General features: G+C 71.7%; 53 protein-coding genes (2 of these 53 cut by a window edge). 23 read left to right on the forward strand and 30 right to left on the reverse strand.

What is annotated here, in order from left to right; all coding sequences use genetic code 11:
* The 4 genes from cydD to hisC form a co-directional block, all read right to left on the reverse strand.
* A protein-coding gene (gene cydD, locus MMF93_RS16345; RefSeq protein ID WP_242752218.1) for a thiol reductant ABC exporter subunit CydD crosses the window boundary here: on the reverse strand, positions 1 to 147 show its beginning. It extends 3,459 nt beyond the left edge of the window; only the first 147 of its 3,606 coding nucleotides appear in the window; it begins with the start codon at positions 145 to 147; the stop codon falls past the left edge of the window.
* 18 nt (positions 148 to 165) lie between these two features.
* Entirely contained in the window at positions 166 to 1,173 is a 1,008-nt protein-coding gene (gene cydB / locus MMF93_RS16350; protein WP_242752221.1) for a cytochrome d ubiquinol oxidase subunit II, read from the reverse strand.
* A gap of 60 nt (positions 1,174 to 1,233) precedes the next feature.
* On the reverse strand, positions 1,234 to 2,769 hold the full coding sequence (locus MMF93_RS16355; RefSeq protein WP_242752224.1) for a cytochrome ubiquinol oxidase subunit I: 1,536 nt from the start codon (positions 2,767 to 2,769) through the stop codon (positions 1,234 to 1,236).
* A gap of 257 nt (positions 2,770 to 3,026) precedes the next feature.
* Positions 3,027 to 4,109, reverse strand: a complete 1,083-nt coding sequence (gene hisC / locus MMF93_RS16360; protein ID WP_242757604.1) for a histidinol-phosphate transaminase — start codon at positions 4,107 to 4,109, stop codon at positions 3,027 to 3,029.
* Positions 4,110 to 4,689: 580 nt separating this feature from the next.
* On the opposite strand from hisC, the gene MMF93_RS16365 reads away from it, so the two are divergent.
* From MMF93_RS16365 to MMF93_RS16375, 3 genes are all read left to right on the forward strand, one after another.
* The gene (locus tag MMF93_RS16365; protein WP_242752226.1) at positions 4,690 to 5,901 is read left to right on the forward strand and encodes a LacI family DNA-binding transcriptional regulator; all 1,212 of its coding nucleotides are present in this window, start codon (positions 4,690 to 4,692) and stop codon (positions 5,899 to 5,901) included.
* Between the two features lie 291 nt (positions 5,902 to 6,192).
* Positions 6,193 to 7,587: a metallophosphoesterase family protein gene (locus tag MMF93_RS16370; RefSeq protein ID WP_242757605.1), complete on the forward strand. Its 1,395-nt coding sequence runs from the start codon at positions 6,193 to 6,195 to the stop codon at positions 7,585 to 7,587.
* A 354-nt stretch (positions 7,588 to 7,941) separates the two neighbouring features.
* Positions 7,942 to 8,928: a hypothetical protein gene (locus MMF93_RS16375; RefSeq protein WP_242752228.1), complete on the forward strand. Its 987-nt coding sequence runs from the start codon at positions 7,942 to 7,944 to the stop codon at positions 8,926 to 8,928.
* Between the two features lie 3 nt (positions 8,929 to 8,931).
* On the opposite strand, the gene MMF93_RS16380 is transcribed toward MMF93_RS16375, so the two are convergent.
* From MMF93_RS16380 to MMF93_RS16395, 4 genes are all read right to left on the reverse strand, one after another.
* Positions 8,932 to 10,164, reverse strand: a complete 1,233-nt coding sequence (locus MMF93_RS16380; RefSeq protein ID WP_242752235.1) for a cystathionine gamma-lyase — start codon at positions 10,162 to 10,164, stop codon at positions 8,932 to 8,934.
* Between the two features lie 69 nt (positions 10,165 to 10,233).
* Positions 10,234 to 11,232: a fructosamine kinase family protein gene (locus MMF93_RS16385; RefSeq protein WP_242752238.1), complete on the reverse strand. Its 999-nt coding sequence runs from the start codon at positions 11,230 to 11,232 to the stop codon at positions 10,234 to 10,236.
* Positions 11,232 to 11,726, reverse strand: a complete 495-nt coding sequence (locus tag MMF93_RS16390; protein ID WP_242752241.1) for a low molecular weight protein-tyrosine-phosphatase — start codon at positions 11,724 to 11,726, stop codon at positions 11,232 to 11,234. The genes MMF93_RS16385 and MMF93_RS16390 overlap by 1 nt, the downstream gene beginning before the upstream one ends.
* Positions 11,727 to 11,731: 5 nt before the next feature.
* Positions 11,732 to 12,103 carry a phage holin family protein gene (locus tag MMF93_RS16395; protein WP_242752244.1) on the reverse strand — a complete coding sequence of 124 codons (372 nt, stop codon included), beginning with the start codon at positions 12,101 to 12,103 and terminating at the stop codon, positions 11,732 to 11,734.
* 95 nt (positions 12,104 to 12,198) lie between these two features.
* On the opposite strand from MMF93_RS16395, the gene MMF93_RS16400 reads away from it, so the two are divergent.
* Together MMF93_RS16400 and MMF93_RS16405 are read left to right on the forward strand one after the other, a co-directional pair.
* Entirely contained in the window at positions 12,199 to 12,516 is a 318-nt protein-coding gene (locus MMF93_RS16400) for a cupin domain-containing protein (protein WP_242752246.1), read from the forward strand.
* A gap of 178 nt (positions 12,517 to 12,694) precedes the next feature.
* Positions 12,695 to 12,916 (forward strand): DUF5326 family protein, encoded by a 222-nt coding sequence (locus tag MMF93_RS16405; RefSeq protein ID WP_242752249.1) that lies wholly within the window; start codon positions 12,695 to 12,697, stop codon positions 12,914 to 12,916.
* A gap of 54 nt (positions 12,917 to 12,970) precedes the next feature.
* On the opposite strand, the gene MMF93_RS16410 is transcribed toward MMF93_RS16405, so the two are convergent.
* Positions 12,971 to 14,506 carry a YibE/F family protein gene (locus MMF93_RS16410; protein WP_423835612.1) on the reverse strand — a complete coding sequence of 512 codons (1,536 nt, stop codon included), beginning with the start codon at positions 14,504 to 14,506 and terminating at the stop codon, positions 12,971 to 12,973.
* A 319-nt stretch (positions 14,507 to 14,825) separates the two neighbouring features.
* Here MMF93_RS16410 and thiC point away from each other — a divergent pair, with 319 nt between their 5' ends.
* Complete coding sequence (thiC, locus tag MMF93_RS16415; RefSeq protein WP_242752255.1) at positions 14,826 to 16,634, forward strand: phosphomethylpyrimidine synthase ThiC; 1,809 nt, start codon at positions 14,826 to 14,828, stop codon at positions 16,632 to 16,634.
* Between the two features lie 204 nt (positions 16,635 to 16,838).
* Here the strand turns inward: thiC and MMF93_RS16420 are convergent, their stop codons facing one another.
* Positions 16,839 to 17,798 (reverse strand): BRO-N domain-containing protein, encoded by a 960-nt coding sequence (locus MMF93_RS16420; RefSeq protein ID WP_242752258.1) that lies wholly within the window; start codon positions 17,796 to 17,798, stop codon positions 16,839 to 16,841.
* A gap of 299 nt (positions 17,799 to 18,097) precedes the next feature.
* On the opposite strand from MMF93_RS16420, the gene MMF93_RS16425 reads away from it, so the two are divergent.
* Complete coding sequence (locus MMF93_RS16425) at positions 18,098 to 18,598, forward strand: NUDIX domain-containing protein (RefSeq protein ID WP_242757606.1); 501 nt, start codon at positions 18,098 to 18,100, stop codon at positions 18,596 to 18,598.
* 43 nt (positions 18,599 to 18,641) lie between these two features.
* Here MMF93_RS16425 and MMF93_RS33510 read toward each other — a convergent pair whose 3' ends face one another.
* From MMF93_RS33510 to MMF93_RS16440, 3 genes are all read right to left on the reverse strand, one after another.
* Entirely contained in the window at positions 18,642 to 20,651 is a 2,010-nt protein-coding gene (locus MMF93_RS33510; protein WP_341483276.1) for a pyridoxamine 5'-phosphate oxidase family protein, read from the reverse strand.
* A gap of 80 nt (positions 20,652 to 20,731) precedes the next feature.
* Entirely contained in the window at positions 20,732 to 22,318 is a 1,587-nt protein-coding gene (locus MMF93_RS16435) for a globin domain-containing protein (RefSeq protein WP_242752261.1), read from the reverse strand.
* Between the two features lie 211 nt (positions 22,319 to 22,529).
* Positions 22,530 to 23,240 carry an HAD family hydrolase gene (locus MMF93_RS16440; protein ID WP_242752264.1) on the reverse strand — a complete coding sequence of 237 codons (711 nt, stop codon included), beginning with the start codon at positions 23,238 to 23,240 and terminating at the stop codon, positions 22,530 to 22,532.
* Positions 23,241 to 23,372: 132 nt separating this feature from the next.
* On the opposite strand from MMF93_RS16440, the gene MMF93_RS16445 reads away from it, so the two are divergent.
* Positions 23,373 to 23,933 carry a DUF2269 domain-containing protein gene (locus MMF93_RS16445; protein ID WP_242752267.1) on the forward strand — a complete coding sequence of 187 codons (561 nt, stop codon included), beginning with the start codon at positions 23,373 to 23,375 and terminating at the stop codon, positions 23,931 to 23,933.
* A 295-nt stretch (positions 23,934 to 24,228) separates the two neighbouring features.
* Positions 24,229 to 24,627, forward strand: a complete 399-nt coding sequence (locus MMF93_RS16450; RefSeq protein ID WP_423835613.1) for a GNAT family N-acetyltransferase — start codon at positions 24,229 to 24,231, stop codon at positions 24,625 to 24,627.
* Positions 24,628 to 24,866: 239 nt separating this feature from the next.
* Here MMF93_RS16450 and MMF93_RS16455 read toward each other — a convergent pair whose 3' ends face one another.
* Together MMF93_RS16455 and MMF93_RS16460 are read right to left on the reverse strand one after the other, a co-directional pair.
* On the reverse strand, positions 24,867 to 25,316 hold the full coding sequence (locus tag MMF93_RS16455; protein WP_242752269.1) for a YunG family protein: 450 nt from the start codon (positions 25,314 to 25,316) through the stop codon (positions 24,867 to 24,869).
* 124 nt (positions 25,317 to 25,440) lie between these two features.
* Entirely contained in the window at positions 25,441 to 26,109 is a 669-nt protein-coding gene (locus MMF93_RS16460) for a winged helix-turn-helix domain-containing protein (RefSeq protein WP_242752282.1), read from the reverse strand.
* A gap of 166 nt (positions 26,110 to 26,275) precedes the next feature.
* On the opposite strand from MMF93_RS16460, the gene def reads away from it, so the two are divergent.
* A complete protein-coding gene (def, locus tag MMF93_RS16465; RefSeq protein WP_242752285.1) occupies positions 26,276 to 26,941 on the forward strand; it encodes a peptide deformylase in 666 nt (221 codons plus the stop codon).
* A gap of 80 nt (positions 26,942 to 27,021) precedes the next feature.
* Here def and MMF93_RS33515 read toward each other — a convergent pair whose 3' ends face one another.
* Positions 27,022 to 27,588, reverse strand: coding sequence for a VOC family protein (locus MMF93_RS33515; protein ID WP_341483277.1), 567 nt, complete (start codon positions 27,586 to 27,588; stop codon positions 27,022 to 27,024).
* Between MMF93_RS33515 and MMF93_RS16475 the strand changes: the two genes are divergently transcribed.
* Positions 27,526 to 28,260 carry a dienelactone hydrolase family protein gene (locus MMF93_RS16475; protein WP_242752288.1) on the forward strand — a complete coding sequence of 245 codons (735 nt, stop codon included), beginning with the start codon at positions 27,526 to 27,528 and terminating at the stop codon, positions 28,258 to 28,260. The two genes, MMF93_RS33515 and MMF93_RS16475, sit on opposite strands and share 63 nt — an antisense overlap.
* A gap of 68 nt (positions 28,261 to 28,328) precedes the next feature.
* Here the strand turns inward: MMF93_RS16475 and MMF93_RS16480 are convergent, their stop codons facing one another.
* Positions 28,329 to 28,934, reverse strand: a complete 606-nt coding sequence (locus tag MMF93_RS16480) for a TetR/AcrR family transcriptional regulator (protein ID WP_242752290.1) — start codon at positions 28,932 to 28,934, stop codon at positions 28,329 to 28,331.
* 190 nt (positions 28,935 to 29,124) lie between these two features.
* Between MMF93_RS16480 and MMF93_RS16485 the strand changes: the two genes are divergently transcribed.
* The 3 genes from MMF93_RS16485 (at position 29,125) to MMF93_RS16495 (ending at position 33,067) form a co-directional block, all read left to right on the forward strand.
* A complete protein-coding gene (locus MMF93_RS16485; RefSeq protein ID WP_242752292.1) occupies positions 29,125 to 30,285 on the forward strand; it encodes an FAD-dependent monooxygenase in 1,161 nt (386 codons plus the stop codon).
* Between the two features lie 83 nt (positions 30,286 to 30,368).
* Positions 30,369 to 31,901 (forward strand): MFS transporter, encoded by a 1,533-nt coding sequence (locus MMF93_RS16490; protein ID WP_242752303.1) that lies wholly within the window; start codon positions 30,369 to 30,371, stop codon positions 31,899 to 31,901.
* Positions 31,902 to 32,053: 152 nt separating this feature from the next.
* Positions 32,054 to 33,067, forward strand: coding sequence for an NADPH:quinone reductase (locus tag MMF93_RS16495; protein WP_242752306.1), 1,014 nt, complete (start codon positions 32,054 to 32,056; stop codon positions 33,065 to 33,067).
* Positions 33,068 to 33,186: 119 nt separating this feature from the next.
* Here the strand turns inward: MMF93_RS16495 and MMF93_RS16500 are convergent, their stop codons facing one another.
* A complete protein-coding gene (locus MMF93_RS16500; protein WP_242752308.1) occupies positions 33,187 to 33,879 on the reverse strand; it encodes a type 1 glutamine amidotransferase domain-containing protein in 693 nt (230 codons plus the stop codon).
* Between the two features lie 217 nt (positions 33,880 to 34,096).
* On the opposite strand from MMF93_RS16500, the gene MMF93_RS16505 reads away from it, so the two are divergent.
* Positions 34,097 to 34,963 (forward strand): helix-turn-helix transcriptional regulator, encoded by an 867-nt coding sequence (locus MMF93_RS16505; RefSeq protein ID WP_242752310.1) that lies wholly within the window; start codon positions 34,097 to 34,099, stop codon positions 34,961 to 34,963.
* A gap of 111 nt (positions 34,964 to 35,074) precedes the next feature.
* Here MMF93_RS16505 and MMF93_RS16510 read toward each other — a convergent pair whose 3' ends face one another.
* Positions 35,075 to 35,884 carry a PIG-L family deacetylase gene (locus MMF93_RS16510; protein ID WP_242757608.1) on the reverse strand — a complete coding sequence of 270 codons (810 nt, stop codon included), beginning with the start codon at positions 35,882 to 35,884 and terminating at the stop codon, positions 35,075 to 35,077.
* 620 nt (positions 35,885 to 36,504) lie between these two features.
* Here MMF93_RS16510 and MMF93_RS16515 point away from each other — a divergent pair.
* Positions 36,505 to 37,614 carry an SMI1/KNR4 family protein gene (locus MMF93_RS16515; RefSeq protein ID WP_242752312.1) on the forward strand — a complete coding sequence of 370 codons (1,110 nt, stop codon included), beginning with the start codon at positions 36,505 to 36,507 and terminating at the stop codon, positions 37,612 to 37,614.
* Between the two features lie 82 nt (positions 37,615 to 37,696).
* Here the strand turns inward: MMF93_RS16515 and MMF93_RS16520 are convergent, their stop codons facing one another.
* Positions 37,697 to 38,623 carry an NmrA family NAD(P)-binding protein gene (locus MMF93_RS16520; RefSeq protein ID WP_242752314.1) on the reverse strand — a complete coding sequence of 309 codons (927 nt, stop codon included), beginning with the start codon at positions 38,621 to 38,623 and terminating at the stop codon, positions 37,697 to 37,699.
* 45 nt (positions 38,624 to 38,668) lie between these two features.
* Positions 38,669 to 39,109 carry a hypothetical protein gene (locus tag MMF93_RS16525; protein WP_242752315.1) on the reverse strand — a complete coding sequence of 147 codons (441 nt, stop codon included), beginning with the start codon at positions 39,107 to 39,109 and terminating at the stop codon, positions 38,669 to 38,671.
* Between the two features lie 88 nt (positions 39,110 to 39,197).
* On the opposite strand from MMF93_RS16525, the gene MMF93_RS16530 reads away from it, so the two are divergent.
* Positions 39,198 to 39,548, forward strand: a complete 351-nt coding sequence (locus MMF93_RS16530) for a winged helix-turn-helix transcriptional regulator (protein ID WP_242752317.1) — start codon at positions 39,198 to 39,200, stop codon at positions 39,546 to 39,548.
* 223 nt (positions 39,549 to 39,771) lie between these two features.
* Here the strand turns inward: MMF93_RS16530 and MMF93_RS16535 are convergent, their stop codons facing one another.
* The 3 genes from MMF93_RS16535 to dnaB form a co-directional block, all read right to left on the reverse strand.
* Positions 39,772 to 40,341, reverse strand: coding sequence for a TetR family transcriptional regulator (locus tag MMF93_RS16535; RefSeq protein WP_242752320.1), 570 nt, complete (start codon positions 40,339 to 40,341; stop codon positions 39,772 to 39,774).
* A 102-nt stretch (positions 40,342 to 40,443) separates the two neighbouring features.
* Positions 40,444 to 40,836, reverse strand: coding sequence for a hypothetical protein (locus MMF93_RS16540; RefSeq protein WP_242752323.1), 393 nt, complete (start codon positions 40,834 to 40,836; stop codon positions 40,444 to 40,446).
* A gap of 452 nt (positions 40,837 to 41,288) precedes the next feature.
* Positions 41,289 to 42,824: a replicative DNA helicase gene (gene dnaB, locus MMF93_RS16545; RefSeq protein WP_242752326.1), complete on the reverse strand. Its 1,536-nt coding sequence runs from the start codon at positions 42,822 to 42,824 to the stop codon at positions 41,289 to 41,291.
* A 459-nt stretch (positions 42,825 to 43,283) separates the two neighbouring features.
* Here dnaB and MMF93_RS16550 point away from each other — a divergent pair, with 459 nt between their 5' ends.
* Positions 43,284 to 44,630: an MATE family efflux transporter gene (locus MMF93_RS16550; RefSeq protein ID WP_242752329.1), complete on the forward strand. Its 1,347-nt coding sequence runs from the start codon at positions 43,284 to 43,286 to the stop codon at positions 44,628 to 44,630.
* Between the two features lie 139 nt (positions 44,631 to 44,769).
* On the opposite strand, the gene rplI is transcribed toward MMF93_RS16550, so the two are convergent.
* From rplI to rpsF, 4 genes are all read right to left on the reverse strand, one after another.
* Positions 44,770 to 45,216, reverse strand: a complete 447-nt coding sequence (gene rplI / locus MMF93_RS16555) for a 50S ribosomal protein L9 (RefSeq protein WP_242752332.1) — start codon at positions 45,214 to 45,216, stop codon at positions 44,770 to 44,772.
* 18 nt (positions 45,217 to 45,234) lie between these two features.
* Positions 45,235 to 45,471: a 30S ribosomal protein S18 gene (rpsR, locus tag MMF93_RS16560; protein WP_003978893.1), complete on the reverse strand. Its 237-nt coding sequence runs from the start codon at positions 45,469 to 45,471 to the stop codon at positions 45,235 to 45,237.
* Positions 45,472 to 45,492: 21 nt separating this feature from the next.
* Positions 45,493 to 46,080: a single-stranded DNA-binding protein gene (locus MMF93_RS16565; RefSeq protein WP_242752336.1), complete on the reverse strand. Its 588-nt coding sequence runs from the start codon at positions 46,078 to 46,080 to the stop codon at positions 45,493 to 45,495.
* A 101-nt stretch (positions 46,081 to 46,181) separates the two neighbouring features.
* Entirely contained in the window at positions 46,182 to 46,472 is a 291-nt protein-coding gene (rpsF, locus tag MMF93_RS16570; protein ID WP_027739433.1) for a 30S ribosomal protein S6, read from the reverse strand.
* A gap of 248 nt (positions 46,473 to 46,720) precedes the next feature.
* Here rpsF and MMF93_RS16575 point away from each other — a divergent pair, with 248 nt between their 5' ends.
* The 3 genes from MMF93_RS16575 (at position 46,721) to MMF93_RS16590 (ending at position 49,473) form a co-directional block, all read left to right on the forward strand.
* A complete protein-coding gene (locus tag MMF93_RS16575) occupies positions 46,721 to 47,023 on the forward strand; it encodes a hypothetical protein (protein WP_242752339.1) in 303 nt (100 codons plus the stop codon).
* A gap of 215 nt (positions 47,024 to 47,238) precedes the next feature.
* Positions 47,239 to 48,369: a lipid II:glycine glycyltransferase FemX gene (locus MMF93_RS16585; protein WP_242752348.1), complete on the forward strand. Its 1,131-nt coding sequence runs from the start codon at positions 47,239 to 47,241 to the stop codon at positions 48,367 to 48,369.
* 72 nt (positions 48,370 to 48,441) lie between these two features.
* Positions 48,442 to 49,473: an alanine racemase gene (locus tag MMF93_RS16590; protein WP_242752352.1), complete on the forward strand. Its 1,032-nt coding sequence runs from the start codon at positions 48,442 to 48,444 to the stop codon at positions 49,471 to 49,473.
* Between the two features lie 196 nt (positions 49,474 to 49,669).
* On the opposite strand, the gene MMF93_RS16595 is transcribed toward MMF93_RS16590, so the two are convergent.
* Together MMF93_RS16595 and MMF93_RS16600 are read right to left on the reverse strand one after the other, a co-directional pair.
* Positions 49,670 to 50,746 (reverse strand): inositol-3-phosphate synthase, encoded by a 1,077-nt coding sequence (locus MMF93_RS16595; protein WP_242752355.1) that lies wholly within the window; start codon positions 50,744 to 50,746, stop codon positions 49,670 to 49,672.
* 50 nt (positions 50,747 to 50,796) lie between these two features.
* On the reverse strand, positions 50,797 to 51,465 hold the full coding sequence (locus tag MMF93_RS16600; RefSeq protein ID WP_242752358.1) for a PadR family transcriptional regulator: 669 nt from the start codon (positions 51,463 to 51,465) through the stop codon (positions 50,797 to 50,799).
* 385 nt (positions 51,466 to 51,850) lie between these two features.
* On the opposite strand from MMF93_RS16600, the gene MMF93_RS16605 reads away from it, so the two are divergent.
* The gene (locus tag MMF93_RS16605; RefSeq protein ID WP_242752361.1) at positions 51,851 to 54,535 is read left to right on the forward strand and encodes a transglycosylase domain-containing protein; all 2,685 of its coding nucleotides are present in this window, start codon (positions 51,851 to 51,853) and stop codon (positions 54,533 to 54,535) included.
* A gap of 167 nt (positions 54,536 to 54,702) precedes the next feature.
* Positions 54,703 to 55,606: the 5' portion of a glycosyltransferase family 87 protein gene (locus tag MMF93_RS16610; protein ID WP_423835452.1), read on the forward strand. It continues 713 nt past the right edge of the window; the window shows 904 of its 1,617 coding nt (coding positions 1-904); it begins with the start codon at positions 54,703 to 54,705; the stop codon falls past the right edge of the window.

A 55,606-nucleotide genomic window follows, 5' to 3' on the forward strand; every position in this document is an offset into this window, starting at 1 on the left:
CCGGTAGGCGTCGACGACGATGTCGGCGAGGAGCACGGCCTGCGCGACGACGAGCGCGGCCCCGGCCCCTCCGAGCGTGACGGAGGCGAGGAGGAAGAGCCGCGTGGTGCGCGCGTACCGCAGCAGCCGCGGGTCGACGGGCTTCATCGGCTGTCCCTTCCTTCCTCAGTGTCCGCCGGAGGGGGCGAGGTGGTGGGTGCCGATGCGCTTGCGGAAGACCCAGTAGGTCCAGCCCTGATAGAGGAGGACGATCGGGGTGGCGAAGGCCGCGCACCAGGTCATGATCTTGAGCGTGTAGGGGGTGGAGGACGCGTTGTCGACGGTCAGGGACCAGTCGGCGTGCAGCGTCGAGGGCATGACGTCGGGGAAGAGGGAGCAGAAGAGCATCGCGACCGCGGCGACGACGGTCAGCCCCGAGAAGGTGAACGACCAGCCCTCGCGCCCGGCGAGGTTGGCGGCGAGGGCGGCCACCAGGGCCACCACGGCGACGACGAGGGCGGCCAGGGAGGCGGTGCCGCCACTGCCGGCCTGCGTCCACAGCAGGAATCCGGCCGCGAGCACGGCGGTGGCGATGCTGAGCCCGGTGGCCAGACGCCGGGCCCGGGCGCGGATGTCGCCGAGGGTCTTGAGCGCGGTGAAGACGGCGCCGTGGAAGGTGAACAGCGCCAGGGTCACGAGGCCGCCGAGCAGCGCGTACGGGGAGAACAGGTCCGCCAGGTTCCCGACGTACTCCAGGTGGGAGTCGATCTTCACGCCGCGGACGATGTTCGCGAACACCAGGCCCCACAGGAACGCGGTGAGCAGCGAGGTGGAGAAGATCGCGTGTTCCCAGTTGCGCTGCCAGCGCTCCTCCTCGCGCTTGGCGCGGTACTCGAAGGCGACACCGCGCACGATCAGGCAGACGAGGATCAGCAGGAACGGCAGGTAGAAGCCGGAGAAGAGGGTGGCGTACCACTCGGGGAACGCGGCGAAGGTGGCGCCGCCCGCGCTGAGCAGCCAGACCTCGTTCCCGTCCCAGACGGGCCCGATGGTGTTGATCAGTACGCGCCGCTCGGCCCGGTCGCGGGCGAGCAGCCTGGTGAGGATGCCGACCCCGAAGTCGAAGCCCTCCAGGAAGAAGTAGCCGATCCACAGGATCGCGATGACGACGAACCAGACGTCGGTCAGTTGCACGGCTCAGCGCCCCTGTCTGTCGTTGCGAGCTCGGTAGGCGTCAGTACGCATCAGTACGCATCAGTACGAGAAGGCCATCGGCCGGTCTTCGGCCTCGGCGTCGGTGCCGCCGCCGCCACCGCCGATCCGGGTGGGCGGGTTGAGGTCGGCCTCGGTCAGCTCGGGCGGCCCGGCCTTGACGTACTTGGTCAGCAGCCTGACCTCGACGACGGCGAGGATCGCGTAGAGCGAGGTGAAGACGAGCAGCGAGGTGAGCACCTCGCCCTGGGAGACGCTGGGGGAGACGGCGGAGGCGGTGGGCAGCACGCCGTAGACGACCCAGGGCTGCCTGCCGGTCTCGGTGAAGATCCAGCCCCACGCGTTGGCGATCAGCGGGAAGCCGAGCGTGAGGACGGACAGCCGCCAGTACCAGGTGCCCAGCCTCGGATGCAGCTCGCGATGGGTGGTGAGGGCCAGGCGGGGGCGTTCGTCCTCGCCGGTGCGCAGCTTCTCGCTGAGCCAGAACCTGCGGCGGGTGAGGTAGAGGCCGGCGGCACCGAGCGCGAAGGAGGACATCCCGAAGCCGATCATCCAGCGGAACGACCAGTAGGCGACGGGGATGTTGGGCCTGTAGTCGTCCAGGCCCACCGTGTCCTGGTACTTCTCCTTCAGCTGCGCGTTCGTGTCGTTGATGCCGGGGACGGCCTCGTAGAAGTTGTCGTGGGCGAGGAAGGAGAGGACGCCGGGTATCTCGATGGCGACCTTGTTGTGCCCCTTGTCGACGTCGCCGTAGGAGAAGACGGAGAACGGCGCGGGCGCCTGGGTCTCCCACAGTGCCTCGGCCGAGGCCATCTTCATCGGCTGCTGCTCGTACATGATCTTGCCGAGCCGGTCGCCGCTGACGACGGTGAGCATCCCGGCGGCCACCAGCGTGACCAGGCCGAGCCGCAGCGAGGTGCGCATCACGGGTATGTGCTTCTTGCGCAGCAGGTGGTACGCGGATATGCCGACCATGAAGGCGGCGCCGGTCAGGAACGCGGCGGTCATGGTGTGGAAGAACTGGGCCAGCGCGGTGTTCTGGAAGAGGATGCCGAAGAAGTCGGTCATCTCCGCGCGGCCGCTCTCGTGGTTGATCCGGTAGCCGACCGGGTGCTGCATCCAGGAGTTCGCGGCCAGGATGAAGTAGGCCGAGGCGACGGTGCCGAACGCGACCAGCCAGATGGTGGCCAGGTGGAGCTTCTTCGGGAGCTTGTCGCGGCCGAAGATCCACAGGCCGATGAACGTCGACTCCATGAAGAAGGCGATCAGCGCCTCGAAGGCGAGCGGCGCGCCGAAGATGTCGCCGACGAAGCGCGAGTAGGCGGACCAGTTCATGCCGAACTGGAATTCCTGCACGATGCCGGTGACCACGCCCATGGCGATGTTGATCAAGAAGAGCTTGCCCCAGAAGCGGGTGGCCTTGAGGTACTTCTCCTTGTTCGTCCGCACCCACGCCGTTTGCAGGATCGCCGTGAGGGTGGCGAGCGAGATCGTGAGGGGGACGAAGAGGAAGTGGTAGACGGTCGTGATGCCGAACTGCCAGCGCGCCAGGGTCTCAGGCGCCAACGCGAGGTCCACGTCGCTCACTCCTTCAGGCAGCACCCGGTCGGGCGCGGCACCCGTTCGGGTTAGGGCTCGTGAATGCGTTCACATTCACAAGCACCACCGTACGGCACCCCCATTTCGGACATGTCAGGGGGGTGCCGAACCGTGCGCGACCGCCCGGGCCGCCTGCCGGGCGCGGGGCGCCACCGCGGGGCGGCCGGGCGCACACGCCGCGGGGCGTGGGGAGGATCCCCACGCCCCGCAGACCTCTCGCCCACCGCCGGCGAGGGCTACAGCTCCTTCAGAAAAGCGGCTGCGACCTGCAAAAAGATGTCATTGGCCGCGGTCTCGCCGATGGTCACGCGCACGCCCTCGCCCTCGAAGGGACGCACCGTGACGCCCGCCTCCTCGGCCCGGTCCGCGAACGCGGAGGTCCGCTCGCCCAGCCGCAGCCACACGAAGTTGGCCTGCGACTCGGGCACCGTCCAGCCCTGGGAACGCAGCTCGCCCAGCACGCGTGTGCGCTCTTTCACAAGCGCCTCGACCCGCTCCAGCAGCGCGTCCTCGCTGCGCAGCGAGGCGATGGCGGCCTCCTGTGCGAGCTCGCTCACACCGAAGGGCACCGCGGTCTTCCGCAGCGCCGCCGCCACCGGCTCGTGCGCGACGGCGAAACCGACCCGCAGCCCCGCCAGCCCGTACGCCTTGGAGAAGGTGCGCAGCACGCACACGTTCGGCCGGTCGCGGTAGAGCTCCAGGCCGTCGACCACCGCCTCGTCCCGCACGAACTCGCGGTAGGCCTCGTCCAGCACCACCAGCACGTCACGCGGCACCCGGTCCAGGAAACGCTCCAGCTCCGCCCGGGTGAGCGCGGCGCCCGTGGGGTTGTTCGGGTTGCACACGAAGACGAGCCGGGTGCGGTCGGTGACCGCGTCCGCCATCGCGTCCAGGTCGTGCGCCTCCCTCGCGGCGCCCCCGGTCAGCGGCACCCGCACCGAGGCGGCACCGGAGATCTGCGTGATGATCGGATAGGCCTCGAAGGAACGCCAGGCGTAGATCACCTCGTCGCCGGGGCCCGCCGTGGCCTGGAGGAGCTGCTGCGCGACACCGACCGAGCCCGTGCCGGCCGCCAGATGGGCGGCCGGCACACCGAACCGCTCCGACAGCTGTGCGTACAGCGCCGAGCAGCCCATGTCGGGGTAGCGGTTGAGCGACCCCGCCGCCTCGGTCACCGACTCCAGCACACCCGGCAGCGGCGGATAGGGGTTCTCGTTGGAGGACAGCTTGTAGGAGACCGGGCCGCCCGGGGCGGCCGGCCGCCCCGGCTTGTAGCTGGGAATCCCCTCGATCACACCGCGCAACCGCGGGCCTGGCACCTTCTGGTCACTCACCGCTGCTCCTTCTCCGTCGCGGGCCCATCCTCTTCACCCTAAGAGGATTCACCCGCACGGCGTAGACCGCCGGGGCGCCGCCTCAGGCGAGCGCCCCGCGCTCCCCGGTCCCGGTCCGGCACCCGCCGCTCCGCACAACCACCCCGGCGAGCCGCCCACGGCACCCGTCCTGGCACCGTGTCCCGACGACCACCGTTCGCCCCTCTTCTGCCCGCCTCCTGTCCTCTTCCCGCTCTTCTGCCCGTCTCCTGTCCTCTTCCCCCCGCTTCTTCCCGCCGCTTCTTCCCGCGCGCCCGGCGCGGGTACGCGCTCCCCCGCGCGCGCCGCGCGCGGGTGGCGGGCGCGGTGGCGCGCATCGCCCGTGACGGTGACGTGCGGGCGGCCCGCACCCTGGCCGACGCTGCTGCCGCACGTGTGTCGCAAGGCGGAGACCTCGGGCACGACCCCCCGTTGAGCTGCGCTTTCGCTCGCCGCGGTGGAGAAGCGGGCCGGCGGGGGCTTCCTCGCGGACGGGATTTCCGGCCCCCCGCGCGTCAGCACCGTGCAGGCCTACGATCGGCTCGCCATGACAGCAGCAGAGAAGCATCAGGCAGGCCGCAACCCGGCCGCTGTCCCCCAGCCACCGCCCGTGAGGTGTCCTCAGCCCCGCGGCGGTGGACGGCTGAACGGGCGCGCCGGCATCAGGGATGTCGCCGCCGCAGCCGGTGTCTCCATCACGACTGTCTCCGACGCCCTCAACGGAAAGGGCCGTCTCCCCGACACCACGCGCAGCCACGTCCGCGAAGTCGCCGAGCGGCTGGGCTACCGCCCCTCGGCCGCCGCCCGGACCCTGCGCACCGGCAAGTCCGGCCTCATCGGCCTGACGGTCACGACGTACGGCGAAGAACCGTTCACCTTCACCGAGTTCGCCTATTTCGCCGAGATGGCGAGAGCCGCCACCTCCGCCGCGCTCGCCCGCGGCTACGCCCTGGTCATCCTCCCCGCCCCCGCCCGGCGCGGTCACACCACGCCGACAGGCGACGCGGCCCCGGGCACCGGACCCGGCCCTTACGGGCCCGACGTGTGGGCGAACGTGGCCCTCGACGGCACCATCGTCGTCGACCCCTCCGACCAGGACCCGGTCGTCGGCGAACTCGTCCGCTCCGGGCTGCCGGTCGTCTCCGACGGGCGCCCCAGCCCGTCGCTGCCCGTCGCGGCCTGGGTGGACAACGACCACGAGGCCGCCGTCCGGTCCCTCCTCGACCACCTCGCCGAGAACGGCGCCCGCCGCATCGGACTGCTGACCGGCACCAGCACCGACACCTACACCCGGGTCTCCACCGCCGCCTACCTGCGCTGGTGCGAACGTGTCGGCCAAGAGCCCGTCTACGAGCGGTATCCGGCCCACGACCCCTGCGCGGGAGCCGTCGCCGCCGACCGGCTGCTCGCCCGCCCCGACAGGCCCGACGCGGTCTACGGCCTCTTCGACCCGGGCGGCACCGACCTGCTGGCCGCCGCCCGCCGCTACGGGCTGCGGGTGCCGGAGGACCTGCTGCTGGTGTGCTGCAGCGAGTCCGCGTCCTACGCCACGACCGCACCGCCGATCACCACGCTGTCGCTGAAGCCGGGACGCATCGGCAACGCCGTCGCCCAGCTGCTCATCGACGCCATCGAGGGCACGGGTCCCGCCCGCCCGGTGCAGCGGGTGATGCCCACGGAGTTGATCGTACGAACGTCCTCGCAGCGCGCCGGAAGGAGCACCACGGTCGGCCCGCCACGCGCCCCCGCCGCCGACTGAGCGGCCCGCTGGCGTGCCGTGCGGGTACCGTCCACGGATTCCGTAAGGTACGTCAGCGGAGAATACGGGAGGAATGGACACCGGTTCGGGGCGTCTCGCCACATGGGCGCCCCCAGGTGCGTCACAAGCCGCGACCAGCGTTCCTATGATTGGGGGCACTCCTGGCCTCAGGCCGGGGGAGGACGACACCGCCGACCTGCTCCCGACCTGGGGCGGCACCCCGGCCGAAGGACCACAGACCGGGCCCCCACGGGACAAGGACAGGGTCCTGCGGTGCACGGCGGCGGCGCGATGGTGGAGGGGTCGATGACTCAGGGGGCCGGTCAGGGACCCGACGTATGGCACGGCGGGGCGACAACACACGGCGCGGGCAGCGCACGCACGCTGTCGAGTCCTGCCCCGGACTCACCGGTGCCTCCACAGGCGGCGGAACCGGCCGCGCGCGCCCCCGAGGGCGGCCATCCCGCCCCCGCGGGGCCCACCACCCGCAGCGACCCGCGCACGGCCGCGACCCCGCGTCCGGCCGAGGCCCGGGGAACGGCCGAGCTCCAGGGGCCGGCCGAGCTGCGGCAGCCCGCCGACCCCCGCGCCGGTGCGCCGACGGCGCCGACGGCGCCGAGCACGGCGGCGGTGGGCGGCACCGAGGCCCGGGGCTCCGTCGAGGCCCGCGGTTCCGCCGAGGACGGCGCGAGGCCCGGGGACGGCGCGAGGCCCGGGGAGGGCGCGAGGCCCGGGGAGGGCGGGATGCCCGAGGAGTACACGCCGACCGCCCGGGACCTGCCGGTCGTCGGCGCGGCCGAGGCCGTGGAGACGGGGCCCGAGCCGACCATGGTGGACGTGCCCGCCCCCGCCTCGTCCGAGAACGAGGGCGAGGGTCCGCTGTACGTCGTCGGCGACGTCCACGGATACCTGGAGGAACTGCGCGCCGCGCTGCGCCAGTTCGGGATCATCGACACGGACAACCGGTGGATCGCCGGCAACGCGCGCCTGTGGTTCCTCGGCGACTTCACCGACCGCGGCCCCGACGGGATCGGCGTCATCGACCTCGTCATGCAGCTGTCCGCCGAGGCCGCCGCGGCGGGCGGCTACTGCAAGGCGCTGATGGGCAACCACGAACTGCTGCTGCTGGGCGCCAAACGGTTCGGCGACACCCCCGTCAACTCCGGTGCGGGCACGGCCTCCTTCCAGGCGGCCTGGCTCCTCAACGGCGGTCAGCGCACCGACATGGAGCGCCTGGCGGACCACCACGTGCAGTGGATCTCCCGGCTGGACGCCATGGCGCTGGCGGACAACCACCTGCTGGTGCACTCGGACGCCTCCGGCTACCTGGACCACGGCGCGACGATCGAGGACGTCAACGACGCGATCACCGAGGCACTCCAGCGCAACGACGCGGAGGAGACCTGGGACCTGTTCCGCAAGTTCACCAAGCGCTTCGCCTTCCGCGAGGAGACCGCGGGCCCCGCCGCCGTGCGCGAGCTGCTGGACACCTTCGGCGGCACCCGCATCGTGCACGGACACAGCCCGATCCCCTACCTGCTGGGCGAGGTCGACAGCGAGGACGGGGAGAGCGCGCCGGCCGTGACGGGGCCGCACGTCTACGCGGACGGGCTGGCCATCGCGATGGACGGCGGCGTGACGATGGGCGCCAAGCTCCTCATCGCGCAGCTGCCCCTCGTGCAGTGAGCCGGGCCCCACGCGCCCTGGTCCCGCGCCGAGCGGGCTCGGCGCGGGACCAGGGGGGCCTGGGGGGCGTGGGGAGAGTGCGCGGTGGTGCGGCTGTGCACGCCAGGGGCGCACGGCGCACGGTTCGACACCCCTGGTGATTCGCGCGCCGATTCCCGGGCAGGTGTTTCCCCGAAGTGATCGGCTGGGGGGCGTCACTGTAGCGGGTCAATTCCGGGAACTGCCTGTCACGGAGTGCGGCAACAGCTCTACCATCGGCGTGGCACCTCGACCAGAATTTCTCCGCTCGCTGACCAGACCTGCCCCGCCCCTCGACCGGCCACCTAGGCCCTACGCCCTACGGAGCATCGGGGGATGCACATGAACAGCGCTCCGCACCTGCTGCGTGAAGACCGGCCCGAGTTCGAGCGGGTCCTCGACGAGGCACTGCGCACCGCTCACCGCCGCCCCGACCTCGCGGCGCTCGGCCGGCGGCTCAACGCCGACCAACTGCGCACGATGGCGCTCAGCGCCGCCACGGCCATAGCCGCGTGTGCCGAGGCCGAATACCAGCAATTCGTACGCCTGCGCGAAGAATTGCGCCATTCCCCCGCCACGCCCGACGACCCCGGCGACGACCCCGGCCCCCGCACACCGCCCGCGACCGGCTCGGGTGACGTCACCGAGGCGGGCGGCGGCGGCCCCGAACTCCGGGAGCCGGGAGCGGGCGGCGGCACGAGCGTCGGCGAGCGGCTGGTCGGCGCGATGGGCGGCGAGACCCTCGCGGAGGCGTCCGGCGCCGGCCTCGTGGCCATGGTCTCGGTGCTGGCCCCCGTCCTCGCGGCCACCGCGGCCGTCATCTTCCTGCTGCTGGGCTACTCGCTGCGGCTGCTCTCGCCCGAGCCCGCGGTCGCCGGACCGATCCGCGGCGTCGGCTGGATCTTCGCCGCGCTCGCCGCGGCCGGGATCGTGCTCGCGCTGGCGGGCCTGCTGCTGATGGCCCTGCGCAACGGGGCGAGTTCGGCCCGCAGGTCGTCGGACGGCGCGGGCGGCGCGGGCGGCGATCCCGGCGGCGAGCTGGCCCAGGAGGTGGCGCTGGCGCGTGCCGCCTGGCGCGAGGCGCTGCTCGAACACGGCATCCTGCCGTTCCTGCGGGACGCACTGGCCGATCCGGACGGTGCCGAACAGGCCCCCACCGCGTTCGTGCCGCGCCCCAGCCGGCTCGGCTACTCGCACCCCGGGTTCTCCAGCCGCCCCGCGTCCGAGGCGCCGGCCGCCGGGGAAACCCCCGCACGGCCGCGCTTCAGCAGCCCGGACTACTCCAGCCCCGAGTACGGCGGCCCCGGCACCCCGCCCGCCTGACCCTCACACACCCCCGCCGAGACCGTCCGCACCGGTCCCGGACGCGGGGGCTGCCGAGGCGTCCAGCGCGCGGCGGATGTCCCTGACCAGGTCCGCGCTGTCCTCGACACCGACCGACAGCCGCACGAAACCCTCCGGGACCGGGTCGCCGCCCCAGCGTCCGCGGCGCTCGGCCGTCGAGCGGACGCCACCGAAGCTGGTGGCGTCGCCCACCAGCCGCAGCCGGGCGAGGAAACGGTTGGCGTGGGCCTGGTCCGGCAGGGTGAAGGAGACGACGCAGCCGTAGCGGCTCATCTGGTGGGAGGCCAGCGCGTGCGCCGGGTCGTCGGTCAGCCCCGGATGGCGGACGTCGCCGACCTCGGGGCGCGCCGCCAACGCCTCGGCGACCGCCAGCGCGTTGCCCGCCTGGCGCTGCGTGCGCACCTCCAGCGTCGCCAGCGAACGGTGCGCCAGCCACGCCTCCATCGGCCCCGGGATCGCGCCGACCGTCTTGCGCCAGGCCCGCACCGCCGCGGCGACCTCGGGCGAACGGGTGGCGACGTAGCCGAGCAGCACGTCGCCGTGGCCGGTGAGCGCCTTGGTGCCGCTGGCCACGGAGATGTCGGCGCCCAGCAGCAGCGGCCGCTGACCGAGCGGCGTGGCCAGCGTGTTGTCGACCGCCACCAGCGCGCCCTGCTCGTGCGCCGCGTGCGCGAGCCTGCGGATGTCGCACACGTCGAGACCCGGGTTGGACGGCGTCTCCAGCCACAGCAGGCTCGCGCCCTCCACCTCGGACAGCTGCGCGTCACCGCCCGTGGGGGCTGTCCGCACCCGGACACCGAAGCCCTCCAGGCGCTCGCGGAGAGCGGCCAGCAGGTTGTAGCCGTCGCAGGGCAGCACCACCGTCTGCCCCGGCCGCGTCAGGGAGAGCAGCACCGCGGAGATCGCGCCCATGCCCGAGGAGAAGACGACCACCTCCGCCTCGGGGTCCTCGGGCGCCTCCAGCTCGGCGATGGCCCGCTCCAGCCGCGTCCAGGTCGGGTTGGCGTCCCGCCCATAGGCGTAGGGCGCGCCCTCGACCTCGCCCGGCAGGTGGTAGTGCGCGGCGAAGACGGGGCCCGGCAGCGGCGGCTCGTAGGGCTCCTCGGCCGGGAGTCCGGCGCGGACCACGCGGGTGCCGTCACCGTCTCCGGCGGGCCCGTAGTCGAGGCCTGCCCCGGTCAGGGGCGGCGTGTCGTCCGGTGGGGTCGGGGTCATCGTGGTGCCTCCTGGTGGTGCTCACCCGTTCGTCCGTGCCCGGCGCAGGCCCCGTCTCGGCAGGTGGGCTCAGCCCAGGGCCGCGCGGGCCGCGGCGCCGCTCTGTGCACCGTATCCGCCACCGAAGAGGACCGCGTGGACGAGGAGGTGCTGCAACTGGTGCAGCGGTACCCGCGCCTGGCGGCCGGGAAGCGGCCTCACCTCCTCGTAGGCGGCGAGGATGCGGGGCAGTTCGGGGCAGCCGAACAGCTGGAGCATCGCCAGGTCGGTCTCGGGGTGGCCGCCCTGGGCCGCGGGGTCGATGAGCCGGGCCTGGCCTTCCGCCGTCCAGTGGACGTTGCCCGACCACAGGTCGCCGTGGATGACGGCGGGCGGCTGCGGCGGCCCCGACACGGCCTCGTCCCCCAGCCGTTCGCACAGCCGCTCGATATCCCGCGCGTCCGACGGCGCGAGGTGGCCGCTGTCGACGGCGGCCCGCAGCAGGGGCTCCAGCCGCCTTTCGGCGTGGAAGCGGGGCCAGGCGTCCGGTTCCGCCACCGGCTCGCGCGGCGAGGTCAGCGGCAGCGGGCCCAGGTAGCAGGGCTCGCCCGGCGTGCCCCACGAGGGCGCGGGGCTCGCGTGCAGCGCCGCCAGCCCCCGTCCCAGCCGCTCGGCCGCCGCGCGGTCCGGCGGGCCCGGCTCCAGCCACTCCAGGACGAGCACGTCCCGCGCGACGGCCACCACCTCGGGCACCGGCACGGTACCGGTCGCCCGCAGCCGGGCCAGCCCGGCCGCCTCGGCGGCGAAGAAGTCGGCGGGCGCGGCGTCCAGCGCCTTGGCGAAGACGGTGACGGGGCCGGAGCCGGAACCCGGCCCTGCCCCCTCAGGCCCGGGCGCACCCCCGCCTTCCTCGCCGAGTTCGACCCGGTAGGCGTCGCAGATCGAGCCGCCGCCCGTCGGGGTGGCGGCTGTCGCGGGCCGCCCGAGCAGTGCCGCCGTACGGGCGACGGGGCGCGGCGGCGGGACGGCGCCGGCTTCCCCGGCGGCGGGGCGCCCGGCGCCGGAGTCCCCGCCGGCGGCCGGGGCCATCAGTCCCCCTCCCGTGCATCGAGGGCCGCACCGACCTCCGAGAGCAGTCCGGGTACCGCCGCCTCGACCATCTCCAGGCACGCCGTGAAGCCGCGCTCGCCGCCGTAGTAGGGGTCGGGGACGCTCATGTCGTCCGGCTCGGCCCCGGGGTCGTAGGAGCGCAGCAGCCGTACCCGCGCGGCCTGGTCCGTGGTGGGGGCGAGGGCGCGCAGTTCGGCGGCGTGGCCCGCGTCGAGGGCGACGACGAGGTCGTACCGCTCGAACCACTCGGACTCGAACTGACGTGCGGTGTGGTGGAGCGGATAGCCCGCCTCCCGCAGCACCGCCGTCGTACGGGGGTCCTCGGCCTCGCCCAGGTGCCAGCCGCCCGTCCCCGCGCTGCCGACCTCCACCAGCCCGTCCAGCCCCGCGTCCCGCACGTGCGCGCGGAAGACGGCCTCGGCCATGGGCGAGCGGCAGATGTTGCCCGTGCACACGAAACAGACGCGGTACATGCGCCTCAGTCCCGGTCCAGAACCATGTTCAGCGCCCAGGAGACGATCGAGATGATCAGGCCGCCGAGGAACGCCGTGCCGAACCCGTCCACGTGGAAGCTGACGTCCAGCTTGTCCGCCACCCAGGAGGTCAGCATCAGCATCAGCGCGTTGATCACCAGCGTGAACAGGCCCAGCGTCAGCACCAGCAGCGGCAGGGACAGCAGCTTGACCACCGGCTTGACCACGACGTTGACGACGCCGAAGATCAGGGCGACGACGATCAGCGTCAGCGCCTTCTCGCCCCCCGATCCGCCGGTCAGCTCGATGTCGCTGAGCAGCCAGGTCGCCACGGCGAGCGCCGCGGCGTTGGCCAGCGTCTTGATGAGGAAGTTCATACCCAGATCGTGGCAGAGATCGACGCCGGAGCGTACGGCCGGTGGCCGGTGGAAGCGGACCGGGCGGCGGAACCGGCCCGGAGGAAGGGACGACGGTGAAGGCTTTCCGGCTGGATGACCTGGAAGCGGAGCGGGCCGCGCACGACGGCGCGTATCTGAGGTTCCTGCGGGAGAGGAACATGTCCGCCGGCCTCTACGCGCTCGACGCGGGCACCGTCGACCCGCAGCAGCCGCACGAGCAGGACGAGATCTACTTCGTCGTCAGCGGCCGCGGCTCCCTCACCGTCGGCGCGGAGACGACGCAGGTCGCGCGGGGCAGCGTCGTCCACGTACCGGCGGGGACACCGCACAAGTTCCACCACATCACCGAGGACCTGCGCGTGCTCGTGGTCTTCTCACCCCCCGAGGGCTGAGCAGCCGCTTCCGGGGGGCCTTCCGCCCTCGCGGGCCGCCGTCGTTTCAGGGTTACGTCAGGGTCGGGTTCAGGGGAGGACCGGGGCGCGAGAGGCCCCGTCGTCTTGCGGGCCCCTCTAGCATCGACGTCAGAGGGCACGCCGCCTTCGCACACACCCAGAGACGGAGCACACAGTCATGGACACGAAAGGCACCTTCGCCGGACTTCCCTGGTGGGTCACCTGGATCGTCATACCGGTGATCGCGCTCGTCGTCTTCGGCGGTCTGATCGCCAGCCTGGTCGGCTTCCTGATCGGCCTGCTGTTCAAGATCCTGGTCTTCGTCGCCCTGGTCGGCGGTGTCGTCTACCTCGTCCGCCGCTTCAAGTCCGGCTCCTCCTCGTCCCGCAGCGACTGGTGACCGCCCGCGTTCCGCGGTGACGAGCGACCCCGCGCGCTCGTCACCGGGACGGCGTCACTTCGGCTTGCGCCGGCGGCCACCCCGGCGGTTGGGAGCGGGTACGGACGCGGAGGCCGGGACGGCCGCCGACGCCGCCGCGGACGCGGCGCGCGAGCGGTCGGCGGAGACGACCAGAGCCGCCAGCAGCGTCGTCACCGGCACCGAGGCGACGAGACCGATGGAGCCGACCAGGGTCCGGACGATCTCCTCGGCGACCACCTCGCTCGTGGCGACCATCGTCACGTCGCTGCGCGCGATGGAGAACAGCAGCAGCAGCGGCAGCGCGGCACCCGCGTACGCCAGCACCAGCGTGTTGACGACGGACGCGATGTGATCCCGCCCGATGCGCATGGCGGAGCGGTAGATCGTGTGCCAGCTCGCCCCCGGATCCGCCTCCCGCAGCTCCCACACCGCCGACGTCTGGGTGACCGTCACGTCGTCCAGCACGCCGAGCGAGCCGATCAGCACCCCGGCCAGCAGCAGCCCCTGGATCTCGATGCCGGGGTAGAGCCCGTGCACCAGCCCCGTCTGGTCGTCGGTGTTGCCGGTCAACTGGGCCCAGTCGATGAACAGTGACCCCAGCACCCCGATCAGCAGCAGCGACACCAGCGTCCCCAGCACCGCCACCGAGGTGCGGGCCGACAGACCGTGGCACAGGTAGAGCGTCGCCAGCATGATGGCGCTGCCCCCGATCACCGCCACCACCAGCGGATTCGATCCCTGGAGTATCGCCGGCAGGATGAACAGCGTCAGCACCGCGAAGCTGATGACCAGCCCCACCAGGGCCAACACCCCGCGCAGCCGCCCCACCAGCACCACCACGAGCGCGAACACCCCGGCGAGCAGCAGCATGGGCACGTCGCGATTGGTGTCGACGACGCTGTACTGCAACTCGCGCGGCGCCTTCTCCGAGTACCCGACCACGACCTTCTGGCCGACCTCGTAGGTACGGGTCGCGTCCGGGGTGACGACCTCCGTGAACGTCCGGCCCGCGCCCTTGCCCTCGGTGACCTCCACCGTCGCCTTGCGGCACGGGCCGTGCGCCCCCGCTGCTCCCCCGCCCTGCGCGCCGCCGCCCGACTGCCCGGCGGAGCCGCCGCCCGAACCGGACGGCGGCTGGCGGACGTTGACGTCGGAGCAGTCGACCTCGACCAGCTTGGTCACCTTCGCGCCGAACGTCGGCCGGTCGAAGCCGACACCCGAGTGAGCGTGCTGGTGCCCCGGCGTCCCGCCGGGCCACAGCACCACCAGCCCCGTCAGCACCGCCACCGCGAACGGCACGAGCACGGCGGCGATCACCTTCCGCAGATGCCGGGAGACGGGCGCCGCAGGTCCGTGGCTGTGCCCGTGCCCGTGGCTGTGACCGTGGCCGTGGCTGTGTCCGTGGCCGTGGCTGTGGCCGCCGTGGGTGTTTCCCCCGTGGGTGGGAGCGTGGCCTTGCGCGGGGGTGTGGCCGTACGCCTCCCCCTGCGCAGGAGGGTGGTTCTGCGCGGAGTGGCTTTGCCCGGAGTGGTTCTGCGCGGAGTGGCTTTGCCCGGAGTGGTTCTGCACAGAGTGGTTCTGCACAGAGTGGTTCTGCACGGGTGGGTGGCCCGGTCCCGGGGGGTGGGCGGAGCCGGGCGCGGGGCCGCGGTGGGGCGTCGGTTGGTCCGGCGGGTGCGAGTGGGTCACCGACCGATCATCGCAAGAACGGCCATGCGGGGTGTTCAGTACGGGCGGTGTGCCGTTAGCGTAGAGACGCCTTTGCACATCGCGGGAGCTCCGAGCACGGGGCTGAGAGGGCGCTGACCTCCGTGGAGGGAACCACGGGAGCCGCTGCGCCGACCGCCGAACCTGTTACCGGGTAATGCCGGCGTAGGGAGTGGGTCTCATGACCACGCAGGATGCACACGCGCGCCCCGAGAACACCTCGGAAGCCGCCGAGCCCGCGCAGCACGCCATCGGCTCGCACAAAGGATATCTGCAAGGACCGCGCCCGGACATCAGGGTGCCCGTCCGACGCGTGCATCTCACCAACGGCAAGGACGTGACGCTCTACGACACCTCCGGGCCGTACACCGACCCCGCCATCGACACCGACGTACGCCGCGGTCTCGCACCGCTGCGCGAGAACTGGATCATCCAGAGGGGGGACACCGAGGAGTACGCGGGCCGCGCGCTGCGGCCCGAGGACGACGGCCTCAAGCACACCAGCCCGCGCGGCGGACTGCTGCGGAGCGGATCGAGCGACCTGGCCGGCCTGGACGCCGTCTTCCCCGGCCGGCCACGCCAGCCGCGCCGGGGCCGCGACGGAGCGGCCGTCACCCAGCTCGCCTACGCCAAGCGGGGCGAGATCACGCCGGAGATGGAGTACGTCGCACTCCGCGAGCGCCTGACGCCCGAGTTCGTCAGGGACGAGATCGCCGGCGGCCGTGCCGTCCTCCCCGCCAACGTCAACCACCCCGAGACCGAGCCCATGATCATCGGGAAGAACTTCCTGGTGAAGGTCAACGCCAACATCGGCAACTCCGCCGTCACCTCCTCCATCGAGGAGGAGGTCGAGAAGATGACGTGGGCGACCCGCTGGGGCACCGACACCGTCATGGACCTGTCCACGGGGCGCAACATCCACACCACCCGGGAATGGGTGCTGCGCAACTCCCCCGTCCCCATCGGCACCGTGCCGCTCTACCAGGCGCTGGAGAAGGTGGACGGCAAGGCCGAGGAACTCTCCTGGGACGTGTACAAGGACACCGTCCTCGAACAGTGCGAACAGGGCGTCGACTACATGACGGTCCACGCCGGCGTCCTGCTGCGGTACGTCCCCCTGACGGCACGCCGCAAGACCGGCATCGTCTCGCGCGGCGGCTCCATCATGGCCGCCTGGTGCCTGGCCCACCACAGGGAGAGCTTCCTGTACGAGCACTTCAGCGAACTGTGCGAGATCCTGCGCGCCTACGACGTGACGTTCTCCCTCGGCGACGGGCTGCGCCCCGGATCCATCGCCGACGCCAACGACACCGCGCAGATGGCCGAGTTGGACACCCTCGGCGAGCTCAACCGCATCGCCAAGGCGCACGACGTGCAGACCATGATCGAGGGCCCGGGGCACGTCCCCATGCACAAGATCAAGGAGAACGTCGACCGGCAGCAGGAAGTCTGCGAGGAGGCACCCTTCTACACCCTGGGCCCCCTCACCACGGACATCGCACCCGCCTACGACCACATCACCAGCGGCATCGGCGCCGCGATGATCGGCTGGTGGGGCACCGCGATGCTCTGCTACGTCACCCCCAAGGAACACCTCGGGCTGCCCGACAAGGACGACGTCAAGACAGGCGTCATCACCTACAAGATCGCCGCCCACGCCGCGGACCTCGCCAAGGGCCACCCCGGCGCGCAGGACTGGGACGACGCCCTGTCCGACGCCCGCTTCGAGTTCCGCTGGGAGGACCAGTTCAACCTGGCCCTCGACCCGGACACCGCCCGCTCCTTCCACGACGAGACCCTCCCCGCCGAACCCGCCAAGACCGCACACTTCTGCTCCATGTGCGGCCCCAAGTTCTGCTCCATGAAGATCTCCCAGGAGATCCGCGAGCGACACGGCGCCACCATGGACGAGGTCGAGGCCGGAATGGCCGAGAAGTCCCGCGAGTTCGCCGCCGCGGGCAACCGGGTGTATCTGCCGATGGCCGAATGACCACCCGGCCACCCGGGACGGCTGTGTAGAGTCCCACCGGGGCCCGAAGCCGCACGTTGGAGGTGCGACTTCGGGCCCCACCCATGCGTGTCCGGCGCCTGGCGCCGGGGAGCACGCACGCAACCGTGCGCGCGGGCGGCTCCGCCACACACCCGTGCGCACGGGCGGCTCCGCGCCGGGAAGCACGTACACATGGGCGCGGCGCTACGCGCCGGGGAGCACGTACACTTGCGCGCCCTCCGCGTCCACCCCCCGCTGCCGCACGCAGTTGTGGCGCAGCAGCAACCGCAGCGCCGCCAGCACCTTCTCCTGCGGCAGACCCGTGCGGCCCACCACCTCCTCCATACGGACCCGTGCCTCGCCCTGCGCCGTCAGCATCCCCGCCATCAACGCGGCCACCGGCCACACGTCCTTGGTGATCGCCAACTGGTTCCGCTCCCAGAGCGACAGCAACGAGACGGCACCCGCGGAACGCTGCGGTGCGGGGACAGGGGCGGGGTGCGCCTCCCGGCGCCCGGGGTCCGTGTTCTCGACGAGCCGGCCCAGCAGGCCGATGATCTCCCGGTGCTGCGCGAGCATCTCGTGGTGCTGCGCGAGCATCTCCTGGTGCGCGGCCGTCACCCCGCTCTCGAACCGCCGCTCCTCGCGCCGCTGCGCCAGCCACTCCTCGTCCATGCGCAGGTTGTGCTCCTCCAGCCGCACGATGGCGTCCGCGACCGCCGCCGGCATCGCGTAGGCCGTCGGGCCGTCGGCTTCCCGCGGTTGGACTTCCGCCTTCTCCAGGGTGTAGGTGCCCTCGCGCTGTACTTTGACGACGACTTCGGTGATCCAGTTCTTGAACGGCTCGCACTCGCGTTTCACGCAGCCGTTGACGAGGCGGATGAGGCCGCCGAGACTCAACATCGTCATCGACTTCTTGAGTCCCTGACCTGGCGGAACAGGCCAACCCTCACGGGAAATGAGGGTTTCGAGTGTGGTTCGCATGTCCTCGGGCACGTGTCGTCGCAACGCTTCGCTGGCGTTCGTGTGTCCCAGCTCCCGGGCGACGTCGGCGGCCGGAAACCAGTGCCGGCCGTCCGGTAGCGTCAGCCTCCGTACGCGTGCTCCGGTGGCCGCGTACACGAAGTCGTTGATGTCGATGGCGTCTTGCCACTGCTCGTTCATGAGCATCACCTCCGATGCTCACACAAGCAGCTCATCCGTCGAACGCGGGCCCGGTGAGCGTTCGTTAACTCGAACGAGTGAAGTGCCGCGCACACAAAGGGCGGTTCGTGACTCCCCCCTCTTGCCACGAACCGCCCGGCTCTACGCGCGAAGCTGCGCGGGGCATCCACAATAGTTGACCCAGCGTCAGTGTCCAATCACTTATCGATATAGGCGTATCGAGAGATTTGCTCGTCCGGACACACACAGTTACCAAAGCGGAGGGTTTGACCTACGCCCACTTGGGCCAGACCTCCTGCATGTTCGTCGCACGCCCAGTGGTCAAGCGGACTGCCCGCGCCCTCCTCCTCGCCCCCGGGGACGAGCGAGGCCCCGAGGAACTGATCGTCATCAAGCGCACCAAGCCTGGTCGGGAGCCGTACTGGATCACGCCGGGCGGCGGCGTCGAGCCGGACGTCGACCGCACCGTGGTGGACGCCCTGCACCGCGAGGTCCACGAGGAGTTGGGGGCGGAGATCACCGACGTGGTGCCCGCCTTCGTGGACACGGTGAGTGATCCCGAGGAGACTCCGGGTGGTGTAAAAATTCAGCACTTCTTCGTGTGCCGTCTCGTTTCGATGGACCCCGCGCTGCGTCACGGGCCCGAAGTCGACAACCCGTGCGGCCGGTACGAGATCACCCGGCTCCCCTTCACACCCGAGGGCGTCACCTCCGTCGACCTGGTGCCCGCGGCGCTGCGCACCTATCTGGCCGCCAACATCGAAGGGGTACGTGCCCTGCTGGCGCCCGACCTCGGATGAGCACCCCGAATCCGGCCGCGCAGCAGGATCCGCACCTAAGGCCTCAGCCGAACCATCCCTGGAACGCGGAGTCCGGTTGGGGCTCGTCGGTCTCCGCGCCCCGGCGCTGTGCCTCGGCCAGCGCCCGCTCGGCCTCCTGGCGCCAGGCGGAGATGTCCCGTGCGTACGCGTCGTCGTCCACCGAACCGGGCCCGGAACGCGCCGAGATGGCGGCGGAGACGCCCGACGGTGCGGACGGGACGGCAGGGGGCGTCGGCGCCGCGTGCCGCCGCCGCCTGGGCAGCGGGGCGGGCACGGACGGAGGCGGAATGGTGTAGTCGGCCTCCCCGACGGCGCCTCCCCCACCCCCGCCGCCGTCCACGGACGGCGAGGTGGCGGCGTACGCGTACGTGTGCGCGTCGGGGTACGTCGCCGGGCTCGCGTCGGCGTGCGTCGCAGGGCTCGCGTCCGGGGGGACGGGTGCCGGTGGTGGTGCCTGTGCGGGGTCTGGCGCGGGCGGGTCCGCGGGGGCGTCCGCCGCGTCGCCGGTCACCGGGTACCAGGCCGCCGGCTCCGGCACCGGAACGGGCCCCACTACGGGCGGGGCCGCCGGCATCCGGGGCACCGGCGGCACGTGCGGCGGCTGCGCCGGCGGTGCCGGGTACCCGGCGGGCTGCCCCTGCCGTGCGGGGCCGTCGCCGGGTTGGCCGGCTGCGCCGGTGGGGCCGTGCGCGGCGTCGTCCGACTGTCTCTCCTCGGCCTCGCCCGTGCGCCGGGTGAGGACGGCCAGGCGCTGTGTGGCCTCGTCCGGTCGCTGGTCGGCGTCCGCCGGTGGCCGTGGGGCCTCCGCGGAGCGCTCGTCGACATCGTCCGGCCGCTCGTCGACGACGGCCAGCCGCTGGGCGGAGTCGCCGGATCGCTGGGCGGGGACGACCGCTCGGGGGGACGGCCCGCGGGCGACGGTGTGCGGACGGCTGGGCGGCCGCCCGCCGGACGCCTCGGAGGGACCGTCAGTGAGGCCCTCGGAGGGGTGGGTGGCCGGGCCCGGTGCGGTCGTCAGGGGGTTGGCGGCCGGCTCGGCGCCCCCGCGCTCGGGGGACCGCTCCGCCGCGAGGGAGTGCGTCTCGTCACCACCGAGGGCCGACGTCCCCGCGTGGGCGGGCGCCTCGCGGTCCGGCTCGCCAGGTGCGCAGGGCGCCGCGGAGGCGCGCGGTGCTTCGGCGGACCGGGCCGGCGCCGCCGCCGGCTCTTCCGCCTCGTCCGCGCGGGCGGCACGGGCCGCGCGGGCGTCCCGTGCCGCGCCGAAGAAGTCGCCGCCCTTGCGCTTGTAGTCGTCTGTGCCCCACTCGCGGGCCGGGCGGCGCGGTGCCCGCTGGAGGTGGGGGATGTGCTTCGCGCAGTGGATGTACGCCTCCTCGACGTCGACCCGCACCCACAGCACGGCGCGCCGCCCCGGTACGGGGTCCTCGGGCAGGTCGGGTATCCAGGGGCGCAGTTCGGCGTCGTCGAGGACCTCGGCACGCCCGTTGACGTGCAGTCCGATGCGGGCGCGGATGAAGTCGACCAGCAGGAGGCCCACATGGGGGTTCTCCTGGAGGTTGCCGAGGCTGGCGTGGACGCCGTTGCCCCGGTACTCGGGGAAGATCAGCGTCCGTTCGTCGAGTACGCGCAGGAACCCTGGGGGACCCGCGCGGAAGCTGTTGTCGCACTCGCCGTCGCGGTCGGACGTGGCGAGGAAGAACATCTCCTGCTGGCGGACGAACTCGCGCATCCGCTCGTTGAGGTGGTCGAGCATCTGGTCGTCGTAGAAGCGGTTCGCGCGCTTCTGGGAGCCGATACGTTCCTGCAGCGCGTGTTCGCCCGCGCTGCCGGGGCGCCGCGCCTGGGCACCGGCGGCGTCGGCAGGGAAGCCGCCGGAAAGGCCTGCCGGGGCTCCGGCGGGCGCTTCGGTCCCCACGCGCGCGGGGGAGCCGGCGTGCGCACCGACGTGCGCTTCGGTACGCGCTCCGGTTCGCGCGGCGGCAGGCGTCGTGTGCCCGGCGGGCCCCTCCCCGCTTCCGTTCGCCTCACTCACCGCCGACACTCGTCCCCTCCCACAGCTTTCCACAGCGTCCTCGACCGGTTTCCGGTGTCACCGACGCAACACCTCATCACTTACGCCCCCTGCGCGACCAGTTCTTCGAGGGAATCGTGGCGTATGCGGTGGGTGGGGATACCGAGTCCCACCAGCGCCTCGACCCCGCTGCGGATCATTCCGGGCGGACCGGAGAGGTAGCCGTCGTACGCGGCCCAGGGGCCGTAACGGCGTACGGCGTCGGGGAGTTCACCGGCGAGCGCGTCGGGGACCGCGAGTGCTCCGCCCGTGGCGACGACGGGGCGTACGGACAGCCAGTCGTAGCGGTCCTGGAGCCCCAGCATGGTGTCCAGGTCGTAGAGGTCGTGGTTGGTGCGGGCGCCGTAGAACACCTCGACGGGTCGGATCGTGCCCCGCCCGGCCACGTCCTCGACCAGCGCCTTGATGGGGGCGATGCCGGTGCCGCCGCCCAGGCACAGCAGGCCGCTGTCGGCGCGGTGGTCGACGGTCATCGAGCCCGCCGGGGGCCCGAGCCGCAGCACGTCGCCGGGGCGGGCCCGCTGCACCAGCGAGGAGGAGACCCACCCCGCGGGTACGGACTTGACGTGGAAGGAGAGCAGTCCGTCCGTGCGGGGCGCCGAAGCGAAGGAGTAGTGCCGCCACACGCGGGGCCACCAGGGGGTTTCCAGGCTGGTGTACTGGCCGGCGCGGAAGGGGTAGGGCTGGTCGGGCCGCACGGTGATCACGGCGATCTGCGGGGTGCGGCGCTCGTGGGAGACGATCTCGGCGTCCCACCAGGCGGGGGAGTGGCGTTCGGCCTCGGCCGCCGCGTCGATCATCTTCTGGGAGATCGCGGTGTAGGCGCGCACCCAGGCCGCCTCCGTGCGCGGACCCCAGCTGTGGGGGGCGTAGCGGGCGAGCGCCGCCATGAGGCACTCGCCGACGGCCGGGTAGTGGGTGGGAAGCGTCCCGTACTTGCGGTGTCCGCGGCCCAGGTTGGCGAGGTAGTCGCCGAAGAGTCTGCCGTCGTCGAAGAGGCGTACGGCGGTCAGCAGCGCGCGGAAGAGCCGGTCGCGCTGACCGTCCATGGCGGCGGGGAACATCTCGCGCAGGTGCGGGTACTGGACGAACAGCAGTGCGTAGAAGTACGCCGTCGCGGCGTCGGAGGAACGTTCCAGCTCCTCCATGCTCGCGCGTATCAGCTCCGTGTCGCCCGGCTCGGCGCCCTCGGGTACGTCACCGGCTGCTGGGTGCGCTGGGGCAGCTGCTGGGTGCGTTCGGGCGGTTCCTGGGTGCGCGCCCGCGGCTGACGCCTGCGTGGCCGCGGCTGCCGTGTGCGCGTCCGCTCGGGCGGCGGAGGCCGGGTGGGTTTCCGCGTGTGCGGGGGCTTCCGCTGGGGCGGGGGCCGCCGACTGGTGCACGGGGGCCGCCTGTCGCGCGGGGGGCGCCTGCTGGGCCGGGGCACCCTGCCGGGCGGGGGGTCCCTGCTGAGCGGGGGATTCCCGCTGGGCCGGCGCTGCCGCTGGGGGCGTCGCTGCCGGTGTGGTGCCGTTGCTGGCCGGCGCGGTGTGCTCCGCGGGTGCGGCATCGGACGGCGGGGGCGTGAACCAGCCCCGCCCGCCGCTGCCACCGGCGGACGCACCGTCGCTGCCCGACATGGTGGTCATGCTCGCCTCGCCTTGTACCTCTACCGGATGTTGCGTGCCCATCCGCGTTCCGAAAGTTTCGGCAATCCGCCCCCCTGTGAACATCGCGCGTGGAAACCTTCGCAGTTCTCCAGCACGATGCGGGAGGGACCCGACCATACCGTGAAGGCTTCGCTCCACAACCCCCGTTCGCCGTTCCGGCGAATTCCGCCATTCGGAACACCGAAGTGAATTACCGTGGCGGCGGAACGAGTCCGTACGCCTCGCGCAGATCGCGTCCCGCATAGTGGTACGACGCGAGGGAACGCACATGCTCATCGGCGTTGACGGCGACCGAGACGGGCACGGTGGCGAACAGTTCGGCGTCGGAGAGGGAGTCGCCGTAGGCCACGCAGTCGCGGGGCGCCACCCCGAATTGGGCACAGAGTTCCTGCGCGATCTTCACCTTCGAGGACGGAGAGAGAATCCCGGCGGGGTCCACGGGCCGCGTGGGATACCTCGCACTTCCGTTCGGCATTGCGCGGGGAACCTCCGGCCACCGTGAACCGTGCGTAGCGTCCGCCCCCCAATCCCGTAGTCGCCGCACAAAGAAATCCGGCGAGAGGGAAATCACCGCGCAGTGCTCCCCGTTCGCCCTGATCTGTTCCCACACCTCCCGGATGCCCGCCAGCCACGGTGCGCCCGTGAAGGCCGCCTCGACGATCTCCTCGGTCAGCTCCGCCCACAGCGCGCACGCCCGCGCGGCGAACTGCGGCGGAGTCAACTCGCGCTGCGCGAACGCACGCTCCAGAGCGCCGATCTCCCGCTCGACGCCGAGTTGCTGCGCGATCTCGACGGCGGCCGCGGAGCCGTACAACAGGGTGCCGTCGAGGTCGAAGAGGTGGAGTCGGGGGCGCCGTCGTCCCGGCGCCTGTGGTGCGCTCACGTACTCAGCCGGGTCCATACCGCGATCGTACGAGCCCGCCACCGGCAGCCGGCACCTGGCGGCGACGCCCTGCCGTACTCGGCCGCGAGTAGCCGCGGATACTCCCGCCGTCAGACGCCGCCGAGGCCCGCCGGACACAGACTCGGCGCCATGCGGCGACTGACTCGACGTGCCCGCAGAGGCACCCTCGCGCTCCACGTCTGCGCCTCGGCCGGCTGGCTGGGCATGACGCTGTGCCTGCTGGCTCTCGGCCTCACCGCGGCGCTCACCGGCTCCGCGACGGTGGCGGAGGCCTCGTACCGCTCCATGAAGGTGTACGGCGACTGGCTCGTCGGCCCGCTCGCCCTGCTCACCCTGGGCACCGGTCTCCTCCTCTCCCTTGGCACCCCGTGGGGGCTGGCGCGGCACTGGTGGGTGTGGGTCAAGTTCTGGCTCACCACGGCCGCCGCGCTGGCGAGCGTGCTGGCCTTCCGCGTACGGATCGACAGCACGGTGGCCGACGTGGTGGCGGGCCGGCCCGTCCTGCCGTTCGAGCTGGTGATCCCGCCCGTCCTCTCCCTGAGCGCGTACGTCTTCATGACGGTGATCTCCGTCCTCAAGCCGTGGGGGCCGACGGCGCGAGGGCGGCGCCACCGGGCCGCCGCCCCCACGCGGCGCGTGGCACGCGCAGCCCTGGCGGACACCGGCCAAGGCCCACGCCGGGACGGCTGACCCCCGTGGTCCGCCGCCCCGCCTGCTGTCCAGCAGCGTGCCCGGTTGGCAGGGGTACGCCGACGGCGTCGGCCAGGGTCAGCCGGTGCACATCAGCGAGAGGGCCGCGGCCGTCCGCGAGCTCGCTCCGGCACCGGCGTAACCGGTCGACCGGCGCCGCCCGGGGCGTAAAGTGCGGAGGATGACCACCGCATCCACCGGCTCGGCCGCGCCCGCCGAGTCACCCACCGAGTCGCCCGACGCGGGGTTCACCGTGCGCAGGGCCACCGCCGAGGATCTCCCCGCGATCGTCGCCATGCTCGCCGACGACCCGCTCGGGGCCGCCCGCGAGACGCCTGCCGACATGGCGCCCTACCGCGCCGCGTTCAGCCGCATCGATCCGGATCCGCAGCAGCACCTGGTCGTCGCCGAACGCGACGGCAAGCCGGTCGGCACGCTGCACCTGACCGTCATCCCCGGCCTGTCGCGCCGCGGGGCGGCCCGCGCGCTGATCGAGGCCGTACGCATCCATGCCGACGCCCGGGGCGAGGGGCTCGGCACCTGGCTCATCGAGTGGGCGATCGCCGAGGCACGCCGGCAGGACTGCGTGCTGGTGCAGCTCACGTCCGACGCCACCCGCGTCGACGCGCACCGCTTCTACGAAAGGCTCGGCTTCGAGGCCTCACACCTCGGCTTCAAGATGCCGCTGGCCTGAGGCCTGCCGCTCGCACCGTCCACCCGAGGCCCGAGAACCGCCGCAACCTCGGCACGGTCCTGCTGGTCCCGTGAGCGGGGAGCGGGCGCCACTCGGCGAGGCTCCGGCACGCCGCCTCGGGCCAACACCGGACCCGCCTGAACCACCCACCGGGTCCTGGCCGACCCGGACCGGACCGGAACCGCCAGTGGGCCAGCCCCGCCCGCTCGCCCGCCGGGCGAGCGCCGGCCGCTCGGCCGTCACCTGCCGAGCCGGGCCCGCACACGACCGCGCAACAGCGTGTACTCCGCCGCCCGGCGCAGCGGGCGACCCACCGGGCGGGGCACGGTGACGCCCTCCGTGACGACCTGACCGGCACGGAACTGATCCCGCGTGAGGTCTATCTCACGGCCGCCCGGCAGCCGGTTCCACCAGTGGAAGCCCTGCTGCTCGCCGTTGACCGCGTACACCTCCCCGCACATCAGCTCGCCGCCCAGCAGATCGTGCACCACCAAAGCGGTGACATCACACTGGCCCCACGAGGGGTTGGCCGGGCTCCAGCCGGCCCGGGCCAGGTCGTCCGGCGAGCACGTGTCCGCGCCCCAGGACTGACGCAGGGCCCACTCGAGCCGGCCCAGCCCACCGTCTATCCGCCCCAACTCCCCCGCACCCACGCCCACACCGGCAACCTCGACCGCATCCACACTCATGCCCGCAAGCATGCCCCACGCCACTGACAACGACCCCTGGGGAGCGCAACGGGAGGACACGATCCCGCCACACTGAGGGGAGCCCCCACCCCACAACGGGACACAAGCGAAGGAAACGTCCGGCTCACGGTGCGGCCTGCGGCCTGCCGCCCGGCCCACGCTCCTCCTCGTCCGTCCCCTGGGGAAGGAGGGGGAAGAGCCGGGTGATGAGGGCGACGGGGCGGGCGCCGTCCGGACGGGCCAGCGGACGCTGCTCGCGGTCCTGGTAGGGGGCCAGTGCCCGTCGCACGGCGTCCGCGACCCGGGTCATCTCCTCCGGGGTCAGGTAGGCGACGGCGCTGAAGGCCTCCTCGCGGCGCCACGCGTCCGGCGCCCGGTCCCGCTGGGCGAGCCACCGCTGCCAGCTCTCGTCCTCCAGACCCCGGGCCAGGGCGCCGAACTCCCCGGAAGAAGCACCGGACTCCCCGGAAGAAGCACCGGACTCCGCGGGAGAGGCACCGGACTCCGCGGGGGAGGTGTCGGCGGACCGCGGCTGGCGCCGCAGGCGCCAGGGCCGGGCGCGGCCACCCGTGTGCGGGGCCTCCTCGATACGTCCGTGGCGCGCGAGCTGGCGAAGGTGGAACGAGCAGAGCCCGGAGCTGTAGCCCAGCCGCCCGGCCGCTTCGGTCGCGGTGACGGCGCCCACCTCGGCGAGGAGCCCGAGCAGGGCCGTGCGGACCTCGTGCTCGCGCAGTCCGTCGCCGGTGCCGGTTGCCTGCCGGGGTGCCGCCGGGTCGAGGTCGTCTTCAGTCACTTTGCAAAGTCTGCTACTTTGCAAAGTGTCTGGCAAGTGGTGGCACGTGATGAGTGGTGGCAAGTGGCCGGCATGGGTCCTTGCCGGGACGTCGGGCGCGGCGAGGTCCGCCTGGCCCGTGGGCGTGCGCGGCGCCGATGGGGCGCACGCGGAAGGGGAGACAGCGATGCCTGTTCGTCGTGAGCGGTCCCGGTTCCTCGACCGGCGGGTCCATGTCCAGGGCGGACCCGTCGCGTCCTACCCGGCACGCGCCCCCGAGGCGGAGCGGGGTGCGGTGCGCCGGGTCACCGAAGTGGGTGAGGAGGTCCTGCACCGCCCGTGCCGCGAGGTGACCGCCTTCGGGTCCGATGACCTGTCGACGCTGATCGACGACATGTTCCTGACGATGTACGTGGCCGACGGCGCGGGGCTCGCCGCCAACCAGGTGGGTGTCAGCCTGCGGCTGTTCGTCTACGACTGCCCCGACGACAACGGGGTGCGGCACGTCGGCCACCTCGTCAACCCCACTCTCGAACTGCCCGACGCGCCGGACCGCCGGCTCCTCGACGACTCCGAGGGCTGCCTGTCCGTCCCCGGCGCCTCCCTGACGGTGCCGCGCACCGACCGCGCCGTAGCCCGCGGGTTCGACAAGGAAGGCAACCCCCTCGTCATCGAGGGAACCGGCTACTTCGCCCGGTGCCTGCAGCACGAGACCGACCACCTCTTCGGCCGCACGTACCTGGACCGGCTCTCCAAGCGGGACCGCAAGGAGGCGCTACGGCAGATGGAGGACCGCCGCGCAGCCGTCCACGCACAACGTGCGGCGAACTCGGCCGGGTTGCGCCACGCCTGAGGCCACACGCGGGGGGCCGGCGGGGGCCGGCCGGGACCGCCGTGCACGGTCCGCCCCGCAGCGCGGACCGTGCACGGCGGTCAGTCGGCCAGCCAGAGGCAGAAGGGGTGCCCTGCCGGGTCGAGCCAGACACGGACGTCGTCCTGCGGCTGGTGGTCGGCGAGGGTCGCCCCCAGCGCGGCAGCTCGGGCTCCGGCGCTCTCCAGGTCGTCGACGCGGATGTGCATCATCATCTGCTGATCGAAAGGTCCGGCGGCGGGCCAGCGGGGGCGGACGTGGTTCTCCTCCCGCTGGACGGCGAGGCCCACTCCGCCCCCGGCCGCTCGCAACAGGATCCAGTCCGGCTCCTCCGCCTCGATGTCCCAGTCGAGAAACCGCAGGTAGAAGCGTGCGAGAACGCCTGGGTCCGGTGCGCCGATGGTGACGGCGTGCGTAAGCCATGTCGTTCCACCCCTCCCATACCCTGAGCCGCCTCCCTTGGCGACGCGGCCACCGTGCCAGGCAACGCTCGTCCGCCGAGAGTGCTTCTCTGCCGAGAGAGAAAGGGCGGCCCGGGCGACTCGGCCCTCGCTAGGGTCCGTCTCATGACGGCAGTCACCACGCGCACGGTCACGTATCCGGCCGACGGGCTGACGATGGCCGGGCACCTCGCGCTCCCCGCCGGTACCGGCCGTCGGCCCGCGGTGCTGGTCGGCCCCGAGGGCATGGGGCTCAGCGACGTCGAGCGCCGCCGGGCCGACGCGCTCGCCGCGTCGGGGTACGTGGCGCTGGCCTTCGACGTGCACGGCGGGCGCTACCTGAGCGACCCCCAGGAGATGCTGGCCCGTTGCACGCCGCTGCTCGCCGACCCCGACAGGATGCGGGGCATCGGCCGTGCGGCGCTCGACGTACTGCGTGCCGAGCCGCGGGCCGACCCCGACCGGGTCGCCGCCATCGGTTACGGCACCGGGGGCGCGGTCGCGCTGGAACTCGGACGCGCGGGCGTCGGCCTGCGGGCGATCGGGACGGTCAACGCGCTGACCACGGGGCGGCCCGGCGAGGCGGCGCGCATCCGCTGCCCCGTGTGGGCCGGGGTGGGATCGCAGGACCCGATCATGTCCGCTGAGCAGCGGGCCGCGTTCGCCGCCGAGATGCAGGACGCGGGCGTCGACTGGCGCCTCGTCGTCTACGGCGGCGCCCTGCACGCCTTCCACCATCCGCCGGTCGACCACGACGCGGTCCCCGGCGTCGGTCACCACCCGCTCCACGCGCGGCGGGCCTGGCGCGACCTCGTCGACCTGCTCACCGAGTGCCTGCCCGTGACGGGTACCTGCCCGTGACGGGCGCCTGCCCGTAACAGGACGGTGCGGTCAGAGCGCGCGGCTCGCGCGCTCGTCCAGGGGTTGTCTCACGCGTGCGGTGCCGTCGCCCGGATACCGGCGAGTACCACGCCCACGATGCGCTCAGCATCCTTCCGGGTGAACGGGCGCATGCCGCGGTTGACGATGAGGTGGACCGGGCCGGAGATCATCTCACCGAGGAAAGGGCTGTCCACCGGGGGAAGTTCGCCCCGCTCCACGGCGGTGTCCACCCGCCGCCGCATCGCGGCCACGCGTTCGTCGAGGATCCTGGTCAGTGCCTGGACGGTGCGGCTCTGGCGCGCCGGCTGGATGGCCTGTTCGAGCGTCCGCCCGAACGGTGTCTCCAGACCGCCGGCGAGCGCCACCAGAAAGTCCACCAGGTCCCGGTGGATGTCGCCGGTGTCGGCGACCGAGGCGAGGTCCTCGACGTACCGCAACAGGGCCTCGACCACCAGTTCCTCACGGTCGGGCCAGTTGCGGTAGACGCTGGTCTTGTGCACGCCGGCGGTCTCGGCGACCTCCTCGTAGCGGAAGTTCGCGATGCCGTCGCGCGCCACGAGTTCGACGGTCGCGGCGAGGATCTGCGCTCTCACCCGCGCGTTGCGGCCGCCGGGGCGTCGTGCGGGCGGCCGGTCAGCGGTCCGGTCGGCCATCGCCACGCTCACCTCTCGTTCTTCGCTCGGGTGCCGATTGTCGCCAGGTGCGGCGTTGTAGTGCAAGCCGGTGGCGCGTAAGCTCCTTAAAAGCGACAGCCTGTTTCTTTAACGCTGCGGCTCGCCGCGGCGGCAGCCTGCCCGCGAGCCGCACCGCGCGGACCCACCCCAGCGAACCTGGAGCAGACACGTGAAGATCCTCGTCTCCGGAGCCGGTGTCGCCGGCCTCGCCTGCGCACGCGAACTCGGCACCCGCGGCCACGACGTCACCGTCGTCGAGTACGCCCGCCACCTCCGGCTCACCGGCACCCCCATCGACATCCGCGGTGACGCGATCGAGGCCGCGGACCGGATGGGACTCCTCGCGCGGATCAGGGAGCGGCGGGTGAGGATGTCCGAGCTCACCCAGTTCGTCGACGGCGCCGGCGAGCCGGTGGCCCGGATGCCGATGGCCGAGGTCAGCGACTCCGACGACGACGTCGAACTCCTCCGCGAGGACCTCCTGCGGATCCTCGCCCACGCGCTCCCCGACACCGCGGCGATCCGCTTCGGCGACTCGATCGAGGCGCTGACCGACAGCGGCGACGAGACCACCGGAGGCGGCGACGGAGGCGCCGAGGACGGCCGCGGCGGTGTCGACGTGCGGTTCGCGTCGGGCCGCACCGGGCGGTACGACCTGGTGATAGGCGCCGACGGCCAGCACTCCGCCGTTCGCGCACTGGTGTTCGGGCCCGAGGAGGACTACCTCAGACACCTCGGTGTCTACTTCGCCCTCGCCGAACACCCCGGCGGGACACGGTCCGAGAGCACCAACTCGATATACAACGTCCCCCGCCGAATGGCAGGCGTCTTCCGGTACGGGGGCAGGACCGTCGCGGTCTTCCAGTTCCGCTCGGAGGCGCTCGACTACGACCACCGCGACCAGGCGGCCCAGAAGAGGATCCTTCTCGACGCCTTCGCCGGCTACCGGTCGTGGCGGATCCCCGAACTGCTCGACGCGGCCCTCGCCGACCCCGGCTTCTTCTTCACCTCCGCGAGCCAGATCCACCTGCCCTCCTGGCACCGCGGCCGCGTCGTCCTCGTCGGGGACGCCGGGTACAGCCCGGCCTTCCTCTCCGGCCGCGGCACCTCACTCGCGCTCACCGGCGCCCGCTTCCTCGCCGAGGAACTCGAACGGTGCGGCGACGACCACACCGCCGCGTATCCCCGCTACGAGACCCGGCAGCGCCCCTACGTCACCTTCGCCCAGGACCGCGTCCACAGCGGTCGCGACCGCATGCTGCCGACCACCTGGGCCGCCATCGCCGCCCGCAACGAGGCGCTGCGGGCATCCGGCGCCGGCGCGCTGTGAACCTGCACGGCGTCGCACGTCACGGCCACGACCAAACCACCACGCACACGACCCCGCCCACGACGCGCTGGAGAGAACGCACCGTGAACGAGCACCCCACGCTGGACAAGCCCGGCCCGCGACCCGACCCCGGCCCCGGCATTGCCGCCGGCCCCCAGGAGCACCGCTGGAGCAAACGGCTCGTCCTGTGGGCGGCCGTGCTCACCCTCGCCAATGTCCTGGCCGACGTGGCCATCGGCTCGCCGATGATGGTCCTGCCCCAGTTACTGGAACACTTCCACACCGACCAGGCCGCGTGGCTGAACTCGAGCGCGATGCTGGCCGGGGCCCTCTGGTCGCCGCTGCTCGCGAAGTGCTCCGACCTCTTCGGCAAGCGCCGCCTCCTCATCGGCACGCTGCTCCTCGCCTGCACCGGAGCGCTGGTCTGCCTCACAGCGCCCAACGTCTGGATCTTCCTGCTGGGCCGCTTCGTGCAGGGTGCCGCCTTCGCCGCGGTCTTCCTCACCGTGGCCCTCGCACGCCAGATCTGCACCGCGCGGGTGGCGATGGCCCTGGTCGGGCTCGTCACGTCCGGGTCCTCGGTGGTCGGCATCATCGAACCGTTCCTGATGCAGCCGGTCATCGACGCGTTTGGCTACCGCAGCGTGTTCATCGTGGCGGCACTGCTCGCGGCGGCAGCCGCGCTGTGCGTACGGGCCTTCATCCCGGAGTCGCCGATCCGCAGCACCGGCAGGATCGACCTGGGCGGTGCTCTCCTGCTCGGCGGCGGCCTCGGCGCCGTACTCGCCTACGTCAGCCTCGGCAGGGAACTCGGGTGGCTGTCGGGCGGCATGGTCACGCTGCTGGTGGCCGGTGCGGCCGCGCTGGCCGGGTGGGCGTACCTCGGCCTGCGGGTCGACGAACCCGTGATCGACATCCGGGCCCTCACCCGCCCGATCCTGCTGACGCTGCTGGCCCTCATCCTGGCGGCAGGCTCCTTCCGCAGCATGCTCCAACTGACCAGCATCGTCGCCCAGGTGGACCCCAGCCTCGGGCTCGGCTACGGGCTCGGCGACGGAGGGGCCGTCGCGGTGCTGCTCGCCACACCCAATCTCGGCATCGTCCTCGGCGGCACGTGCGCCGGATGGATCGCGGGGCGGTTCGGTCCCGCACCGCCCCTCCTCGGCGGTATCGCCCTCGGGATCGTGGCGACCTTCGCGATGCTGTCGGGCGTGTCGGTGCTCCCGCTGGCGCTCGCCTGCGGCGCCATGACCGGCATGGCCGCGGGCGCCATCGGCGCCTCCGGGTACAACCTGGCGACCAGCATCGAACCCCCCACACAGCAGGGCACGATCGCCGGCGTGGTGTCCGTCGTGCTGGCCCTCGGCTCGGTCGTCTTCACCTTCGCCGGCGGCGAGGTGCTCAAAGCGACCCGCATCCCCGGCACCCTGGCCGACGGCGCCCCGGTGAGCACGGCGACCGGCGTGTACCTCTACGTCACGATGGCGGGCGTGCTCTTCGCCCTCGCCGCGGTGCCCGCGATCATGCTGGTGCGCAACCGGTCCGCCACGCCGGGCGAACCGGCCACACCGACGGTGACGACGGCGCCGACGGTGACGACCGTGACGACGGGGTGACCGCGGAGTGTGCCGGCCCCTCGGGACCCGCGGGCCTCCGGAATACCCCCGCTCGGTGCGGGGGTTGAGGGAGTGCCTCATGCGCGGCGGCGTGCTCCCCGGGCGGCAGCCCACCGCTCCCGGGACAAGGGCGAGTGAAAGACAGGTGAGAGATGAGATCCGTCGTGCGGACGGCTGCCGGCGGCCCTGAGGTTCTGCGGCTCGTCGAACGTCCGGTCCCCGAGCCCGGCCCGGGCCAGGTACGGGTCCGGGTGCACGTCTCGGGCCTCAACCCGACCGACTGGCGCAGTCGCAGACGCGCCCTGCCGCCCGGCATGAGCGAGCAGGTGCCCCACCAGGACGGCGCCGGGGTGATCGACGCCGTCGGTCCGCGGGTGGACCCGGCGCGGGTCGGACAGCGGGTGTGGATCTGGGAGGCCGCCTGGGAGCGGCCCTGGGGCACGGCACAGCAGTACACGCTCGTCCCCGACCGGCAAGCCGTCCTCCTGCCCGACCACGCCGCGTTCGCACTCGGCGCGGCCCTGGGCATCCCGGCCCTGACCGCCCACCGCGCACTGACCGTCCACGACGGCGGTCCCACACACCTCGCGCCCTGCACCCTGCACGGCGCGACCGTACTGGTGGCCGGCGGCGCCGGCGCGGTCGGCAACGCGGCCGTCCAGCTCGCCCGCTGGGCCGGGGCGCGCGTCGTCACCACCGTCAGCGGACCCGCCAAGGCCGCGCTGGCGCGCGCGGCCGGTGCCCACGGGGTCGTCGACTACCGCGCCCAGGACGCGGTCGCGGAGGTCCTGGACTTCGCACCCGAGGGCGTCGACATCGTCGTGGAGGTCGCACCGGGCACCAACGCCGCGCTCGACCTCGCGGTGACCGCGCCGGGAGCCGTGGTGGCCTCCTACTCGGGTGGCGAGGACGAACGCCTGTCCGTCCCCGTGCTCTCCTCGCTCCCGAAGAACCTGCGCTGGCAGAGCGTCTTCGTCTACACCGTGCCGCCCGCGGCCAAGCAACAGGCGCTCACCGACGTCGCGGCGGCCGTGGACGCGGGCGCGCTGCGCGTGGGCGAGGCGGCCGGACTGCCGCTGCACCGCTATCCGCTGGAGCGCGTCGCCGACGCCCACACCGCACTCGAACAGGGCGTCATCGGGAAGGTCCTGCTCGACATCCCGTGACCATGCCGTCGACGGCGGGCCCGCAGCCGAGCCGCCGCAGCGCGCGGGCCCGCAACCGAGCCGTCACAGCGTGCGGGCCCGCAGCCGAGCCGCCGCCGCGTGCGGGCCAGGCGCCCCGCTCAGCCGAGGGCGGCGATCATGTCCTCGGCCATGCGGGCGCTGGAGGCCGGGTTCTGCCCGGTGAACAGGTTGCGGTCCCGCACGTTGAACTGCTCGTAGGCAGGACCGCCCGCGTGCACGGCGCCCCGCTCCCTCAGCCGGGCGGCCAGCAGCCAGGGAGCGCCCTCGGCCGTGCCGAACAGCCGCTCCTCCTCGTCGGTGAACGCGGCCATCCGGCGGCCGGCGAACAGCCACGCCCCTTCCGCGTCCACCGCGCTGAGCAGGGCGGCGGGGCCGTGGCAGACAGCTCCGATGAGCTTCCCCGCCGCGTCCGCGGCGGTCAGCAGACGGCCCAGAGCAGCATCCTGGTGGAGGTCCACGACCGGACCGTGGCCGCCGGGCAGCACCACCGCGGCATAGGCGTCGACGCCGACCTCGTCCAGCTTCAGCAGGGGCCCGTATCCCCCCAGCACCTTCTCCGCGTGCGCCACGTAACGGGCGCAGTCCGCACCGGCGACCTCGGGGTCGGCGCTGTGCTGGTCGATCGGTTGCAGCACCCCGCCAGGGGAAGCGAAATCGACCGTGTGACCGGCCTCGACGAACCTCTCGTGCGGGGCGGCCACCTCCTCGGCCCAGTAACCGGTCGGATAGACCGAGCCATCGGTACGCTCCCAGCCACTGGCGGCGGACATGACGATCAGGATCCTGCTCATGGGCACACGGTTCCTCTCGGAGAGACGGGACGGGACTGCCGCACGGAGAACCCGCCCGGCACCCCTCCAGCCTGTGCCGCGCCCCACCCCGGCGCGGGCCCATACCACGCCCTGCGCGACCGTGGACCGCCGAACCCAGGACCGTCCGACCCAGGACCGCTGGACCCAGGACGCACAGGGCCCGCCGCGAGCCGTCGCCGTCCGCGACACTGGAGGTGTGGCCGACAAGAACCATGAACTCGCCGACTTCCTCAAACGCGCCCGCGGCCAGAGCGACCCGTCCAGGGCCGGCCTGCCGCCGGACAGCCGCGTACGGCGCGTCCCGGGCCTGCGCAGGGAAGAGGTGGCCCGCCTGGCCGGAGTCTCGACCGACTACTACACCCGCCTCGAACAGGGCAGGAACATCACGCCCTCACCGGCCGTGATCGAGGCGATCGGCCGCGCCCTCGTCCTCGACGAGGCAGGCAGGGCCCACCTGCGTGACCTCCTCGGTGTGACCGCTGCCCCGGCCCGGCACCCAGGACGCGCCCAGCGCGTACGCCACGGCCTGCACCAGCTCCTCGACGCCCTCGACGGCGCGCCCGCCCTCGTCCTCGGCCGCCGTACCGACATCCTCGCCGCCAACCGCATGGCGCGGGCCCTGTTCTCCGACTTCGAGCAGCTGCCGCACCGCGAGCGCAACTACGCCCGCTGGATGTTCCTCGACGACGACGCCCGCGCGCTGTTCACCGACTGGGAGGACCAAGCGCGCGCCGCGGTCGAGAGCCTGCGTCTCGACGCGGGGCGCGACCCCGACGACCAGGCCACCGCCGCCCTCATCGCCGACCTGCGCGCACGCAGCCACGCGTTCGACGCCTGGTGGGAGCAGCACCGCGTCCATCAGCGCACCCACGGCTCCAAGCGCCTGCGCCACCCCCTCGTCGGTGACCTCACCGTCGAGTACGAGACCCTCACGCCCCCCGGAGACCCGGACACGACCCTGTACGTCTACACCGCCGAACCCGGCTCCCCCTCGCAACGGGCGCTCGACCTCCTCGCCAGCTGGACCTCCCCCTCCCCCCGCACCACCACCCGCTCGCCCTGAGCGGGCCCTGGACCACCACACGCACTCGCCCGCGTACCGGGCCGGCCGCACCGCCTTCTCGACGCGGGGACGAAGGCCGGGGTGCCCCGGCCTCCGCTCCGGGTGTATGGATCAGCGCAGGCCGGCGAAGAGGTCGTTCTCGGGGACGGCCGCGCCGGTGGCGTCCTGGACCCGTACGAAGGTCTCCATGCCCATGAACTCGCCGAACCTCTCCTTGCCCATTTTGAGGAAGAAGATGTTCTCGCCCTGACTGGCGTGCGCGGCCAGCGAGTCGAACTTCTGGTCGCTGAACGCGGTGGTGTCCACCCACGTGGTGATCTCGTCGTCGGGGAGGCCGAGCTCGGCCATCGCGGCGGCCTCGGCAGGGTCCGGCTCCGGCATGTCCGGATGGAACTCGCGCATGACCTCGCCGAACCGCTGCATGCCCGAGCGGGGCATCGTCGTCCAGTACACCTTCGGTGTCAGCGCGGTCGCCTCCAGCGCCGCCATCGTGATGCGGTGGGCCTGGATGTGGTCGGGGTGGCCGTAGAAGCCGTTCTCGTCGTAGGTGACGACCACATCGGGTCGGTAGTGCCGCATCAGTTCCGCGAGTCGGGCCGCGCCTTCCTCCACGGGGGTCTGCCAGAAGGACCCGGGGGCTTCGTTGCTCGGCCAGCCCACCATTCCGGAGTCGGCGTACTCCAGCATCTCCAGATCGCTGATCTTGAGGGCTGCACAGCTCGCCTCGAGTTCTTGACGGCGCATCGAGGCGACGGCCGCCGGGTCGTGCCCGGGATCGCCCGGTTTCACACCCCCCGGCCCGTCACCGCAACCGCCGTCGGTACACGTCACGAGAACCGTGCGGATGCCTTCCGCCGCGTACCGAGCGAGGACTCCGCCGGTTGAGGTGGCCTCGTCGTCGGGGTGGGCGTGTACGGCCATGAGCGTCAAGGGCCGGTCGGTCTTCAAGCAGTCCTCCTGCGGAGATACGTCGTGATCCGAGTGTGCGGCGGGCGTACCGCGATCCCGGGACCCGGTTCCTGTCGAGGCAGCTGGCCTTGTGGTCTCCGAGTTCCCCGCCCGTGCGGCGCCGAGCGCTCGACCGGTGCAACGCTGCCGGCCGGGCCCCTGTTCCCGGCGCGGCCGCCCGTGCGGGGAACGTGCCCTTTCCTCGTCCCCGAGGCCGAGGAACATGAGGACTTCGTCGCGGTCGTCACCGGGTCCGAGGCGAAGAGCTCCCGGCCGGCGCCCGATCTCCTTCCAGCCGAGCCGGCCGTAGAAGTTCTCCAGCCCGACCCCGCCGCGGGCTGCCAGGTGCAGCTGCTCGAGCCCCATCTCGTCACGGGCGACGCCCTGGGCCCTTCCATCAGGGCGCTGCCGATGCCCTGTCCGCGCCTGTCGGTGCGGGTCTGGACGTGGTGGAGGGTCCCCCAGTGGGTGATGGGGAAGCCGAGCGTGTCGGAAGGCATGCGGGCAGCGTCCCAGGAGCCACTGACAGCGGACGGCTTCGGCGTCGGCCCCGCTGTGTGAGGGGCCGGGGGCATGGTGCGAGCGTGTCGGTCATGACCACTGACACACCAGCGGATGTGCGCGTCACCCAGGCATGGAGCCGGATCGTGGAATGGCTGGCCGAGTACGCCCAGCCGTCGTACGCGGCCCTCAGACCCGGCGCCTGCGAGGACGAGATCACAGCCGTGGAAGAAGCCCTCGGCGTGAGCGTTCCTGAGGAGTTGAAGGCGCTGTGGCGGCTGTCCGCCGGTGAGGACGGCGTAGCCGGTTCGGGGCTCATGCTGGGCGCCTGGGCCCTGATGCCGCTCGACGCCGTGATCGAGGTTCACCGGACGCGGATGCGGCTGCAGGAGGAGGAGGGCGTGGACGGCACCGCGGACGAGGACGCCCTGGCCCTGTGGAAGCCCTCCTGGATACCGTTCTGCTCCCTCGACCCCGACGACACCGACTACGGCCTCTACGTCGACGGCGTGACCGGTGAGGTGGCGCAGTGGACCAGGTTCGGTGAGTGCGAGCGGGAGTACGCGTCGCTGCCCGCCTACCTGGAGCTCATGGCGGTCAGCCTGGAAGCCCCCTTGACGGCGGCCGGCCCGGAGAAGCCCGGCATGGTGGGCGGCGCCCTGGTGTGGGGACCCCCTCGCGACGAGGAGCGCGAGGACCGGTGGACGCGCCACCTCGGCGAGGCCCCGCCGCGCCACCCCGCGAAGACCCTCGGCGCGATCCGGAAAGCTCTGCCCGGCGAGGCGAGCGAGGAGTTCGACGAGCAGCGCGACGCCCTCGACCTGGCCGACCCCGAGGCCGTCGCCGCCTTCCTGGACCACTGGTGGGAGCGTGCCGTGCGGGCGCAGAAGGAGCTGGAGGACGACGTCGCCGCCGCGCTGGGCGGGAACATCATGGCCCGGCCCGGCCACAAGCTGGCGCCGGAGTACGAGGCCACGCTGCCGCCCGCCATCCGCCACCTCCCGCCGTCCCTGCACGACATCAGCGCCGCCCTGCGCCACGAGAGCGTCCGCGCACGGTTCAGCCAGGACCTGATGGACTCGATCCCGCCGCACTATCCGGCGCTGCTGCTGCGGTGGTGGGACATCGCCCGCCTGATGGCCGACCCGCGCGGCGATCGGGCCGTACGCGCCGTCGTCAACGGCCGCCGCACCCCGGGCTAGGCCGCACCGAACGGTCTGGAGCGGCCCGGAGCGGCGAGTCCCGTCGTGCGTGCCCGCGTTCGCCACGTGAGGTGGTGGGTGGTCATCCCTTCCATCCGGTGCGGTGCAGCCAGTTCTCGAAGGTCATCACGTCGGGGTGCAGGCGGCGCAGGAGGTCGATGTCCCGGTCTCGGGCGTAGAGATCACGGTCGGCGAAGAACTGGAACATCGCCGCGTAGTCGTGGCTGAAGTCGGGGACGGCGGCGTGCAGGTCGTCGTGCGGCATCGGCAGGTAGGTGCTGGGGGTGCCCGTGACCCGCGCGAAGGTGGCGGCGATCTCGTCGCCGGTGAGGCTGTCGCCGATCACCGCGAGGTCGCGGGCGCCCCAGGACTGCCAGTTGTCGAACATGTGGCCGGCGAACCAGGCGATGTCGTCCAGGGCGACGAGCGGATAGCGGGCGGCGCCGAGGGGGAGGTGGAAGGTCAGGCCGCCTTGGCCGTCCGGTCGGGGGGCGAGTCGGTCCCGCAGGTTCTCGAAGTACGGCGCGGTGGTCAGTACCGAGACGTGGTCCGTGTACCAGCCGTCGGTCTCCTTCCGGAGCATTTCCTGTGACCGCATCAGGCCGATGTGGGCGGCGACGGCGGCTTTGCTGTCGAAGTGCGGGACGGGGCGGCCGGTCAGGGACACCGCGCTGTCCAGCGAGGACCAGATGAAACGCTCCACGCCGGCCCGCTCCGCGGCCGCCAGCCAGTGCAGCCCTTGACGGTACTCACCCACGACGCTGCCCGTCGCGAAGAAGTCGGTGTTGGCGAACACGCGGTCGGCCTGCCCGATCAGGACCTCCGGGGCCGCCGAGTCGGAGCGGACCAGTCGCACCCGGCCGGGTGCGATCGCGGCGAGTGCGGTGGCGTGGGCGGACTCCGGGCGGCGGGTGGGAACGGTGAGGGTGGCGTCGGTGGTGGCCAGCAGGTGCCGGACCACGCGGCTGCCCATGGCACCGGTGCCGCCGACGACGAGGACGTGGGTCATGGCGTACTTCTCTGATGTGTCAGCGGTGCGTGCCAGCCGTGTGTGTCAGCGGTGTGTGTCAGCACGTGTTCGGCCGGCGGGGCATGGGGGGGCAACGCAGACGTCGCCGGACTCACGGACGTGGTCGAGGATCTGGCCGACCATGCCCGCGAGGAGCGGGCGGCCTGCGACGTGGGCGTAGAGGGTCAGGCGGAAGACGCCAGGGCCGGGAGCGTCGCGCAACTGGTCCAGCGACTCACGGTGCGGGTCGCGGTAGGCGTACGGGCCGCCCGCAGCGTCGCGGACGATGTCGAGCAGCCGCCGGATGCCGGTGGTGACACCGTAGTCCGCCCAGGAGGTGCTGTGCGTGTCGTGGATGCCGGACAGCGGCCACGCGGCGGCCATCGGCGCGTAGGCGGGCCAGTGCCCTGGTGACCACAGCTCCCACGCGACGGTGACCAGCGCGGCGGCCTTCCGCTCGCCCGGACGGGCGGTCTCTGCCTCCATGCGGTCCCCCTGCTCGGTAGCCTCCGCCGTAGACGCTAGTGAGGCGGTGGGTACCTCCGGGTTCCCGGCAGCGGGCTACCGTCGCGGCATGCGTGAGTACCCCGGCAGCGTCTTCCTCGCCGACTGCCCGGCTCGGCTGGCGATCGAGATCATCGCCGACAAGTGGGCGGTGGTCGTGCTGTTCGCGTTGAGCCGGGCACCGTGCAGGCACGGCGAGCTGGTCGGCCTGATCGGCGGCATCTCGCGGAAGGTGCTGACCCAGACGCTGCGGCGGTTGCAGGGATACGGCCTGGTCGACCGCCATGCCGAGGCCGGCAAGGTCGAGTACGTACTGACGGACCTGGGCCGAACGCTGGTGGAGCCGATCGCCGTGCTGACCGAGTGGGCCCACGAGCACGGCGCGGCGGTGGTGGGCTTCCAGGGATCCGAAACGGAGTAAGTGTGCTCGGCGTGCGATGCGGAGGGCGCGTCGTCCCGAAGGCGCCGGTTCCACAAGGCCGACAGCAGCCTCGGTAAGGGCGTTTGTGCGTGCTCGCGACAGATCCTGCACCGCGCCTGTAGGTTCTCGCCGCTCATGTCCTGGGGCACCGCCCTGATCAGCGGGTTTCGGAGTTGTCTCGGCCCGTGTCCAGGCGCCCGTATCTCAGTTCCGTGGCATCTCTTCAGCAGCGTTTGATGGCGGCGACGATGAGGTCAGCGAGGGCGTCCGCGTAGTGGTGGGCATCGGCCTCGGGATGCTCATGGAGGTAGGTGACCATCGTGTCGATGGCACCCTGGTAGGTGATCGACATGACCCGCGTGTCGAAGTCGCGGAGGCTCCCCTCTTCCTGACCGCGACGGAACAGGGCTTCCTGGCCTTGGTAGGTCTCTTCGTACTCGGTGAGGCCGAGACGTAGGGTCCCGTCGGCCTCACGCAGGTTGGTGCTGATCTGCCGCATCGCGGTCAGCTCGGCTTGGTGCGTCACGCTCAGGCCGGCCACACGGCGAATCGCCGCGCGGATGACCTCGGGAACCGGATCGGTCAGGACGAGAGAGTCGGCAATGGTCTGCCTGAGGGTCGCCAGAGTCGTCCTGGCGACTGTTTCCATCAGGCGATCCTTGTCTGTGAAGTAGTGCGAGACCAAGCCTTTGGAAACATCCGCCTGTTCGGCGATCCGGGCCAGGGAGGCACCTTCGTAGCCGAGTTCGGCGACCACCGCGATAGTGGCCTTGATGATCTGTGTCCGACGCACCTCCTCACTGAGGCGCTGACGATTGCTCGGACGCGGGCGAGGCTCTCGGCGGGGTGTGTTCACACCATTATTCCTAGCAAGCGCGTTTGTGAGAGACACCCGTCAGCGGGCTGCCGAACGACGGACAAGGATGAGCAGTACCGACATCCACAGGGCGATCGCCACCATCTCGACCCGCATCCACCCCGGGAAGAGACCCGGCAGGGCAGCTTCCACCAGGTTCACGACGAGCATCGCCGTGGCGATGATGCCGAGTGCCCGGACTGCCCTCGTGCTGCCCGATCGGGCGGACCGGAGTCGCACCAGAAGGAGGATGGCGAAGAACGTGACGACCAGGGCGTGCCCCCACGCTTCGTCGGTCGCCTGTTTCGGGGCCGTGGACGCCATGACCACCAGCGCCGCGACCGTTCCGACCATGGCGGCGGCGTAGACCCCGACCAGCACACTGACGGCACCGAGCTGCTGAGGTGCGTGAGTCCCACCACTGTTGACCATACGGCCAATATTATTGACCGCGTGGTCAATGTCAACCTGGAACCAGAGGTCTTCCTCCTCCCAGTAGCAGCGCATGCTCCCAGTAGCAGCGTCGTCACCCGCTCATGATGGCGGAGGCGAGTGACGGCGGTCGCGGGCTCGGAGGGCCGCGTTGTGGCTTGCTCCGCCGCGGGGGCGGACAGGGATGTTGTGGGTGTGGGCCCAGCGGGCCATGTTCGCGGGGCTCATCCCGGTCTCGCGGGCGAGGCCGGGCAGGGTCCGGCGCCGGTGGACGTACTGCTCGGTCAGCCAGTCCCGTTCGATGGTGCCGCGGCGCTTGAGTCCTGTGGGCCCTCGCGGAGCGGATGCCGTCCTCCCTGACGAGTTCGGTCAGCACTCTGCGGGAGAACCCGGTGAGGGTGGTGATCTGCTGGAGGGAAGCGCGGTGAACCACTCCGCGCGACACCCGCGCGTCAGGTCTGCGCCATGTCCACGAAGCGGGAGTAGTGGCCCTGGAAGGCGACGGTGATCGTCGCCGTCGGACCGTTGCGGTGCTTGGCGACGATCAGGTCCGCCTCGCCGGCGCGGGGGGACTCCTTCTCGTAGGCGTCCTCGCGGTGGAGGAGGATGACCATGTCGGCATCCTGTTCGATGGAGCCCGACTCGCGCAGGTCGGAGACCATCGGTTTCTTGTCCGTGCGCTGCTCGGGTCCTCGGTTGAGCTGGGAGAGGGCGATGACCGGCACCTCCAGCTCCTTGGCCAGCAGCTTGAGGTTCCGGGACATCTCCGAGACCTCCTGCTGGCGGGATTCGGGGCGGCGGGAGCCGCCCGTCTGCATCAGCTGGAGGTAGTCGATGACGATCAGCTGGAGGTCGTTGCGCTGCTTGAGCCGGCGGCACTTGGCGCGGATCTCCATCATCGACAGGTTCGGCGAGTCGTCGATGTAGAGCGGCGCGTCGGTGACGCCGGGCATCTGCCGGGCCAGCCGCGTCCAGTCCTCGTCCGTCATCGACCCGGACCGCATGTGGTGCAGCGCCACCCGCGCCTCCGCCGACAGCAGCCGCATGGCGATCTCGTTCCGCCCCATCTCCAGCGAGAAGATCACGCTGGGCATGGCGTGCTTGATGGAGCAGGCGCGGGCGAAGTCGAGGGCGAGGGTGGACTTGCCCATGGCGGGGCGGGCCGCGATGACGATCATCTGGCCCGGGTGGAGGCCGTTGGTGAGGGAGTCCAAATCGGTGAAGCCGGTGGGGACGCCGGTCATCTGCCCGCTGCGGGAGCCGATGGCCTCGATCTCGTCGAGGGCGCCCTCCATGATGTCGGCGAGGGGGAGGTAGTCCTCGGAGGTGCGCTGCTCGGTGACGGCGTAGATCTCGGCCTGGGCGCCGTTGACGATGTCGTCGACGTCGCCGTCGGCCGCGTAACCCATCTGGGTGATGCGCGTGCCGGCCTCCACGAGGCGGCGCAGCACCGCGCGTTCGCGGACGATCTCCGCGTAGTAGAGCGCGTTGGCCGCGGTGGGCACCGCCTGGACGAGCGACTGGACGTAGCCGGGGCCGCCGACGCGGCCGATCTCGCCGCGGCGGGTCAGCTCGGCGGTGACGGTGATGGGGTCGGCGGGCTCGCCCTTGGCGTAGAGGTCGAGGACGGCCTGGTAGACCGTCTCGTGCGCGGGCCGGTAGAAGTCCTGGCCCTTGAGGGTCTCGACGACGTCGGCGATGGCGTCCTTGGACAGCAGCATGCCGCCGAGGACGGACTTCTCCGCCTCCAGATCCTGCGGAGGTACCCGCTCGAAGCCGCCGGGCGGGCCTTCGGGACCGCGCTCGTGCTGCTCGGGCAGGCCGCCGCCGGACCGGTCGTCCCCGCGGCGGGAGCCGCGGGAGCCGTTACCGCCCGCGTAGCCGTACCCGTCGCCGCCTCGGCCGCCCGACCGGACGACGGGGAAGCCCTCCTCGGCCGCGAGGTCGGCGGCCCAGGGGTCCTCCACCTGCTCGGGTTGCTGCGTCACCCGCCTCGCCTCCTCCCACGGCTCCGTCGTACGGCACAGTCTTACGGCACAGCACTGACAAAGGCTGGCAGTCGATGCGCCTCATCCCGGGTTACGGCACGTCGGTCGGCCGGTGAAGAAACGGGGAACGGCGGGCGCGCGCTGGTACACCGTAGGCGGCCCGCGCGGTTCAGCCAATCACCTTATCCACAGGGTGGTGTGGACAGTCGGGGCCAAGCTGTGGAGAAGTCCCCGAAAGCTGTGCACGAGTCGGGGGACAGCGCTGTGGATTACTCGTACGATCCCTCCAGGCGTCCCGTATGACCTGCGATTTTACCGTCCACCGACTGTGCGGGGAAAAAACTTCGGGCCTGCGCACACGGGAGCGTCACCGAGGGTGCACAGGCCTGTCCCGCACACCACCCGGTAAGCGTCAGTAGCCCCTTGCACTCATTACCTGTGGATGTTTGGATCGAACCCATGAGCCCCGCTTCCCCGACCACGCGCACCGACGTGCGACGCCACGACCGTGAGATCATCGCGCTCGCCCTCCCCGCCTTCGGCGCGCTCGTCGCGGAGCCCCTCTTCGTCATGGTCGACAGCGCCATCGTCGGCCACCTCGGCACCCCGCAACTCGCCGGCCTCGGCGTCGCGGCGGCGCTGCTGCAAACCGGCGTCAACATCTTCGTCTTCCTCGCCTACGCCACCACCGCGGCCGTCGCCCGCCGCCTGGGCGCCGACGACCTCCCCGCTGCGCTGCGCCAGGGCATGGACGGCATCTGGCTCGCGCTGCTGCTCGGCGCGCTGGTGATCGCCGCCGTCGTGCCCACAGCCCCCTGGCTCATCGACGCCTTCGGCGCCTCGGCCACCGCCGCCCCCTACGGCACCACCTACCTGCGCGTCAGCGCCCTCGGCATCCCCGCCATGCTCATCGTCCTCGCCGCGACGGGCGTACTGCGCGGCCTCCAGGACACCAGGACCCCGCTGTACGTCGCCGTCGGCGGCTTCGGCGCCAACGCCGCCCTCAACGCGCTGCTGGTCTACGGCGCCGGGCTCGGCATCGCGGGCTCCGCCTGGGGCACCGTGATCGCCCAGTGGGGGATGGCCCTCGTCTACCTCACCGTGGTCGTACGCGGCGCCCGGCGGCACGGCGCCTCCCTCCGCCCCGACCTCGCCGGCATCCGCGCCAGCGGCCGCGCCGGCGTCCCCCTGCTGATCCGTACGCTCTCGCTGCGTGCCGTCCTGATGATCGCGACCGCCGTCGCGGCCCGGCTGGGCGACGCCGACATCGCCGCGCACCAGATCACCCTCACCCTGTGGTCGCTGCTGGCCTTCGCGCTGGACGCCATCGCCATCGCAGGGCAGGCCATCATCGGGCGCTACCTCGGGGCCTCCGACGCCGACGGCGCCCGGGCCGCCTGCCGCCGCATGATCCTGTGGGGCGCCGTCTCCGGCGTGGTGCTCGGCGCGCTGGTCGCCCTGGTGCGGCCCCTGTTCATGCCGCTGTTCACGACCGACGGCGCCGTCATCGACCAGTTGACACCGGTCCTCCTCGTCGTCGCCGTCACCCAGCCCGTCGCCGGCGTCGTCTTCGTCCTCGACGGCGTCCTCATGGGGGCGGGCGACGGCCCCTACCTCGCCGGCGCGATGCTGGTGACCCTCGCCGTCTTCGCCCCCATCGCGCTCCTCGTCCCCACCCTCGGCGGTGGCCTGACCGCGCTGTGGTGGACCGTCGCGGGGCTGATGATGGGCACCCGCCTGGTCACCCTCGCCCTGCGCGCCCGCTCGGGCCGCTGGCTGGTCACCGGAGCCGTCCGCACCACCTGAACCGCCTGAGCGGGAAGCACGACGGACGAAAGGGCCGCACCCCGCGGGGTGCGGCCCTTTCGCGCAGAGCTGGGCTCGCGCAGAGCTGGGCTCGCGCAGAGCTGGGCTCGCGCAGAGCCGGGCTCTCGATGAGCCGGGCTCAGGACGCGGCGACGTCCACGTTCACCGTGGCGGCCACGTCGGCGTGCAGCCGGATGGACACCTGGTGGGCGCCGAGCGACTTGATGGGCGAGCCCACCTCGATGCGGCGCTTGTCGACGTCGGGCCCGCCCGACGTCCGGATCGCGTCGGCGATGTCGGCCGGGGTCACGGAACCGAACAGGCGGCCCTGGTCGCCGGCGCGCACCTGCAGGCCGACGCGCAGGCCCTCCAGCCGGCCCTTGATCTCGTTGGCCTGCTCGATCGTCGCGATCTCGCGGATCTTGCGGGCGCGGCGGATCTGCTCGACGTCCTTCTCGCCGCCCTTGGTCCAGCGGATGGCGTAACCGCGGGGGACGAGGAAGTTGCGGGCGTATCCGTCGCGCACCTCGACGACGTCGCCTGCGGCACCGAGGCCGGAGACCTCGTTGGTCAGGATGATCTTCATGATGGGGTCACCCTTTCCTTAGCGCGCGGTCGAGGTGTAGGGCAGCAGCGCCATCTCACGGCTGTTCTTCACGGCCGTGGCGACGTCACGCTGGTGCTGGGTGCAGTTGCCGGTGACCCGGCGGGCACGGATCTTGCCGCGGTCGGAGATGAACTTCCGCAGCAGGTTCGTGTCCTTGTAGTCGACGTAGGAGATCTTCTCCTTGCAGAACACGCAAACCTTCTTCTTCGGCTTGCGAGCAGGCGGCTTCGCCATTGTCTACTCCTATGAGTTCGCTCAGAAGGGTGGCTCGTCCGAGTAGCCGCCACCGTTGCCGCCGGGGCCGCCGCCCCAGCCGCCGCCACCGCCCTGGCCGCCGCCGGCCGGGGCGCTCGTGGCCCACGGGTCGCCCGCGGGGGCGCCGCCGCCCTGCGGACCGCCCGGTCCGCCGGAGGCACCGCCCCAGCCGCCGCCCTGACCGCCGCCGCCCCCGCCGAAGCCGCCGCCCTGACCGCCCCGGCCGCTGGTCTTGGTGACCTTGGCCGTGGCGTTGCGGAGGCTGGCGCCGACCTCGTCGACGTCCAGCTCGTAGACCGTGCGCTTGATGCCCTCCCGGTCCTCGTACGAGCGCTGCCTGAGGCGGCCCTGTACGACGACGCGGGTGCCCTTGGTGAGGGACTCGGCGACGTTCTCCGCCGCCTGCCGCCAGACCGAGCAGGTCAGAAAGAGGCTCTCGCCGTCCTTCCACTCGTTGGTCTGGCGGTCGAAGGTGCGGGGGGTGGACGCGACGCGGAACTTCGCGACCGCCGCACCTGAGGGGGTGAAGCGCAGCTCGGGGTCGTCGACGAGATTGCCGACGACCGTGATGACGGTCTCGCCTGCCATGGGGGAACCTCTCGGCGTGCTGCTGGCTGCTGTGGTGCTGGGCACGCGACGGTGGTGCTGCCGCGTGGTGGAGGTGCTGCTCGGTTACTCGGGGGTCGGCCTCAGTGGGTCGACGGGCGCAGGACCTTGGTCCGCAGGACGGACTCGTTCAGGTTCATCTGCCGGTCGAGCTCCTTGACCACAGCAGGCTCGGCCTGGAGGTCGATGACCGAGTAGATGCCCTCGGGCTTCTTGTTGATCTCGTAGGAGAGACGACGACGGCCCCAGGTGTCGACCTTCTCGACCTTGCCGTTGCCCTCGCGGACGACGGAAAGGAAGCTCTCGATCTGGGGGGCGACAGCGCGCTCCTCCAGGTCGGGGTCGAGGATCACCATCACCTCGTAGTGACGCATGTGGAACCCACCTCCTCTGGACTCAGCGGCCACGGTCGTTCCGTGGCAGGAGGGTCGTGATGCGTTGTGCCGTGCCACCCGCCGGAAGGGAATTCCGGAAGCGGCACAGACGGGCAAGCGTACCTTCCCGCGCCCTTCCGGTTGAAATCCGGGGGCAACCCGGCGCAATCTGGACAGCACAGGTGTGAGCGGCGTTACAGTTCGCGCCGCGCGCCGCAGGAGCAGGAGCTCGCCTTAGGAGGTGCCGTATGGCACAGGCAGTCCGGTGGACCCATCCGCTCTCCTACCTGAACTCCGACGGCAGACGTCACCCGAAGGAGAACTCCCTGGCGACCGCCACCCTGGCGCTGGGCGTCGTCTCGGTGGTCTGCGCCTGGTGGCCCGGGCTGCACGTGCCGGGCACCTGGGTGGGGATCGTCGGCGTGCTGACCGGGGCGTGGGGCCAGTACATCTCGGCGACGACGGGTGAACGGTTCGTCACCATCATCGGGCTGGGGGCCGCGGCGGTCGGCTTCTACATCAACATGATGCACGGCGGTTTCCTGACGTAGCCGCACCGTGACGTGGGGTTCCGGCGCCGGGGGCGCGGGGCCCCGCGCCGGGGCGGGGATCGCCGCGCCCTCGCGGGCGGACGCCGGGGCGTGAGCGGGGCACCGCCGGCGGCGCGAGACGCCCGATCCGGCGCGGCCCTGGGCCGAACGGGGCGCCCGGACGCACAGTAGGCTTCCGGCGAGCATCACTCAGTTCGCCGGAGGAGCGTCGCGCCATGAGCCTGACCCTGAGGACCATCAGCCGAGAGCAGCATCTGGCGTATGTCCAGAGCCTGGCGTCGGCAAGCCACTGTCAGGTGCCCGCGTGGGCGGACGTGAAGAACGAGTGGCGGGCGGAGAACCTGGGCTGGTTCGACGAGCGTACGGGGCAGATGGTGGGTGCGGGCCTGGTGCTCTACCGCCAGCTGCCGAAGGTCAAGCGCTATCTGGCGTACCTGCCGGAGGGTCCGGTCATCAACTGGTACGCGCCCAACCTGGACGAGTGGCTGCGCCCCATGCTGGACCACCTCAAGGGGCAGGGCGCGTTCTCGGTGAAGATGGGCCCGCCGGTGGTGATCCGGCGCTGGGACGCGGCCGCGATCAAGAAGGGCATCCAGGACCAGGACGTCAAGCGGCTGCGCGACATCGAGGCCACGCACATCGAGCCGCGGGCCTTCGAGGTGTCCGACAAGCTGCGCAGGATGGGCTGGCAGCAGGGTGAGGACGGCGGCGCGGGGTTCGGTGACGTCCAGCCGCGTTACGTCTTTCAGGTGCCGCTGGAGGGCCGTTCGCTGGAGGACGTCCACAAGGGCTTCAACCAGCTGTGGCGCCGCAACATCAAGAAGGCCGACAAGGCCGGCGTGCAGGTGGTCCAGGGCAACATGGCCAATCCGTACGACCTGGACGAGTGGCAGCGCCTGTACGAGATCACCGCGGAGCGCGACAGGTTCAGGCCCCGCCCCAAGGCGTACTTCCAGCGCATGTGGAACGTGCTGAACGCGGAGGACCCGCACCGGATGCGGCTGTACTTCGCGGAGCACGAGGGCGAGCGGATCTCGGCGGCCACGATGCTCGTCGTCGGTGGTCACGTGTGGTACAGCTACGGTGCCTCGGCCAATCACAAGCGCGAGGTGCGGCCGTCGAACGCGATGCAGTGGCGGATGCTCCAGGACGCCTACGCGCTGGGGGCGAGCGTCTACGACCTGCGCGGCATCAGCGACTCCCTCGACGAGAACGACCACCTGTTCGGTCTGATCCAGTTCAAGGTCGGCACGGGTGGGCAGGCGGCGGAGTACCTCGGCGAGTGGGACTTCCCGCTCAACAAGCTGCTGCACAAGGCGCTGGACATGTACATGTCGCGACGCTGACGGCCCCGCCACCCCGCCCCGTCGACGACGGGCCCGACCGACGACCCGATCGAGAAAGGTTCCCTACCGGCCATGGCGCTCTCCCTCTACGTCGACACCGATCGCTGGCGGGCGCACCAGCAGTCGATGATCCAGCAGTTCCCGGGGATCGTTCCGGTCTGCAAGGGCAACGGCTACGGCTTCGGCCACGAACGGCTGGCCGACGAGGCCACCAAGTTCGGCGCCGACATCCTGGCCGTCGGCACGACCTACGAGGCGGCCCGCACGAAGGACCTGTTCGGCGGGGACCTGCTGGTGCTCACCCCGTTCCGCAAGAACGAGGAGCCGGTGCCGCTGCCCGACCGCGCCATCCGCTCGGTCTCCTCGGTGGAGGGCGTGGGCCTCATGCGCGGGGCGCGGGTCGTCATCGAGGTGATGAGCAGCATGAAGCGGCACGGGGTCACCGAACAGGACCTGCCCCGGCTGCACGCCGCGATCGACGAGGTGCGCCTGGAGGGCTTCGCGATCCACCTGCCGCTGGACCGGGCCGACGGCTCGGACGCGGTGGAGGAGGTCATCGGCTGGATGGACCGGCTGCGGGCCGCCCGCCTGCCGCTGGAGACGATGTTCGTCAGCCACCTCAAGCCGCAGGAGTTCGCCCTCCTCCAGCAGCAGTTCCCGCAGACCCGCTTCCGCGCCCGGATCGGCACCCGGCTGTGGCTGGGCGACCACGACGCGACGGAGTACCGGGGCGCGATCCTGGACGTGACGCGGGTGACCAAGACCGACAGGTTCGGCTACCGGCAGGCCAAGGCGCCGGGGGACGGCTGGCTGGTCGTCGTCGCCGGCGGCACCTCGCACGGCGTCGGCCTGGAGTCCCCCAAGGCGCTGCACGGCATGACCTCACGCGCCAAGGGCGTGGCCCGCGCGGGCCTGGCGACCGTGAACCGCAACCTGTCCCCGTTCGTGTGGGCGGGCAAGCAGCGCTGGTTCGCGGAGCCCCCGCACATGCAGGTCTCCATCCTCTTCGTGCCCGCCGACGCTCCCGAGCCGCACGTCGGCGAGGAACTGACGGCGATCCTGCGGCACACCACCACGACGGTGGACCGCACGATGGACCGCTGACGCGGTCGTTTCGAGGCTGCCCCTGCTGGAAAGGGGCTGCCCCTGTGCGTCTCGTCGCAGACTGCGGGTGCGTTGTGGCTTGTCGCGCAGTTCCCCGCGCCCCTGAGGGGTGCGGGGAACTGCGCGGGTGCCCACGACGGTGGTGCGGACGGCGACGGAACAGCCAGGGGCAGCCCCTCAGCCGCGTCGGCCGGACTCAGGCCGCGCCGTCGATGAAGTCCTGCACGTTCTGGCGGGCCTGGTCGTCGAAGTACTGGACCGGCGGCGACTTCATGAAGTACGAGGACGCCGAGAGGATCGGGCCGCCGATGCCGCGGTCCTTGGCGATCTTCGCGGCGCGCAGCGCGTCGATGATGACGCCGGCCGAGTTGGGGGAGTCCCACACCTCGAGCTTGTACTCCAGGTTCAGCGGCACGTCACCGAAGGCGCGGCCCTCCAGGCGGACGTAGGCCCACTTGCGGTCGTCCAGCCAGGCCACGAAGTCGGAGGGGCCGATGTGCACGTTGTCGGCGCCCAGGTCGCGGTCGGGGATCTGGGAGGTGACGGCCTGCGTCTTGGAGATCTTCTTCGACTCCAGCCGCTCCCGCTCCAGCATGTTCTTGAAGTCCATGTTGCCGCCGACGTTCAGCTGCATCGTGCGGTCCAGGATGACGCCCCGGTCCTCGAACAGCTTGGCCATCACACGGTGCGTGATGGTGGCGCCGACCTGGGACTTGATGTCGTCGCCGACGATCGGCACACCTGCGGCGGTGAACTTGTCCGCCCACTCCTTGGTGCCGGCGATGAAGACGGGCAGCGCGTTGACGAAGGCGACGCCCGCGTCGAGGGCGCACTGCGCGTAGAACTCGACGGCGGACTGCGAGCCGACGGGCAGGTAGCAGACCAGGACGTCGGCCTGCGCGTCCTTGAGCGCCTTGACGACGTCGACGGGCTCGGCGTCGGACTCCTCGATGGTCTCGCGGTAGTACTTGCCCAGGCCGTCGTAGGTGTGACCGCGCTGCACGGGCACACCGGCCGGCGGCACGTCGCAGATCTTGATCGTGTTGTTCTCGCTGGCGCCGATCGCCTCGGCGAGGTCGAGCCCGACCTTCTTGCCGTCGACGTCGAAGGCGGCGACGAACTCGATGTCGCGCACGTGGTAGTCGCCGAACTGGACGTGCATCAGACCCGGGACCTTGCTGTCCGGGTCGGCGTCCTTGTAGTACTCGACGCCCTGCACCAGCGATGCGGCGCAGTTGCCCACGCCGGCGATGGCTACGCGAACCGAACCCATTCCGGTTGCTCCCTGTGTGTTCTCGCTGAGGCCGCGGTGGTGCGCGGACCTCATCTGTCGGTGTTGTCGGACGGACCCGACGAGGGACGGTCCGAACCGGTCTCGCGCGCCGGGCGCCTCGTGCGCTCGTCCCCCGGCCGCTCGCTCCCCTTGCGTTCGCTCTCGATGAGCTCGGTGAGCCAGCGGACCTCCCGCTCCACGGATTCCATGCCGTGGCGCTGGAGTTCGAGCGTGTAGTCGTCGAGGCGCTCGCGCGTACGGGCCAAAGAGGCGCGCATCTTCGCGAGCCTCTCCTCCAGCCGGCTGCGGCGTCCTTCCAGTACGCGCATGCGCACGTCGCGCGACGTCTGGCCGAAGAAGGCGAAGCGGACGCCGAAGTGCTCGTCCTCCCAGGTATCGGGACCCGTCTGGGAGAGCAGGTCCTCGAAGTGCTCCTTGCCTTCGGCCGTCAGCCGGTAAACGATCTTCGCCCGCCGCCCGGCGAGCGAGCCCGCCTGCGCGCGGGGGGTCAGCTGCTCCTCGGGCTGGGCGCTCGGCTCCTCCACCAGCCATCCGCGCTGTACCAGCGCCTTGAGGCAGGGGTAGAGCGAGCCGTAGCTGAAGGCGCGGAAGACGCCGAGCGAGGTGTTGAGCCGCTTGCGCAGCTCGTATCCGTGCATGGGGGACTCGCGGAGCAGGCCGAGGACGGCGAACTCGAGGACGCCCGAGCGTCTGCTCACAGGCCGCCACCTCCGTCCGGTCTCCGGCCGTCCCGCGCTCGTCGCGGCACGTGTCTCGCTCTGATGTATCGGCTCGATACATCACGACGATAGAACGGCCCTTCGGGTGCGACAAGAGGGGGGTCCGTGAAGGGACTCACATCACCGATTCACCGCAGCTGCTTTGCGTCGAATAAGGCGAATACACCGTAAGGGAGGTTTTGGAGCTGCGTAGTCTGTCGCGTGTGCAGACCACCGGGAACCGTGCGGCGTACGAACGCGTCCTCGTCCTGGGTGCAGTGCGCGCGGGTGAGGCGGAACCGTCCGCCCGGTGCACTCGGGGGGACCAGAAGCCAACTGCCACCTTCAGGCGCTACGGCCGCCTGCCCGAGGAGTAGCTGTTCCAATGAGCGGAAACCGTCGAAAGCCGCCGCAGGGGCGCGGCCGTCGCGCGGCCCAGCCGCCACCGTCCTCCGGACGCCGGGCGGCTCCGCGCGGCCACGGCGGAGGGTCGGCCTCCGCCTCTGGTGACGCGTACGGCGAACGGAGCGAGCCGGAGGCGTACCAGGGGCGCGCGGCGGCACGCAAGGCCGCCCAGGGCGGCGGACGGCGGCGCGCCGCCTCTGCCGCGGTCGGCGCCCAAAGCGGCCGCCGGGCCGGTGGTGGGCGCGGGCGCGGTGGCCCCGAGCGCAAGCGCTTCATCGACTACCCGCGGGCGAACAAGTCGGGCGTGCGGCGCTGGCTGCCGTCCTGGAAGCTGGTGACCGGCTCCTCCCTCGGCTTCCTCGGGCTCCTCATCGTCGCCTTCGCCATCGGGCTGTGGATGGTGGAGGTCCCCGACCAGGCCAAGGCCGACGCCCGCTCGCAGACGAACGTCTACTACTGGTCCAACGGCGACCGGATGGCCGTGGCGGGTGCCGAGGGCGAGAAGAACCGGCAGAACGTCTCGCTGAGCCAGATGCCCAAGCCTCTCCAGCAGGCGGTGGTCGCCTCGGAGAACGAGACGTTCTGGGAGGACTCGGGCGTCGACCCGATGGGCATCGCGCGCGCGGCCTTCAACATGGCGACCGGCGGTGACACCCAGGGCGGCTCGACGATCACCCAGCAGTTCGTCAAGAACAACTACCTGACCCAGGACCAGACCATCAAGCGCAAGGTCACGGAGCTGTTCATCTCCATCAAGGCCGGCGCCACGATGGACAAGGGCGAGATCCTGGAGGGCTACCTCAACACCGCCTACTTCGGCCGCGGCGCGTTCGGTGTCCAGGCGGCCTCCCAGGCGTACTTCGGCAAGGACGTCGCGGACATCGACGCCGCGGAGGGCGCCTACCTGACGACGCTGCTGAACGGAGCCGCCCTGTACGACCCCTACGAGGGCGACCAGGAGGCGAACAGGGCCCGTTCGCTGAAGAAGTGGCGCTCGGTCATCCACCGCGAGGTGGAGATCGGCAAGATGAAGAAGTCCGACGCGAAGAAGGTCCTCGCCGACGGCCTGCCCACCATCAAGCCGCCGAAGAAGGCGATGGACAAGCGGGGCCAGAAGGGCTACATGATCGACCTGGCCAACAGGTACCTGGTCAACAACGACGTCCTCACCCGCGAGGAGCTCAACCGCGGCGGCTACCAGATCACCACGACCTTCGACAAGAAGAAGACGCTCGCGCTGCGGGACTCGGTCAACAAGGTCTACAAGGAGAACATCGACCCGAAGAAGCGGCCCGACCTGGACTCGCACGTCCAGTTCGGCGGCGCCTCCGTCAGCCCGTCGGACGGGCAGATCGTGGCGATCTACGGCGGCAAGGACTACATCGAGCACTTCACCAACAACGCCGACGACACCGGTGTGCCCGTCGGCTCGACGTTCAAGCCCTTCGTGCTGGCCTCGGCCATGAGCGAGGGCGTGCGGGACCGCAACGGCCCCGCGACGCAGTCGGCGGACATGCGCCACCTGGTCAACCCGGACACCAGCTACTACGACGGCCGCAACAAGCTGCTGATCCGCGACTACGACGGGGAGATCTGGAAGAACAAGGAAGGCGAGTACTGGCGCCAGACCAACGACGGCGGCCACGACTACGGCGACAAGGACGACGGCTACCGGATCAACCTGCGCGAGGCCATGAAGCTCTCGGTGAACTCGCCGTACGTGCAGCTCGGCATGGATATCGGCATCCCCACCGTGCGCTCGAGCGCCGAGGAGGCGGGGCTGCTGGACTCCAGCCTCAACCAGTCGAACAGCCCCTCCTTCTCCCTCGGTATCTCCACCCCGAGCGCGATCCGCATGGCGGGTGCCTACGGCACCTTCGCCGCCGAGGGCAAGCGCAACGACCTGTACTCGGTCAAGAAGGTCATCGGCCAGAAGGGCGAGAAGCTCTCCCTGCCGACGCACAAAAAGGAGCAGGCGTTCACCCCGCAGGTGGCCAACAACGTCACCGACGTGCTCACCGACGTCACCGCGCCGGGCGGTACCGGCAGCGTGGCCCAGGGCCTGGGCCGTCCCTCGGCCGGCAAGACGGGTACGACGGACGGCAACAAGTCGGCGTGGTTCGTCGGGTACACCCCGAAGCTGTCGACAGCCGTGGGCATGTGGCGCCTCAACGACGACGCCTCGGTCAAGAACCGCAAGTTCCTGAAGATGTTCGGCACCGGTGGTCAGAAGAAGATCCACGGTGCGTCCTTCCCCGCCGAGATCTGGACCGCGTACATGAAGGACGCGCTCAAGGGTACGAGCGTGCAGAACTTCCCCAAGGCGGAGCCCATCGGTGAGAAGGTCTACGGGCCGGGTGCGAGCCCCGACCCGACCCCCACGGAGACGTCGCCGCCTCCGTCGCCGACGAAGGATCCCAGCGAGAGCCCGTCCGAATCGCCGTCCGAGTCGCCGTCCGAGTCGCCGTCGGAGTCCAACACCAGTTGCCCGCCGCTCGACCCCACGTGCGACGACGACAACGGCCAGGACGGAGGCGGCGGCGATCCCGACGGGGGCAACGACAACGGAGGGCCCGGCGGAGACCCGGGCGGGGACTCCGGCGACACGGGAGATACGGGAGACCCCGGAAACTGGATCGCGGGCCCCAACGGCCGCAGGGAGTGAACGTCGCTCCCCCTTGCGAAGCCACCGGACAGTGACGGGGAAGGCCCCGGCTCGGACACCGAGCCGGGGCCTTCCCCGTGGCGCGGGAAACTCGTGTGCACCGGGCGAAGGAGCGCACGAGGGACGGGTTGCCCTTCCGGCGAGGCGGGTGCGGGAGGATGTGGCCCATGACGAGCGCCCCCACCGATCCAACCCCCGCTCCGAAACCACCCCCACAGCACGCCGCCCGCCCCGCCGAGGAGACGTCCGTCCGCCCCACGGACCAGGACGAGGTGGCGACGGCGGCGAGCGAAGTGGCCGGGGGGCGCGCAGGACGGCGCGCCGTTCACGGCACGAGCTGGTGGACGCCGCTGCGCACGGTGCTCGTCGTCACGCTGGGGATGTTCGTGCTCGGGATGCTCCAGAAGGCGCCCTGCTTCGGCGGCGGCTGGTTCTCCGGGCAGGCCGCGCAGTACGTGCACGCCTGCTACTCCGACATCCCGCACCTGTACAACGGACGCGGCTTCGCCGAGGGACTCGTCCCCTACCTGGACCGTATCCCCGAACGGATCTCCGGCGGCATGGAGTACCTGGAGTACCCCGTGCTCACCGGAGCGTTCATGCAGTTCGCGAGCGTGCTGACCCCTGGCGGGGACGCGCTGGTGCAGGACGAGAAGACCTACTGGCTGATCAACGCGGGGATGCTCGCGGTCTGTGCGGCCGCGCTGGTCACCTGCGTGGTGCGCACCCACCGCAACCGGCCCTGGGACGGCATGCTCGTGGCCCTCGCGCCGGGGCTCGCGCTGACCGCCACGGTCAACTGGGACCTGCTGGCCGTCGCCATGACGGCCGCGGGGATGCTGCTGTGGGCACGCTCGCGTCCGCTGGCCGCCGGCGTGCTGATCGGCCTGGCGACCGCGGCCAAGCTCTATCCGGCGCTGCTGCTGGGCCCGCTGCTGGTGCTGTGCTGGCGTGCGGGGCGCTGGGGCGCCTTCGGGCGGGTGACGGCTGGTGCGGCCGTCTCGTGGCTGGTGGTGAACGTGCCGGTGATGGTGGCGTCCCCGGCCGGCTGGGCGAAGTTCTACACCTTCA

The organism is Streptomyces tubbatahanensis, from assembly GCF_022699385.1.
GTDB lineage: Bacteria > Actinomycetota > Actinomycetes > Streptomycetales > Streptomycetaceae > Streptomyces > Streptomyces diacarni.

What these genes read in the sequence shown, in the direction of transcription:
- MMF93_RS16420 (WP_242752258.1), bottom strand. Translation starts at nt 17,798, where the DNA reads ATGAACGAGCAGTGGCAAGACGCCATCGACATCAACGACTTCGTGTAC.
- MMF93_RS16370 (WP_242757605.1), top strand. Translation starts at nt 6,193, where the DNA reads ATGGTGGAGGGGTCGATGACTCAGGGGGCCGGTCAGGGACCCGACGTA.
- rpsR (WP_003978893.1), bottom strand. Translation starts at nt 45,471, where the DNA reads ATGGCGAAGCCGCCTGCTCGCAAGCCGAAGAAGAAGGTTTGCGTGTTC.
- thiC (WP_242752255.1), top strand. Translation starts at nt 14,826, where the DNA reads ATGACCACGCAGGATGCACACGCGCGCCCCGAGAACACCTCGGAAGCC.
- MMF93_RS16390 (WP_242752241.1), bottom strand. Translation starts at nt 11,726, where the DNA reads ATGTACCGCGTCTGTTTCGTGTGCACGGGCAACATCTGCCGCTCGCCC.
- MMF93_RS16520 (WP_242752314.1), bottom strand. Translation starts at nt 38,623, where the DNA reads ATGACCCACGTCCTCGTCGTCGGCGGCACCGGTGCCATGGGCAGCCGC.
- MMF93_RS16445 (WP_242752267.1), top strand. Translation starts at nt 23,373, where the DNA reads ATGCGGCGACTGACTCGACGTGCCCGCAGAGGCACCCTCGCGCTCCAC.
- MMF93_RS16565 (WP_242752336.1), bottom strand. Translation starts at nt 46,080, where the DNA reads ATGGCAGGCGAGACCGTCATCACGGTCGTCGGCAATCTCGTCGACGAC.
- rplI (WP_242752332.1), bottom strand. Translation starts at nt 45,216, where the DNA reads ATGAAGATCATCCTGACCAACGAGGTCTCCGGCCTCGGTGCCGCAGGC.
- MMF93_RS16530 (WP_242752317.1), top strand. Translation starts at nt 39,198, where the DNA reads ATGCGTGAGTACCCCGGCAGCGTCTTCCTCGCCGACTGCCCGGCTCGG.
- MMF93_RS16590 (WP_242752352.1), top strand. Translation starts at nt 48,442, where the DNA reads ATGGCGCTCTCCCTCTACGTCGACACCGATCGCTGGCGGGCGCACCAG.
- MMF93_RS16540 (WP_242752323.1), bottom strand. Translation starts at nt 40,836, where the DNA reads ATGGTCAACAGTGGTGGGACTCACGCACCTCAGCAGCTCGGTGCCGTC.
- MMF93_RS16450 (WP_423835613.1), top strand. Translation starts at nt 24,229, where the DNA reads ATGCTCGCCGACGACCCGCTCGGGGCCGCCCGCGAGACGCCTGCCGAC.
- MMF93_RS16455 (WP_242752269.1), bottom strand. Translation starts at nt 25,316, where the DNA reads ATGAGTGTGGATGCGGTCGAGGTTGCCGGTGTGGGCGTGGGTGCGGGG.
- rpsF (WP_027739433.1), bottom strand. Translation starts at nt 46,472, where the DNA reads ATGCGTCACTACGAGGTGATGGTGATCCTCGACCCCGACCTGGAGGAG.
- MMF93_RS16585 (WP_242752348.1), top strand. Translation starts at nt 47,239, where the DNA reads ATGAGCCTGACCCTGAGGACCATCAGCCGAGAGCAGCATCTGGCGTAT.
- MMF93_RS16550 (WP_242752329.1), top strand. Translation starts at nt 43,284, where the DNA reads ATGAGCCCCGCTTCCCCGACCACGCGCACCGACGTGCGACGCCACGAC.
- MMF93_RS16500 (WP_242752308.1), bottom strand. Translation starts at nt 33,879, where the DNA reads ATGAGCAGGATCCTGATCGTCATGTCCGCCGCCAGTGGCTGGGAGCGT.
- MMF93_RS16495 (WP_242752306.1), top strand. Translation starts at nt 32,054, where the DNA reads ATGAGATCCGTCGTGCGGACGGCTGCCGGCGGCCCTGAGGTTCTGCGG.
- MMF93_RS16525 (WP_242752315.1), bottom strand. Translation starts at nt 39,109, where the DNA reads ATGGAGGCAGAGACCGCCCGTCCGGGCGAGCGGAAGGCCGCCGCGCTG.
- MMF93_RS16365 (WP_242752226.1), top strand. Translation starts at nt 4,690, where the DNA reads ATGACAGCAGCAGAGAAGCATCAGGCAGGCCGCAACCCGGCCGCTGTC.
- MMF93_RS16405 (WP_242752249.1), top strand. Translation starts at nt 12,695, where the DNA reads ATGGACACGAAAGGCACCTTCGCCGGACTTCCCTGGTGGGTCACCTGG.
- MMF93_RS16595 (WP_242752355.1), bottom strand. Translation starts at nt 50,746, where the DNA reads ATGGGTTCGGTTCGCGTAGCCATCGCCGGCGTGGGCAACTGCGCCGCA.
- MMF93_RS16435 (WP_242752261.1), bottom strand. Translation starts at nt 22,318, where the DNA reads ATGACCACCATGTCGGGCAGCGACGGTGCGTCCGCCGGTGGCAGCGGC.
- MMF93_RS16395 (WP_242752244.1), bottom strand. Translation starts at nt 12,103, where the DNA reads ATGAACTTCCTCATCAAGACGCTGGCCAACGCCGCGGCGCTCGCCGTG.
- MMF93_RS16480 (WP_242752290.1), bottom strand. Translation starts at nt 28,934, where the DNA reads ATGGCCGACCGGACCGCTGACCGGCCGCCCGCACGACGCCCCGGCGGC.
- MMF93_RS16510 (WP_242757608.1), bottom strand. Translation starts at nt 35,884, where the DNA reads ATGGCCGTACACGCCCACCCCGACGACGAGGCCACCTCAACCGGCGGA.
- MMF93_RS16475 (WP_242752288.1), top strand. Translation starts at nt 27,526, where the DNA reads ATGACGGCAGTCACCACGCGCACGGTCACGTATCCGGCCGACGGGCTG.
- def (WP_242752285.1), top strand. Translation starts at nt 26,276, where the DNA reads ATGCCTGTTCGTCGTGAGCGGTCCCGGTTCCTCGACCGGCGGGTCCAT.
- MMF93_RS16605 (WP_242752361.1), top strand. Translation starts at nt 51,851, where the DNA reads ATGAGCGGAAACCGTCGAAAGCCGCCGCAGGGGCGCGGCCGTCGCGCG.
- MMF93_RS16440 (WP_242752264.1), bottom strand. Translation starts at nt 23,240, where the DNA reads ATGGACCCGGCTGAGTACGTGAGCGCACCACAGGCGCCGGGACGACGG.
- MMF93_RS16385 (WP_242752238.1), bottom strand. Translation starts at nt 11,232, where the DNA reads ATGGCCCCGGCCGCCGGCGGGGACTCCGGCGCCGGGCGCCCCGCCGCC.
- MMF93_RS16425 (WP_242757606.1), top strand. Translation starts at nt 18,098, where the DNA reads ATGTTCGTCGCACGCCCAGTGGTCAAGCGGACTGCCCGCGCCCTCCTC.
- MMF93_RS16575 (WP_242752339.1), top strand. Translation starts at nt 46,721, where the DNA reads ATGGCACAGGCAGTCCGGTGGACCCATCCGCTCTCCTACCTGAACTCC.
- MMF93_RS16380 (WP_242752235.1), bottom strand. Translation starts at nt 10,164, where the DNA reads ATGACCCCGACCCCACCGGACGACACGCCGCCCCTGACCGGGGCAGGC.
- MMF93_RS16515 (WP_242752312.1), top strand. Translation starts at nt 36,505, where the DNA reads ATGACCACTGACACACCAGCGGATGTGCGCGTCACCCAGGCATGGAGC.
- MMF93_RS16375 (WP_242752228.1), top strand. Translation starts at nt 7,942, where the DNA reads ATGCACATGAACAGCGCTCCGCACCTGCTGCGTGAAGACCGGCCCGAG.